The following is a 55,651-nucleotide window of genomic DNA, read 5'->3' as shown; positions in this document are numbered from 1 at the left end:
CCTTGCTGGTCTTTGCCTTGCTGGTCTTTGCCCTGCTGGTCTTTACCCTGCTGGTCTTTACCCTGTTGGTCTTTACCCTGTTGGTCTTTGCCTTGCTGGTCTTTGCCCTGCTGGTCTTTGCCTTGCTGGTCTTTATCCTGATTTTTATTCCCTTGATCGTTGCTCTGCTTTTTTTTATTTTTCAATAGTTCTTCAATTAACTTGCGATTATACAAAGCATCTTTATTATTCGGATTAATAGCTAATGCTTTATCATACGCCTTAATAGCCTGCTCATATTGTTTTAAATGGGCCAACGCATTGGCATAATTATAATATCCCGATTCATTTTTTTGCGATTGGTATTGTTTGGCTGCTTGAGCATAATCTCCTGCGCGATAAGCAGCAGCGGCGTGCCACTCCTGTTGCTGAAACCTTGCTGCTGCCTCTTTAAACTGACCTTTATTCATGAGAGTCTGCGCTTGCTGATCTTTAGTTGCCCACAAATCAGCCCAGCTGAATGCATACGCATTGCAGACAACAATGAATAATGACAAAAGACTCAAAATCTTCATGCGCCTATCCTCTGAAGCCAACCTCGTCTGAATACCGGCAACATACAAGCAAGCGCCGGAAACAAAAACCAACGGCCTTCATCCTGCCATAAAGCGATATCATTGTCTTTGCTGCGACTGTAATGTTCATCATTCCCAGTGTCCTGAAGCCAGTTATCCAAATCAATAGAGGTCTCAGCAAAAGGAACTACTTGTCCCTGTCCTGCTGCCGCAAGATCCTGGAACAGCGGGCTTAATGTACTGGCAACAATCGGCATCACCGAAGTATGTATCTGTTGCGTGGCTAACTTTTTTGCAGCATCAATTGCGGGCAGTGTGGGCGTCTCACCTGTTAACACCAGAATTTGTCCCTGTTTAAAACCCGCATTGGTAATTAATTCCCCGGCCTCTTCAAGAGCAATATCAAGCCGCTGTCCTTCAACCGGCATAATATCCGGGCTGAGCGAAGATAACAGCGCATCGATGGTATGGGCATCATCGGTGAGTGGGGAAACAACAAAAGGCTCTGCCGTGTAAGCAATCAATCCAAATTGACCCTTATCACGACGCTTAAAAAGATCGTGCAATTTAAACCTGGCTCGAGTAAGTCTATCGGGTGTTAAATCCTGTGCAAGCATGGCATCCGACATATCCAGAACAATGACTCTGGGCTGTATCTTCTGATAAGTAGGTACAGGTAAACGCGTCCAGGCAGGGCCAGCCAAGGCAATAATCATCCAACACGCGCTAATCAGCAGCAATAATAAAGCACTATGGCGACGCCCCTGACCTTTTGTTTGATGTAACAGATGCTCGAGCAGAGGCTTGTCACAAATAGCCGCCCAGGAAGCCTCAAGAGAGGAACGTTGCCGCCACAATAACAAAAACAGCCCGAATAATGGAAATAGAATCAACAGACACCAAGGGCGAAGAAAATGAAAATCAGTCATGCTTCTCTATCTCTCGACGCGGAAAAAAGGAGAGTAAACCAGCCCTTTTTGCCAACCAATAGAATAACAACAAAATTGCGAAACCGAGAAACCAGTAATAATAATCGTATTGAGGACGAATCATTGCCTGTTCCTGACTTATTGTTTCCAATTGATTAATCGTGTCATAAATAGCCTGCAAAGATTGAATATCGGTAGCACGAAAATAACGTCCATTTGTAATGTTTGCCACTGCCTCCAACGTTTTCTCATCCAAATCAGAGGAAGGATTTCCATTAAAAAAAACACTATTTATAGCATTGGGATCTGATTCGGCACCTAACCCAATCGTGTATATTTTAATATTATCCAGTTTTGCCAGTTCTGCCGCTTTTAAGGGCGGTAAAACACCAGAGTTATTCGCACCGTCAGTGAGTAAAATAATCGTTCGTCCCTTATCTGGAACATCCTGAAGACGTTTCACTGCCAGACCAATTGCATCGCCAATAGAGGTCGTTTGACCTGCCAAACCTACGGTGGCGTCTTTAAGTCGCAATAATACGCTGTTTCTGTCATAGGTAAGCGGTGTTTGTAAATAAGCACGGCTGCCAAAAAGGATAAGGCCAATGCGATCACCGGCGCGGGCCTGTACAAATTGTTCTGCTGCCTGTTTTACCACTGCAAGACGGTTTACCGGACGACCGTGGAGCGACATATCGGACAACTCCATACTGCCTGATAAATCCAGTGCCAACATAATATTACGTCCTTCTCTCGTTAAAGGTTGTGGTTCCCCTACCCAACGCGGACCAGCCGCAGCAAAAACCAATAATCCCCAAATCAATCCTAACAACCCCATTTGCGCCTGGCTCGCAAAAGCAGGTTTTTTTCTATCTATTACAGCAAGCATATCATTATAAAAAGGGACTTTTAATGCGGCAGGCAATTTCAATATTGCACGAGGGAATAAAAACCAAATCAAAAAAGGTAATAATAAAAGCAGTAAAACCCAGGGGGATGCTAGTTCGAACATGGCGCTCTCCGCTGCTTGATCCAGGTTTTTGCACCGTTAAAGAGAGGCTGCAAATCAACTTTATGCGTTGGTTGATAAGGCAATTCCAATAAAAAAAAGCGCAGCTCGTTAGTATCAATATTTTTCGAGGTATGTTTGAGAAATTTTAACCAGTCCTCCCCTTGTAAACCCGCAACTTCCGCACGTGCAAAATAGACTAACGCCACCCGACGCAATAATTCAGACACTTGCATACTTATGATCTGGCTATTGCCTCCGCTTCGATAAGCCCGCTCCAAAGAAGCAAGTAATTTCAATGCCTGTCGTTTTGCAAGGCTATTATTATAAGTCCGACGACATATATAAATTAAATAAACCAACCCGACCAGGCTTAAAAACAATACCAGATACCACCCGGGAGCCAAAGGCCACCAACTCACGGGGCTGGGTAAATGAATATCATGAAGTTTTGTCAAAATCTCTGATTCAGACACGAGACCTCCGTGGAAAAGTCTGTCGCACCACACTCGGTAAATCAGATTCCGCAGTGACTTGCACACATTGGACCTGCAAACTTTTAAACAAAGCCTGTAGCATTTTGACCCGCTGCGTACAATAATTTTGATAAGCGCTGGTTATTTCATCACTGGTAGTATCAAGTAATAATTCCTGCTCGCCATTAGTCATGGCGTAATATTGCGGTTTGGGGGGAGCCAGCTCCAACGGATCACACACATAGTAGGCTAAAACATCGTTATGAGCACGTAATCGGCTTAAATGTTGCTCGCTATCAGTATCCATGTTATAGAAATCACTTATTATCACTATAATACTGCCAGGGCGTATAACCCGTCGTAAACGGATTAAAATCTCTGATAATGGATTAGACTTTCCACTATTATTAATTCTGTTATTGGTATAGTGACTTAAAGAGGCTAACAGCGGCAACACAGCATTCTCACGGCTACGAGGAATAAATTCGCTGTGTTCATTGGCAGAAAAAAGCAAGCCGCCGATTTTATCCCCTTGTTTAATCGCAGTCCAGGCAATAATGGCCGCCAAACGAGCGGCTACCACCGATTTAAAAGCGAAGCGCGTGCCAAAGAACATGGAAGGATTAAAATCAGCAAGCAATATAACGGGACGTTCACGTTCTTCCTGATAAAGCTTGACATGAGGTCGGCCTGTACGTGCAGTAACCCGCCATTCCATATGCCGAATTTCATCGCCGGCCTGATAATTACGTACTTCCGCAAAATCCATCCCACGGCCTCGCAATCGCGATAAATGATTACCAGCCCGCATGGCCTTTCTTTCAGGTGGATAATTTACTCTTTGAGCATGGCGCTTGAGTTCAATGAGTTCGTTTAATGCAACATTTACACCATCAGTCATAATCAAACCTTAGGGTACAGCCACCAAACGCAATAAAGAATTAATGAAATCATCGCTATTGACCCCTTCTGCCTCTGCCTCAAAGCTCAACAAAATTCGATGGCGCAACACATCATGCGCAATGACATGAATATCTTCTGGTGTTACATAATTGCGTCCAGCAAGCCAGGCATGCGCCTTGGCGCAACGATCAAGCGCAATAGTAGCCCTGGGGCTTGCACCAAAACGTAACCAACGGGCTAACTCTTCGCTATAAACAGCCGGATTTCGAGTGGCGACAACCAGTTGCACCAAATAATTTTCCAACGCTTCACTGGTGTGAACTCTTAAAACGTCCTGTCTCGCTTCAAACAATATTTTCTGGCTTAACGGGTTAATGATCATTTCCGCATCGCTCTGATGTCCTAATGCTTCGCGACGGGCCAGTTTTAAAATATCATATTCAACCTGTGCATCCGGATAACCAATTTTTACATACATCAAAAAACGATCAAGCTGGGCTTCGGGTAAAGGATAAGTACCTTCTTGCTCAATAGGATTTTGCGTTGCCATGACTAAAAAAAGTTCGGGTAAGGGGTAAGTTTTTCCCCCAATAGTGACCTGCCGTTCTGCCATGGCTTCCAATAAAGCAGATTGTACTTTGGCAGGGGCGCGGTTAATTTCATCGGCAAGAATCAAATGATGAAAAATAGGGCCAGGCTGAAAAATGAAGGAGCTGTTTTCCGGATGATAGACATCGGTTCCCGTCAAATCACCGGGTAATAAATCAGGAGTAAACTGGACACGATGAAACTCTCCTTCAACAATAGAAGATAATTCTTTAACAGCACGGGTTTTCGCAAGGCCCGGCGCGCCTTCCACCAGCAAATGTCCATCAGCAAGCAAAGCGATTAAAAGACGGGAAACCAGATCGGCCTGCCCTAGAATTCTTCCATTCAGATACGTGCTTAATTGTAGAAATTGCTGTTGCACTGTTTGCGTTGAATCGCGATCTAACTGCTCCATTCCTTTTACCTTGCACAAAAAAATAATATCCTAACGCGAAATCGGGGTGGTGCCAAGTTGGTCCTTTAAAGTGGTAAGATTTCTTCCAAACTTGCGGCAGAGAGAAACAAATGCCGTTGTATACAGGAAGATTCGGATTTTATTGTGGCATTCCCGGTAGAAGTCTATTGATAGTCATTGCGTAACTCTAACGGCATCAACTGCTGCAAACGTTCGTAAAGCATCATAATTTCATGACAAAACCCTTGCAGTTGCTCTCTGCTATCCCACAATTCATAATCAGCCCCCTTGCGAAACGCATATTGACGGGATAATACCTTCAGCAATCGAATATCCTGATTATCCAGGCCCAAACTGCCACTTAGCTCCAGCAACTGCACCAGACTTTTATATTGATTATTCTGGTTATAATCATGCAGAAGATAGGCTTTAAAAGTCAGTTCGAAAGCCATGTACATGAGGGAAATGAAAGGAGCGATTGTGTCAATAACACCATGCCCCTGAATGGTTAATTCAGCATTATTATCCAATAAGCATTCGGCGCTATAAGCATGTTGGGTTGCGATTTTTATTAATTCCAAGGGAGAAAAATATTTTTTATCCATAACTTCCTATCTCAATAGACTCCGACCTGAACATTCTAAATCCCAACGGGCCTCAGAAGTGAACTTCATACTTAAACCTCGAATTAACGCAATGCTTTTATTGCAATTTCGCTGTATAATACAAAGAATTTTTGTTCTTTTCACCTTTAAAATTCTAACAATGCATCACCTGCTGTCCAGTTCTTTCTTTTTGGGTTCTTTACAATTAACCAATCGCCTTATTCAAGGTCCGCTCGCAGGTTTTAGCTGCGCGCCTTTCCGTGAGTTATTTTATCAATTTACTCCCCCGGCTTATTGTGTAACGGAGATGATCTCGGCACATGATGTGGTACATAAGCATACCCTGCGTTCGCGATATCTTTATCGTTCATCCAAAGAACAAAAACTTTGTTACCAGATCGCAGGGCATGAACCCGCAATAATGGCACAAGCCGCTGTTTGTCTTGAGCAGACAGGCGCCGATTTGATTGATATTAATTGTGGCTGCCCTAAAACAAAAATTCGTAAAAAAGGTGCAGGAAGCGCTTTACTTGAAAACCCCGAACAATTATTTAATATTATCAATGCTGTACGACAGGCTATTTCTATCCCATTGACTGTCAAGATTCGCATTGATGGAACGACGGATGATTTTAATCGGGCAAAAATGATTGAAGATGCGGGCGCTGATGCATTAATTGTCCATGGCAGGCATTGGACTGAATCGTACGATCCACCGTGTAATCTTGAGCAAGTTGCTCAAATTAAACATTTATTAACTATTCCTGTTATTGCTAACGGTGATATAAGCGATTGCTTAAGCTTGAACAATGTTTTAATGAAAACAGGCTGCGATGCGTACATGATTAGCCGGGCAGGAACAGGGAAGCCCTGGTTGTATCACCACTTAATCCATGAGGGAGAGAAAACCATTACCCTCGCACAACAAATATCGCTTTTCATGCAACATGTGCAAGGGTTAGCAAGTTTGGAAAATCACTATAAAGCAGTTTTACAAAGTAAATCATTGGTACGATTTTACTTTAAAAATCAATTGGATAAGTCTGATTTGTACGATTTTTATCAACTGAATTGTCTTAATGCGATTGAAAATTTTTTATTGACTAAAGTCATACAAAATACATAATGAGATTACTTTGTGCATAGCAGATAAAAATTGAGAGTAGTAATGAACAAAATAAAAAATAGTATAGGTCAATTGTTCTTTATGGGACGCTGGTTGCAGTTACCCCTGTACTTGGGCCTTCTTGTTATCCTGGGCGCTTATGTTTATCGCTACATCATAGAGCTTTTTCACCTGGTGATTAATATTAATGGCTTCGATGATACTCATATTATGCTGGGTGTTTTAGATTTAATTGACGTAGTGATGATAGCGAACCTGTTAATTATGGTTGTCCTTGGCGGTTATGAAACTTTCGTATCTCGCCTTGATTTGCATACTCATCCGGATCAACCTGAATGGCTTGATCATTTGGACGCTGGCGCAATGAAAATTAAATTAGCCCTTGCGTTAATTGGTATTTCTTCCATTCATCTCCTGCGAACATTTATTGACCCTTCAAAACAAACTAACTTCGCCGTGATGTGGCAGATTTTAATCCATTTGACACTTGTAATTTCGGTGCTTTCTATCGCCTATACCAATCGACTATTAGCCAAATCAAAAGAGTGAGAACTGAATCTGTTAAACGATTTTTAGACTTATAATGGTTTTTTAATCCTTTTTATATCACTTTGCCTATTGCCCTATTTTTCGAAGTGTTGACATACGCCTGTCAACTGTTCAAAATGATCCGTACTTACGCTGTCTTTACTTCTAGAAGCATATGAATCCCATCATGCTCGAGAGAGTCTTGAATAGCTAACGCTATAAATCGTTCTGCATAGGTTTTACACATTTTGATAAAACCGGTTTTTATAGGTTTTATTTTGAAGCGATATCAGGCGTGTCCTAAATACTCCGCCCTCCATCCACGTGAAGGATCTGGCCTGTAATAAATGGATTTTCGGCAAGTGCCAACACCGCCTGGGCAATAAACTCAGGCGCACCGTGCCGTCGTAAAGGAGTTTGCCGAATAACAGTTTGCTGTATTTGATTACTCAGTTGGTTCTCCTGCTCTGGCCAAACGATAGCCCCAGGAGCAATTGCATTTACTCGAATTTGCGGCGCAAACTCACGTGCCAATGCTTTAGTCTGCATCACTAAAGCTGCTTTAGTCTGGCAATAAACGGCATAATTTTTAAGCGGACTGTCTGCATGAATATCGGTTAAATTAATAATGGTGCCTTGATATTCAGCAAGAAAAGGGCGGGCAGCAAGGCTTAATAAAAAGGGGGCCTTGACATTGACGGTGAATAATAATTCCCAGTCAGTATCATTAAATACCGTAAAATCGGTGCGCTTAAAAACCGAGGCATTATTGACTAGTAGATCCAGACGGTTTTTCCAGGCGAAAACTGCGCCGACTAATTCAGGTGACGATTCAGCTTCATGGAGATCAAATTGAAAAACTCGAACGCTTTCGGAACGTTGTTGATTTAACTGATCAGCTAGATTTTGGGCTTCATCCAAAGAATGATGACAATGAATAGCTACATGAAAACCACGTTGATGTAACAATTTGACAATCGCTGCACCAATACGTCTCCCTGCTCCCGTTACCAAAGCTACTTTCATCGCTTGTTTGTTACTCTGTTTCAAGGTATGTTTCCTGTTTTATAAATTTTAAGCAGTTATGAGTTTATTGAGCTTAATCCGCAAGCAGCTAAGGCAAAACGGCGAAATGTCTTTCGCGGAGTTTATGCATCAGGCTCTGTATGCGCCTCAACTAGGCTATTATAGTGCAGGTCTACAAAAATTTGGCCCAGCCGGCGATTTTATCACTGCGCCTGAATTAACACCGCTGTTTGCACAAACCCTTGCAAACCAATGCAAGGAAATTTTACTTACTTTGCCTGAGCCTGTTTTATTTGAATTTGGCGCAGGGTCAGGTCGTTTATGTGTTGATCTTTTGCGCGCCTTGGAAGAACAACAATGTCTTCCTGAAACTTATTGTATTCTTGAAGTTAGCGCTAATCTGCGTCAACGACAGAAAGAACTCATTCAACAGGAAATTCCTCATCTTTTTACTCGCATTCACTGGCTTGAGCGTTGGCCAAAACAACCTTTCAATGGAGTTATTCTTGCCAATGAAGTATTAGATGCCATGCCTGTACATCGTTTTCTGCAAACAGAAGAAGGAATTTTAGAAAGCTTTATCCGTGTTAATGCACAAGGGGAATTGATAGAACATTTTAAACCTTGCAACAATCAGCGCTTGCTTAAGCAGATACGCCACAGTCTGCCACCACACCAGATCCCTTATCAATCGGAAATTAATTTATTTGTGGATGACTGGATACAACATTGCTATAACATTCTGCACCAAGGTGTAATGTTTCTCCTTGATTATGGTTTCCCAAGACATGAATATTATCATCCTGATCGTAATACAGGCACTATAATGTGTCATTATCGTCATCAGGCCCATACTAATCCTTTAATCCATCCGGGTGAACAGGATATTACCGCTCACGTTGACTTTACCCACGTTGCTGAAGCGGCGCAAGCGGCCGGTTTTCATGTTGCAGGGTATACCAATCAGGCTGCTTTTTTACTGGCGAATGGTTTGTTAAGCTTATTACAACAGGCTAATGAAAAACAAAATGATAATGTCCGTTATTTAACGACGCAACAAGCGGTTAAGCAACTGATTCAGCCCAGTGAAATGGGCGAACTCTTTAAAGTGATTGCGCTAGCAAAACATTATGACCATGCAATAACCGGTTTTCAATTGCAAGATAAGCGAGCAAGTTTATGAAAAAATATTTAACTACAGTAGAACTGCAAAAAGAATCCATGAAATTTTCTGCAGGACATACTACCATTTTCTCGGCTACGGAACGCGAACCCTTACATGGCCATCTCTATAGTGTCTATTTAGCACTCACAACCTGGGTAGAAGAAAATGGCATGACGTTTGATTACCGCTATTATAAACAACGCATTCATACTTTATGCCGACGTCTTAACCAAACGTTTTTAATGCCTCAATATTCGCCCTTTTTAACGTTTGCTGAAGATAACGATTATTATTATTTTACGTTCAATGGTAAAAAAATACCTTTTTTGAAAGAAGACGTCACCCTTATGCCTTTAACCAATATTACCGTTGAAGAATTATCACGCTGGTTTGTTGCCGAGCTGATTAAAGAGGAGGTTGAATTAAATCGACACCGCATTGAAAAAGTAGTCGTTAAAGTGTTTTCCGCACCTGGCCAATCAGCAAGTCACGAATGGCAACGCAATTAGTGGAAGGTATCTATAAAATCTGTATTCCTTACACCAAACGTGATTATTTTACTTATCAAAGTCATGTATCGGCTCTTCTTGTCGGAACACGGGTATGGGTTCCTTTCGGCAACAAGACGCGTTTGGGTTTTGTGATTGGTAAAGAGGAAAACAGGGAATCAGAAAAAACACTCAAAGTAATTACTACCGTACTTGATAAACAACCCCTATTACCCCAAACTATTCTTGATTTATGTCACTGGGTTAGCAGCTATTATCAAGCGCCTCTCTCAGAAGTGATCCCGCTGGCTTTACCTAAAAAATATCGAATGGGAAGCAATACGCAGCTGCCTTATTGTGATTATTACGAGCTATGTATGCCTGTTGATAAAGCGCAAAAACTCATAGCAACTCAAGCTTACAAACAATCGGCACTTATTAATTTTTTAAAACAGGAAGCAAAGCCTGTCAGCAAATCCCGACTACAACAGAAAGGATTTAATCAGGCTCAATTCATTGCGCTATTAAACCAGCAAATTATTCGCTGTTCTCGCGAGTTGATTCTCCCTTTAACCATGAATAACGCGTTAGAAAAGCCTTTCGAATTAAACGCTGAACAAAGTACAGCATTAGTGACTATCAGCAAACAATTACAGGGCTATCATTGCTTTTTGTTACAGGGCGTAACGGGTAGCGGCAAAACTGAAATTTACTTACAGATTATTGCTAAAATCCTGGCTCAAGGTCGACAAGTCCTGATTCTTGTTCCTGAAATTGGCCTGACTCCCCAGCTACTGAGCCGTTTTAAGGCACGCTTTAATGAGCCAATGGTTGTTATTCATTCCAATTTAAATGAAAGTGAACGCCAGATTGCCTGGCAATTGGCAAATGATAACATCGCCAAATTGGTCATTGGCACTCGCGCCTCGGTTTTTACACCATTGCCTTCTCTCGGTCTGATTATAATTGACGAAGAACATGATTCCTCCTTAAAGCAAATGGAAGGGGTCCGTTATTCCGCACGTGATACGGCGTTAATGCGAGCTTATTCAGAAAAAATTCCTATTATTCTAGGCTCGGCAACGCCAAGCCTGGAAAGTATAAATAACTGCATTCAGAATAAATACACCCTTTTGCGTTTAACTCAAAAAGCGCTCAGTACGACACCCCTCCATTATCAACTGGTCGATATACGCGGCATCGTTTTGCAACAGGGTCTGGCGTCTTCAACATTAAATTGTATTGATACTCATATAAAACAGGGTAATCAGGTCTTGATTTTTATTAATCGCCGTGGCTTTGCTCCGGTATTACTTTGTCATCATTGTGGCTGGATGGCTGATTGTGCAGCCTGCGACTCTCACCTGACTTTACACCGGCAATCAGACCGTTTAATCTGCCATCATTGCGGCATGACGAAAAAAGTTCCCACACGATGCCAACATTGTCAGAGTCAGGAATTACTTCCCGTTGGCGCAGGAACACAACGTATCCATGAGTATTTGCAAACTCAATTTCCGGAAACCGGTATTTTACGAATTGATCGCGATGAAACACGCAAAAAAAACGCCCTGGATAGTCAACTTAAACGTATCTACAATGGCGAAGCACAATTGATTGTCGGCACACAAATGTTAGCGAAAGGGCATCATTTTCCCCGTTTGACTCTTGTTGTCATTCTGGATGCCGATACTGGCTTTTATAATCAGGATTTTCGTGCGCTGGAGCGCCTGGGGCAATTATTAACCCAGGTTTCAGGACGTGCCGGACGCGCAGAACATGCAGGACATGTACTCATTCAAACGCATTTACCACAACATCCCCTACTTAATTTACTCATTCAGCAAGGCTATGATGACTTCGCCAAGGCTCTGTTAGCTACACGCCAACAAGCCCAATTACCCCCTTACCATTATTTGGCAGTTATTCGTGCACAAGATAAAGTACCGAGTAAAGTTTTAAGCTTTCTTCATGCCAGTAAAGAGCAGCTGGAAAGCCAGGGAATTCAGGTATTAGGACCTGCACCAGCACCTCTGGCACGCAAAGCAGAACAACATCGCATGCAATTGCTTATTAAATCGCCGTCCCGAAAAAAACTTCACTACACATTGACGCAATGGCGGCTCTGGTTAACAATAAATAAATTAACTCATAAAGTCCGCTGGAACGTGGACGTTGACCCAATGGATTTATCATGACCATTAAAAAACAGGCCGTTCATCAAAAGATTTTTGCGATAGAATGGGGTGACATGGATGCGCTGGGTCATGTTAATAATGCCCGTTATTTTGACTATTTCCAACAAGCGCGTATAGAATGGATGGAAAGTATCCAGTTAGACATGCGCCAGAACACAGGGCCTGTTGTTATTCAGCTCTCCTGTACTTTTCTAAAACCGATTGTATATCCTGCAACATTGACCCTGAATAGTAGCTTATACAATCCTGGCCGCACCAGCATTATGCTGGATCATGAAATTTACCAGGACAATGAGTTAATGACTCAAGGTAGTAGCAAGATAGTCTGGATCGATTACCAGCAAAAAAAAGCTATCCCTTTACCTGAAACTATACGAAACCTGCTCTTTTAATTTTATAGTCAGATCGATTGTGGTACAATTTGTTTTTTTGAGGGCAATTGTTATGACCGTTTTTTTTAAAACACTTATCCCCATCCATCAGTATGAAAAAACAAAAATTGATATTTACAAAGAAATGGAAACGGCCACGCACGAAAAGGATACCTCTTTTTTTAGTCATTGCATCACCCCTTACCGCAATCTGGAAGAGTTAGGACAACAGATTCGAGCCATACCTGTTAAGTTTCATATTTGCCTGCTTCAATCCGCTATGGAGCTAATTAGTGGTTTTATCACTCTGGCACGTTTTGGTTTTAAACTTTTAACCTGCGATAGTAACAATGCCTCTCAATTTCTATTAGAGACGATTAATCGCTTTGGCAGCGCTACCTACTATCTCGCTTCAGCAATTATTGACCCCCTATTAACCTTCTTAAGTTTTATTTCACGCGATGTAGTAAGCATTGCAGATGGGATTTATCGCTGTATCAAATCTGTCAACAACGAACAAAAAACAGAGGACATACCCACACCTGGCATGTAACTTAAGTGTGCAAGAACAGGTTAACAGAAACAGGGTATGCTGCTTCTGTAATTTAACCCAATATTCTTCACTTTACCTTTGATTTCCGTAACCCTATTGTCATTATTGGTTTTACTCTTTTAAAGAAAGATTTTGACAGAACTAAATCAAACCCTTAATACCATTTTTTTCTACAATATTAAGTAATTTTAGAATAGCCCCATGCGCGTGACGTTTTCCTTGCTCTAAACCGCGAATCATTGCAGGACTTACATTTAAATATTTCGCAAATACAGCCTGACTTAAACGCTGTTTTTTACGTAATTGTTGAATTTCTTCTCCTGTAAATTCGTGCACTACAGGAAAATCCTTTTCAGTAAAGTTTCTCAAGGTTTTTTTATCAATAATTTCAGCGGTATATAGACCTTGCGCCAGATCATTAATGGTTTCTTGTATATTAGACATTTGTATTTACCTCACAAAGTTCACCCAGGCTGATTAATCTGGTAATCTGCTCATCACTCAGCACCAACATAATATCCGCTAACTGCTTTAATTTTCTTAGCTCAGATGTTGTCACATTCCCCTTTTCATTTTTAGAAAACAAATGCAGCCAATAAACACCATTGTCTTTTTTATAGGCTAGTATACTTCTGGAGCCGCCACTCTTCCCTCGCCCCTCTTTAGTTGCAATTCTTAATTTATATAATCCTGCTCCTAGCGCAAATTTTAGCTGTTCATCTCTACCCAATTTTAAAAAATCATTTAAAGTTTCAATTAAAACATTGTCTTTTAAATCAGCTTTCCTGGCTTCAGTATTGAATTTTTTAGTTTTGAAGTGCTGCATAGAAACGGCCAATATATAATACAATATATAATACAATATATTATAATACTACGTATTATATAATACAAGAATTATTGATGCTTAATTTAAGGTCTGATTTTAAATATAATGGCATTTCAATTTTTGTCCGACCTAAAGTGTTATTATTACCAAATAAGCTTAGACATCCTGATCCGCAATTTCTTTTTGTGACTCAGCTTTACGTGACAATCCTAATTTTTCTTTAAGGCGTGCTACTGCATCCGGATCAAACTGACGAGAGGGTTTACGCGTTACAATGACTGAAGCAGCACGCGTGGTTTGTGACAGGGGATTTTGAGCGCTAAATGCAGGAGCGCGCTCCGGATAAGGAGAAACAAACTCCTGTGTTCCTTGCTGAGCATAACTGGCCTGACTGGAAGAAGAGGGTCTAACGTTATAATGACTGGGAATTTTGCCTGCAAGATTTTTCCGGGCATTCCTTGCACTTTTCTCCACGCGTTTCTTAATTTTGCTCGCAGCTCGCTCCGCCTCCTCTTCAGTCACTACAGCCACGGGATTACCCTCCAGATCAATACGCTCTTCACGGGCTTTAAGACAGGTGAGATAATCAATACGGCGAGTAAACAACACAACCGCTTCTCGCAGTTTACTGCGTGAAATTCCCGCCTCAGCCGCTTTATCCGCATGGGTTAAAAGAAGATCTTCCATGATTCCTACTTTAAGAGGCCGGATTCGTAAAGTATTATCAAATACTTGCGGAAAGGTAGCAGCCAACCATACCAAAGCCTCGCTACGGGCTTTTTTGGATTTATTTTTTTGCGTTTTATTAATCACTGCTGTACGCGGATGAAGCTCTTGCCTTCTCATGCTACTACCCTTGTTAGAACCCTTAATTCTATCGCAAACCAATCGTATGATTGAAGAAGAATGTATTGATTTGCCATACTTGGAAGATAATTTTTCGGTTACAAAATGCGCATACAATGTACAAGGTTTAAAATGGATTTGCAAGCTTTATCTGTAGATTATTATTTCTCTTGAAGGATAAAACTATTTTCATTAAAGTAATCTGATATACTTTATTTAAGTCCCCCAAAGGTACATTCGGAATGATAAAACGCCTTCTTATGACATTCCTGGCACTTTTTTTCCCCTGGGTCGTGTTATTTTTAAATGATAATCCCGGCGGGGCTTTGCTGGCACTGATTATGCAGGCTTCAGTGATAGGCTGGTTGCCAGCAAGTCTGTGGGCATTGCGCATTGTGAAAGAAAACAGAAAACTGGAACAAATGCAAGACACGAAAGATACACAAGAAAATAACTCATAAAACCTTTTAATCAAACCATTATTTATAAAACCTGTCTAATTTATAGCTTAATAAAGGGCGATATTTATCTGGAGAAACTATGCGGTCTCGCGTCATCGTAAATGGTGGGCAAGGAAAAATGGGCAGACTTGCCTGTGAAGCGATTAAAAACCATGCTCAATTTGAATTGGTCAGCAGTTTAGGCCGAACAGATAATCTGCGTCAGGCTATTTATAACACCAAAGCAGATATTGTTATTGATCTTACCCGTGCTGATTGTGTCTATAAAAATAGCCAGATTATTATAGAAAGTGGCGCTCATCCCGTCATAGGAACCAGTGGTTTGTCAGATGAACAAATACAATGCCTTAAAAGTGACTGCGACGCTCAAAAATTAGGCGGAATTATTGTACCGAATTTTTCCATTAGCGCCGTTTTAATGATGCGCTTTGCGGCGGAAGCTGCCCGTCTTTTGCCCGAAGTCGAAATAATAGAAGCACATCACCAGCAAAAACTTGACGCCCCTTCCGGGACAGCGATGAAAACCGCAGAAATGATCGCCAAAGCCAGGTCAATGGAAAAAAACACTCTCCCATTACATGAAATAGTGCCCGGCACCCGAGGCGGCACTTATCATGATGTGACTATTCATTCCCTCCGTTTGCCCGGTTTTATTGCCCACCAACAAGTCATTTTTGGTTCTGGCGGCGAAACTCTCACATTGACCCATAACAGTATTGACCGAGCCTCTTTCATGCCAGGGCTCATTCTTGCCTGTCAACGAGTCCAACAACTCGATTCACTGTATTATGGTTTAGAGCAATTATTGTGAATTACAATAAGGGTTCTGCCTACAGCAAAGTTCATGTTACACTACCTCTCTTAAATCCTTAATAAGATGGAAGCAGGATGATAACAATAAAAAAAGGAGATTATACCGGATATTCCGATTCTGGTATTGATGAAGCTGTACAAAATGCCCTGCAAAAGGCAGGCAAGCATACTCATTTTGAAATCATAGAAACTCGTAGTTCTCAAATAGAGAAAAATACACGTCACTATCAGGCAACAGTTACTGCCTTTTTTGACTGACTGTTATTTGAATACTAATTCATGAATAAACACGGATTAAACAGGCTAAAAGGAGTTAGCAATGAGTTATAAAGTGCCTCATTATATTGGCGGCAAAGCGGTTGTTGTTGCCAGCGCAAATTCACATACAATTTATAATCCTGCCCTCGGTGAATCCATTGGTGAAGTGTATTTTGCTGATAACTCCCTCTGTAATCAGGCTATTGCCACGGCCAAAGAAGCGTGGCCTGGATGGGCAGAAACGGCCCCTGTCAAAAGAGCACGTATTTTATTCAAATTCAGAGAACTTCTGGAAAAATTTCAATATGACATCGCTCATCTTATTACACAGGAACATGGCAAAACGCTGGATGATGCTAAAGGCTCCATTACACGTGCGACAGAAGTTGTGGAATTTCACTGTGGGCTGCTTGCCCAACTGCAAGGCAGTTTTTCAGCAGAGGCAAGCACCCATATCGATTGTCACACACTTCGCCAGCCTTTGGGCCTATGTGCAGGCGTGTCGCCTTTTAATTTTCCCGTGATGGTACCCATATGGATGATGATTCCTGCTATTGCCTGTGGCAATACTTTTATTTTAAAACCTTCCGAACAGGATCCTTCAGCCACCATTCGTTTATTTGAATTATTAACTGATGCCGGATTGCCAGCCGGTGTTGCCAATTGTTTACAAGGCGATAAAAACACCGTGGACTATTTAATAGCTCACCCCGACATCTGTTCTTTTACAGCGGTAGCATCAACACCTGTTGCCCGGTCTATCTATACTCGGGCGACAGCAGAAGGAAAACGTGCACATACTTTCGGCGGCGCTAAAAATCACGCTGTTATTATGCCTGATGCTGATCTGGATCAAGCAGCCATTGCTATTACCGGTGCAGCTTTTGGTTCAGCAGGAGAACGTTGTATGGCTATTTCCGTGGTAGTGACTGTGGGTGATCACACAGCTGATCAGTTACTTGCCCGATTGATACCTCTTATTAAAGCCATTCGCATTGACGCAGGTGACGCCCCGGGTAGCGAAATGGGGCCTTTAATCAGCCGGCTTCATAAAGAACGCGTTATTAGTGCCATAGATCAAGGAGTTAAAGAGGGAGCAAACTTATTAATTGATGGCCGCTCCTTCCAGCATCCTCAGCATCCGCAAGGGTATTTTCTGGGGCCTTCTCTTTTTGATCAGGTCACAGAATCCATGTCTATCTATCAAAATGAAATTTTTGGCCCCGTCCTCGTGGTAGTACGAACAGATAATTTTGACGAAGCATTGGATCTGGTTAATCGGCATCAATATGGAAACGGCACCGCCATTTTTACACGGGATGGTTACAGTGCACGGGAATACAGCCAACGGGTTCAAGCGGGCATGGTAGGAATCAATATTCCAATTCCCGTTCCGATTGCCAATCATCCTTTTGGCGGCTGGAAGAATTCTTGCTTTGGCGATACCAATATGCACGGCCTGGAAAGTATTAATTTTTATACTCGTCGCAAAACAGTGACTAGTAAATGGCCCGTTACGGAATTAAATGAAAGTGCGTTTGTAATGCCAACGAATAATTAAGGAGAGCAGGATGGCATGTATCGGATTTGTTGGTCTCGGCCATATGGGTCTACCCATGGCTATCAATTTGATCAAAGCAGGCCATCAGGTTACGGGTTTTGATATACAATCCAACGCGTTGGAAACTCTTAACGCAGCAGGTGGTCTGATAGCATCCTCTTTATCAGAAGTAGCTACCACTCAGGAGGTTATTATTACGATGCTGCAAACAGGTCAGCAAGTTCAGCAGGTTTGTCTGGCTAGCGATGGATTGTTTGCAAAAGCATCACCTCATAGCCTCTATATTGACTGCTCATCTATTGATGTAACCAGTGCAAGAGAAATTCATCAACACGCTATGACAAAACAGCTCTTTGCTCTCGATGCACCGGTGTCAGGCGGCGTGGTAGGTGCCACTGCAGCAACGCTGACTTTTATGGCAGGAGGTGAGCAGACCGCTTTTATAAAAGCTAAACCCATTTTCAATGCGATGGGTAAAAAAATCATTCATACTGGTGCAGCAGGAAGTGGACAGGCGGCTAAAATTTGTAACAACATGATTTTAGCTGTTTCGATGATTGCAGTTTCTGAGGCATTTGTTCTGGCTGAACGCCTTGGCCTGACAGCACAAAAACTTTTCGAGGTGGTAAGCAGCTCCTCAGGCCAATGTTGGGCAATGAATCAATACGCACCGGTCCCAGACATTCTCCCTGACGTTCCCGCTAATAATCATTATCAACCTGGATTTGCTGCTGCCATGATGCTTAAAGATTTGAATTTAAGCCAAAGCGCTGCAAACACGGTTGGCATTGAAACACCCATGGGCGCTCAGGCCACTGCGCTTTACCAACAATTTAATGAAGCAGGCTTAGGGCATTTGGATTTTTCAGCGATCATTAAACTCATTGCCCAAGACACGGTGATTAATGATTAGACAAAAAACAGAGGAAATGCCGTTCTGGAAGATAGAAGAGTTCTGGGCCAACATTGCTGCTCGTTATGTTACCTGGATTAAGCCCTGGCAAACTGTTTTAGAGGGCAATTTCACCACCGGCAATATCCGCTGGTTTAGTGGAGGAAAACTGAATGTCAGCGCCAATTGCCTGGACAGGCATTTAGCCACCAAAGCCCATCATACAGCTATTATCTGGCAAGGTGATACAGAGAATGAGCAAACTCGTCTTAGTTTTGCCGAATTGCATCAGGAAGTTTGCCGCATGGCGAATGCTCTCAAAGCCTTAGGAATCGGCAAGGGAGACAGAGTAGGTATTTATTTACCGATGATCCCGGAAACCGCCATTGCCATGCTGGCCTGCGCTCGAATTGGTGCGGTGCATACTGTCGTTTTCGCCGGCTTTTCGGCGCCAGCGCTGCAACAACGTCTACAGGCAGCGGCCTGTAAGTTACTGATAACAGCAGACGAATACCAGCGTGGTGGCAACGTTTTTGCATTGAAACAACAGGCTGATGAGGCAAATCATCTTCTTGGTATACCAACCTTGATAATAAAAAACACTACCATCTCTACGTCCATTGATTCGAAATACCAGTATTGGTGGCATGAGTTAAGAGAAACAGTCAGTAGCAATTGTCCGCCTGAACCCATGGATGCCGAAGATCCCTTGTTTATTCTCTATACTTCCGGCAGCACAGGCCAGCCCAAAGGGCTTGTTCATACTACAGGAGGGTATCTCGCACAAGTGGCCTACAGCCATCAGTATCTATTCAATTGCCAATCAGACGACGTATTCTGGTGCACCGCTGACACAGGCTGGATAACCGGTCATAGTTATGTAGTATACGGCCCCTTGTGCAACGGGATCACTACCTTACTTTTTGCAGGTGTACCTACTTGGCCTACTCCCGCTCGCTATTGGGAAGTTATTGATAAATATCAGGTTAATGTATTTTATACCGCACCCACAGCCATTCGCGCTTTAAAACGTGAGGGTGATCAATGGCTAATGACAACCAGTCGTCAATCCCTCCGTTTGTTAGGTTCGGTAGGGGAACCCATTAACCCCGAAGTCTGGCATTGGTATCATCAGCAAGTGGGTTTAAATCATTGCCCCATAATCGATACCTGGTGGCAAACCGAAACAGGCGCTATTATGATTTGTCCACAAGAAACCTCAGCGACAGTAAAACCAGGCGCAGCCTGTAAACCTCTTCCCGGTATTTACCCTGTGCTACTCGATGAACAAGATAAAGAAATAAAAGAAGCTGGCGAAGGTCGACTGGCGCTAAAATACCCTTGGCCATCGTTAGCAAGGACTATAGCCGACGATCATCAACGTTATCGACAAACCTATCTGAATAAAGGTTATTATCTGACCGGTGATGGTGCTTATCGGGATAAAGAAGGTGATTATTGGATTACTGGGCGCATTGATGATGTATTGAATGTATCAGGCCATCGACTGGGAACCGCTGAAATTGAAAATGCACTGGTCCAACATCCACAAGTGGCAGAGGCGGCTGTTGTGGGTATTTCTCATGTGGTAAAAGGACAAGGCATTCATGCTTTTATTACATTAAAATATGGTTCTCAATGCAGTGAGCAATTAAAAGAAGAACTGTTGAATACCGTTAAAATAACGATTGGAGCACTTGCCAAACCTGATATTATTCAATGCGTGGTTGATCTGCCCAAAACACGGTCGGGCAAAATTATGCGACGTCTATTGCGACAAATTGCCAACAATAAAGTCACAACAATCGAGGAGCTAGGCGATTTATCAACGCTCGCTAATCCACAAGTGATGGAAACACTGATGGAAAAAAATAATTCGTTTTGATAGATAGATTAATAGAAGCCAGGTAAGTCAGCAAACCTGGATTTATTACTATTCATGACCACAAAAACCATTCATTTAATTGGGTAATTAAATCTTCAATTCCTTCTTTTTTTAACGATGAAAAACTCTGGACGGTAATTAATTCAGCCATTAATTGATAATGATGACGTACTTTAAATACTGCATTTTTAATTTCGCTTCGATTTAATTTATCGGCTTTAGTTAAAAGGATATGTACAGGCAGCTCGCGATCCAAAGCCCAGTCAATCATCATCTGATCCAGTTCTTTAAGTGGATGACGGCTATCCATCAGGAGCACCAGGCCACGCAAACATTGACGGACTTCGAGATAATGAGCAAGATTTTTTTGCCAATCCTGTTTGACTTGTTGAGCTACTTTGGCATAACCATATCCCGGCAAATCAACCAGGCGACGAGACTCATCCAGACTAAATAAATTAATCAGTTGGGTACGGCCCGGGGTTTTCGAAGTGCGAGCTAATTGCTTAATGCCTGTTAAACAATTAAGTGCACTTGATTTACCGGCGTTAGAGCGGCCAGCAAAAGCGACTTCAAAACCTTCATCGTCAGGTAATTGGGCCACACGAGCAGCACTTTTTAAAAAAACAGCTTGAGAATAGGGGTTTATTAACATGCTTTGCAAATTTCATTTTGGGATTTTTAAGCAGTCAGTGTACCATTAAAACAGATAAATCCCTGGGTAAAGAATGAAAAAATTTCTGTTTATTGTTGCCTTATTCAACATCGCTGTATTATCAGCTGCTAAAATGCCTGACACGGGTGGAGAAAAAGTTATTCTTTGTACAGCCTGCCACGGGCAAGAAGGCTATAGCACCAATCCGCAGTGGCCTCATCTTGCAGGCCAGCATGCGAATTATTTATTGAAACAATTAGAAGATTTCAAAAAAGGAACCACACGTAATGCTGCAACAATGACAGCGCTGGTAGCCAATTTGAGTCAAGATGAAATGCTACAACTGGCTTCTTTTTATGCCAGGCAACCTCTGCCACAAGGCACTACGCCGCGAAATTACGTGCAACGCGGAGAACGCTTGTATCGGGGAGGAGATTTTGCTAAACATATTACCGCTTGTATTGCTTGCCATGGCCCCAGAGGAACAGGTAATGCTCAAGCCGGGTTCCCGGTGCTTTCAGGGCAAAATGCGGCTTATACTATACAGCAATTGCAAGCCTTTAAGGAGAACAAACGAACCAACGATTTAAATTCAATTATGCGAGATATTAGTGCACGCATGAGCGAGGAGGATATGGAAGCTGTCGCTTATTATATTCAAGGCTTGCATTAGAACCTAAATTTTCAAGAGAGACAATCATGTTAAAACGTTTACTATCGATTCTTATTCTACTTTTACCGTTGACCGGTTTTGCTGATCATTTTACCGCGGGCAAAGACTACGAAATAATAAGCAGTACTGAAGCCAAGAACAACAATAAAGTTACTATTACTGAATTTTTTAGCTATGGTTGCCCGTGGTGCTATCGTATTGAGCCAGCGCTGATGAATTGGGTAAAACAACAAGGCGAAATAATTCAATTTTCACGTATACCCGTTGTCTTTAATAAAGACTGGGTTTTCTACGCGAAAGCTTATTATACTACCCACCTCTTAAATCGGGAAACAACGCTTAACTCCCTTTTGTTTAAGACCATCCAGGAGGAGAAGCAAGCAATGAATAGTAATCAGGCAATGATTAATTTTTTCGTTGCCCAAGGTATCGATCAGGCTACTGCAAAAAGTGCTTTTGAAAATTCAACCACTATTGATATGCAAATCAAGGAAGGAACTTCTCTGATGTCTCGTTACCATGTCAATGGTGTTCCTGCGATTGTTATTAATGGCCAATACAAAACCGATCTGCAAATGGCGCAGAATGAAGCACGATTGTTTAAAATACTCGACTTCCTGGTTGCTAAAAGCAAAGAAAAAAATTAGCAGGTGTTCATGGAATAGGTAAAAGGTATATAACGTCAATGTCTTTCCCGCGCCTGCGCGGGAAAGATGAGTCATGGAGCAAGGTCTGGAAGAGAAAATTTGCATATCCCGTGAACTTACAAAAATTAACCATCCAATGATTTTTTCCTGTACTCCGGCGACTTAAACTGCAACAGGAGCCTTAATAGCGGGATGCGATTGATAGTTAATCCATTGAAAATCTTCAAACTGATAATTAAAAAGAGAATCAGGTTTACGTGTGATAACCAGCTCTGGCAAGGGCAGCGGTTCGCGTTGCAATTGCCTGCGAGCCTGTTCCAAATGGTTCAAATACAAATGACAATCCCCTCCTGTCCAGATAAAATCACCGACTTCAAGATTACACTGCTGCGCTATCATATGAGTTAGTAACGCATAAGAAGCAATGTTGAAGGGTACGCCTAAAAAAACATCGGCTGATCGTTGATATAATTGACAGGACAAACGATTTTCAGCGACATAAAACTGGAATAAAGCATGGCAGGGCATTAACGCCATTTTATCAAGCTCACCTACATTCCACGCACTAACCAGCATACGACGCGAATCAGGTGTGGTTTGAAGCTGATGCAATACCTGAGAAAGCTGATCAATTTTCCGACCGTCAGCCGCTGGCCAGGAACGCCATTGCTGACCATAGACCGGACCCAAATCTCCCTTGGCATCAGCCCACTCATCCCAAATTGTCACCCCATGCTCATGCAAATAGGCAATATTGGTATCGCCTCGCAAAAACCAGAGCAGTTCGTGGATAATACTGCGTGTATGAAGTTTTTTAGTAGTTACCAGAGGAAAACCATCGCTCAGTTTAAAACGCATTTGATAAGCAAAAACAGATAAAGTGCCTGTACCCGTTCGGTCTGTTTTCTCCACACCGCACTCCAAAATATGTTTTAGAAGTTGCAAGTAAGTTTTCATCGTTTACTCCAGCATAACCAACCTAAACCGATTAATAACATGGGGATGGATAATACCTGTCCCATGGTTAACCAGTCGAACGCAATAAAACCAAGCTGCACATCAGGTTCACGAAAACACTCGGCAATCAGGCGACAAATGGCATAACCCACTAAAAACATTGCTGAAACTTGCCCCGGGAGTCGTGGCTTCGATGCGTACCACCAAATAACAATAAATAAGACAATCCCTTCCAAACCTAATTCATAGAGTTGGGAAGGATGTCGAGGTAACCCGTCACTACCGGGAAAAACGATGGCCCAGGGCGCGTCTGTCACGCGTCCCCACAATTCGCCATTAATAAAATTTCCTGCACGACCTGCCCCAAGACCTAAAGGAACAAGCGGCGCGACAAAATCTCCGACCTCGGCAAAAGGTTTTTTATATCGCCGTGAAAATAACCACAACGCGATAGCAACGCCAATTAGTCCACCATGAAAAGACATTCCTCCTTCCCATAATTTGACTAAAGTCCACGGCTCGGCAACCAGCTGCTGAGTATTATAAAACAACATATACCCTAAGCGCCCCCCTGCAATAGCACCAAGTGCACCATAAAAGACCAGGTCCCCCACTTCTTCAGAAGTCCAATTCAATTGATAATGTTTAACTCGCCACCGTGCCAAAATCCAGGCGCTGGTAAACGCTAAAAGATACATTAAACCATACCAGTGCACCTTGACAGGACCTAAGGAAAACGCCACCGGATTAATATTGGGAAAAGCTAGCATAAGGTTACCTAAATTTTAATAGAGAATTATATACAAAAACCTGCTTAAGGTTTTGGAAGTGTTCTCACAATGCCGTCAACTTAAAGGGCGATACCTGTATTGTCTTTCCCACACAGGCGGCAAACCAAGCACTTCACTAGACCGTAAATTCAATCATAACTACGACAGACCCGATTTTCCAGCCCGGATCAAGCCACCTAATCCTTCTTCTTCCAACGCTTTTTGCAAATATAATCTAATTTCAGCAGGGTGTTCTAACTCCAATACTTCTGCCAGCACCTTTCGCGCATTAGCCAGAGAAATATTACGAATTACCCATTTGATACGAGGCAAGCTTGCCGAATTCATACTCAAGGTGTCAAAACCCATGGCGAGTAAAAGAATAACAGCCAATGGGTCGCTTGCCATTTCTCCGCAAATACTTACCTCGATACCCGCCGCGTGTCCGCCTTCCACTACTTTCATCAAAGTGCGCAGCATCGCAGGATGAAAAGCATCATACAAACCCGCAACTCGGGCGTTATTACGATCCACCGCCAGCAAATACTGAGTCAGATCATTACTACCCACCGATAGAAAATCCACTCTTTTTGCCAATTCTCGTGCAAGATACACTGCCGCGGGCACCTCAATCATGACGCCCAATTTGGGTTTTTCAAGTTGATAACCTTCCTCTATAAGCTCCTGAAAAGCCTGATCGACCAGATAAGTCGCTTCTTCAACTTCGCTTAGATTGGTAATCATAGGAAGCATGATGCGTAAATTGTTTAATTCTTCACTGGCACGCAACATGGCACGTACCTGAATCAGAAAGACATCCGGATGATCAAGCGTTACACGAATACCGCGCCAACCAAGATAAGGATTATCTTCCATCACAGGAAAATAAGGTAATATTTTATCGCCGCCAATATCGAGAGTACGCATTGTAACAAAACGAGGGGCAAACGCTTTAAGGATCTGGCGATAAATAATATGCTGCTCATCTTCCGAGGGAAAACGATCCCGGCTCATAAAAGGTACTTCTGAACGATAAAGACCAACTCCCTCAGCGCCAACACTCATTGATAAACCCGCATCCATGGCAAGACCGGTATTAACTTGCAAGGACACACGATAATTATCCAGCGTTTCGGCGGGTTTATCCCGCAAGCTTACAAGACTTTGGTTTAACTCCTGTTCTTCCTGCGCTAATTTTTTAAATTCTGCCAGGACTGCTTTAGAAGGAGAAATATACACATGCCCATAATATCCATCAACAACTATCGCGCGGCGCGATAAATGCTCGACTTTAAGACCACGGACTCCCATAACAGTGGGAACACCCAAAGCACGAGCCAAAATGGCGACATGTGAATTATTAGCCCCCTTTGCTGACACAACCCCAGCCAGATGCCCCTCAGGCACTTCGGCCAATGCGGAAGCGGTTATTTCTTCGCCAATTAAAATAGTACGCCGCGGATAGGCAATTTCTTCTCGTTGTGTGCGCTGTAATTCGGCAAGTACGCGACGGCCCAGGTCACGAAAATCACTGGCACGCTCGCGCAGATAATCATCTTCCATACTCTCAAATTGCTGAACGTGTTTTTTTATTACTGTGGCCAAAGCAGCTTGTGCGCTAATCTTTTCTTCACGTATAACCAACTCAACTTCTGCACCTAAACTGTCTTTATCCAGAATGCGTAAATACACATCAAACAAAGCGTGTTCGTCTTCCGCTACAGTCGTTTTCATGCGTTTGCTTAACCGATGCATGTCCTCGCGAGCTGTTTGCAAAGCATTAAAAAAGGCGGTAACTTCTTCTTCAATACCATCAACGGTGTGACGGGGAACCGCATCAATATCAGCGGAAGGATAAACCAGAACAGCGGTACCAATACCCACGCCAGGTACAGAACCCACACCGGTTAGAGCTAAAGGAATCGGGTCAATTTTGTCATTACCCAAGGGTTTAGGCTGAGTTAATTGCGCCAGTTCACCTGTCGCTTCAGCATGAGCAATAATTCCTCCCAACTGAGCAGCCAGCGTGATTAAAAAAGCTTCTTCCGCATCGTCAAAACAACGCTGCTCCGCTTGTTGAACAGTTAAAACACCATAGAGCTTGCGATGCTGAATAATAGGCACCCCTAAAAAGGCACGCAGATGTTCTTCACCTAATAAAGGATTATGATGAAAATCAGAATGGGTGGGCGCGTCTTCAATGTTAATCGGCTCTTCGCGCCGGCCAATCAAACCAATCAAGCCGCTATCCATACCCACGCGAACGCTGGATTCTGCCAGTTTATTTAAACCGTCAGTAGCGATTAATACATATTCGGCATGTTTATTATCGATAAGAAAAACGGATACGGCATCAGCATCAACCGCCTTGCGCACACGCTGCACCAAAATGGTCAATGCTTCGGTCAAATGACTTGCTGTAGTTACATCCTGTACGATTCGTTTTAATATTTTAAGCATTTATCGACTGTGATTACCTCGCTTACGACGCGCACCAAAAGGCGTACGGCGTCTTTTTAATAAATATTCCAACTCCTTCATAGCCTGAGCATAAACTTGTCTCTTAAAAAAAATAACATGCTCCTGTGGTTCGTGATAATCAATCCAGCGCCAACTATCAAATTCAGGTGAATCACTTAAATCCAGACGAACTTTTTGATCAGAGGCAATTAATCGCAATAAATACCATTTTTGTTTTTGCCCTATCACTAACGGTTCACTGCCCTGACGAAGATATTGTTTCGGCAATCGATATTTTAACCAGCGCTTCGTGGAGCCTAATACCTCCACGTCTTCCTTGTCTAAACCGACTTCTTCACGTAATTCACGAAACATGGCATCGAGGGGCGACTCACCGATACCAAGTCCGCCTTGCGGAAACTGCCAGGCATCATGACCATTACGTCTCCCCCAAAAAACACGACCGGATGGGTTGGTTAAAATAATACCAACATTCAACCGGTATCCAGCCCGATCAATAATCATATTGTCACTGCTTAAATTAAATCGTTAATACCTTGATTTTTCCATAAACAATAAGAGCTTGGCAAATAAATCTGCATTAAATCGCTAAAAGTAGCCGATGTAAGTACCGTCGTCACTTTTCTTGACTTTAGGCGATCTGGCAGGTGCTTTTAATTGATAAGAAAAAAATGGAGTAATTTTCTCTCGATTTAGTTCCAGCATCGTATAAGAAAAATTCACTTTCATTCCGGCTAATTTAACTTCTATATTAACAATAGCCTCATTAATAATTTTATACGCTTTTTTTAATAACTCAATTTTAAATAAAGGAGTATTGTTCCTGCCAGCACCATCCGCTAAAAAATAAGCTCACAGTAATTGGCCTGTTTTTACTATTACGTTACGGGATTTTTTAGCATGTCTTTCAATAAGTACAAATATCTTATTAAATTGTTGCTCTAAAGAAGCTAATTTATATCCCATATATCCTACTTTGTTTTATTCAGTTTTTTTTACAATGCATCATTATAATTGTCAAGTCGATTTTTATTATACAAATAATTAGTTTTATAATGAGAAAAAACGGTATACTTATTATCAGATTTCGCATGGATAATTTATGAAAAAACATATTTTAATTCTCAATACCGGTGGCACCATCAGCTCAATCAAAACAGATCAAGGTTATGAGCCAGCGCTGGGTTATGTTGAAGCCGCCCTGGCTCAAATTCCCGCTTTAAAACACGCCGACATGCCTGATTACACTATTAAGGAATATCATCCCTTGCTAGATTCTTCTAACATGACAGTAAGTGATTGGAATCGAATTGCAAATGATATTGCCGATAACTATTTTGATTTTGACGGCTTTATTGTTTTTCATGGTACGGACACAATGGCGTACACTGCTTCAGCGTTATCTTTCATGTTGGAAAATCTTGCTAAACCTGTCATTGTCACGGGTTCACAAATTCCTTTATCCGAAGTGCGCAATGATGCGGTAGACAATATCATTACCTCACTTTGGCTTTGTGAACATCAATCTTTTAATGAGGTTTGTATTTATTTTAACCAGAAATTGCTGCGTGGAAATAGAACCCAAAAAATCAGTGCACAACGATTTAACGCGTTTGATTCACCCAATTATCCCCATTTGGCGACTATTGGAATTACAATTGAATTAAATAAAGAATTTTTATTAGGTTCGCCACATCAAACCTTTCGGTTACAAACGATAACGCCTCAATTTATAGCGAATTTTCGTCTTTTTCCCGGCTTTGCCACGGATGTTCTTGCTTATATTTTACAGCAACCGATTCGCGGATTAATATTGGAAACTTATGGTGCAGGAAATGCACAAAATAATGATTCACGTTTTTTACAACTTATTGAAGAAGCCTGTAAACGTGGAATCATTATAATTAATTGCACTCAATGTCAGGAAGGACGAGTGGAAATGAGTCAATATGCGACTGGTTATACGCTGAAATTAGCCGGTTTGATTAGTGGTCATGACATGACCCCCGAGGCAGCCCATTGCAAGTTACTGTATTTATTCAGTAAAAATTTAAATGTTCAAAAAGTTAAACAATTAATGGAAACTAATTTATGTGGAGAACTAAGTTTAAGCCAAGGGCCTGTAGACGAAGTATTGCTTACATTAAATAAGCTCGCTAAATAGCCTCGCTTTAAAATTCAAGTGTGCTATTATGCGAAATATTTAACTCTTCAAAATGGACTTTAAGTAAAAAATGGATTTTGTAAAAAAATTGATTCTTGGTTTTTCTGTTATTCCTTCACTACTTTATGCCAATCATCTGGCCTTGTTTCTATCCGGGGGACCTAACTCTTCGCGACTACATAATGAGCAATTCGTCGTAATCAACGACTTTGTTGCAAATGCCTATCAAACTACTGAAAAAAATCAGTGGCAAGGATTTTGGGGCGGAGGGATAACTCATACTTTTGAAGGAATTTTATCCCATTCAAATCTTTCATTGGGATTAGCTGGATACTCCATTCATTTAGGCAAAGTCCAGGGAAAGGAATATCCTTTTATTAATGATGGGGTTTATGATGCATTAGATTATAGCTTTCACGTAAAAAACCATCTGCTCATGCTTGAATCCCGCTTATCTTACGTTTTTTATAATTGGCAACCTTTTGCTCTGATTGGAATTGGAAAGGCATGGAATCGTCTTGAGCATTATAATGAAATTGCTGCGGATCCTTCATCCAGCGCCACCCCACTCACTCCCGGATTTGGCAATCATACCCATCAGGACTTTGCCTATGAGTTAGGCTTAGGCGTACAGCATCCGCTATTTGAAGATAAACTACGTAAAATGACCTACACAGCGTCTTTAGGTTATCGCTATTTTAATCTGGGTCAAGGTAAATCAGGTGCTCTTCCTGAGCAAACATCAACTGATCGTTTGTCTATTAAGAATCTTTATACTCAATGCATTGTTTTTTCAATTGAGGCTTCTTTTAACTAAAGTTACTGTTAGGATATTGTCGCATGAAACGATGGATTAATGCTTTACTTATTGGACTATCTTCTGGATTTTTAACCGTACACGCTGCAGCTATTATGGACATTGTGCCAAGTAGCTCAAGCCCCATCGCCATTCCACAAAATGGTCAAACTTACCTGACTTACACGGTTAAAAATAATACGTCCAAAATAATAAACGCCCTGTCTATAGATCCTAATTTTGGCAATGCAAATGGGATGTTTTATGTCAATAATAACCAATGCGGCTTACTCACACCAGGAGCCAGTTGTAGCTTTACTGTCACTATACGGGGACAAAATCAGCCAGCGTATACAGCTTTAGCGCCAAGAGTATGCGCCTATAATGGAACAGCCTGTTCTATACCTGTTTTAAGCAATCGTGTGCTGATTATTGCCGGTCCTAATATGCCTAATACTACTTTCCCTACACCTTATGCTGGTACGTTTTATCCAATATACAACTCGGGTCCCGGACAATGGATTGCACCTGATTCTTCCATGCCTTTTCAGCGCGTCAGCGCTATTTTTGTAGCCTTTGCTCATGCCTATCCTTCAGGAAATGGCGCTATTTTTACCTACGAAGCCGGTCAACCCAATGAGCCAGTGCGGCTTGCTCAATTATCGCAAGTAGCTCGTGGGGTTAATCCTTCGATTAAAATTTTAATTTCACTCGGATGGGGAAAGAACGATTGGACTTACATTAATAATGACTATATCAATCATGCCAACCTGTTTGTACCCAGCGTAATACAATTTATACGCGCTAATAATTTAGATGGTATCGACATTGATGATGAAGAAATTGGAGCTTCAACCGGTGTCATATCCCAGGCTAATTTCGATGGTGTTATTGCTAACTTAAGAAACGCATTAAATTATGCGTCCCTGCAAGATGGTAAACCTTATTATTTAACCATCACGCCGGCAGGCAATAATCCCCAGCCTGGAGGCATTGATCATACACAGATCGATTCACAAAATGTCAGTAGTTTTAATTTAATCAATATTCAAAGTTATTTTAATGAGTTTTTTGGCAATGACTTTATAAAAAGTCTTCGTATTATAGGCTATCCCTCCGCTAAAATTGCTAATGGCATTACAACTGAAGAGTGTGATCCTGACTTTCCACCCCACCTTGGCTTTGCTGGCTTATTCAACTGGAATATGTCTGCTGATAGTGTGTGTAGTAATTTTCAGTATACTAAGGAGCTTGCGGATTTAGTGGGGTATTATGGCTAGTTTAGGTAAATAACAGAGCCAAAGGACAGGATATCGTAAGTGTTCATAACGTCAATGTCTTTCCCCCGCAGGCGCTGAGAGATCCTCTCTTTTTTTTGTGTAATTGATGTTTAATTTATTTGAAATTATATTAATCACAATGATTATATTTTTGTCATCCACGCGGAGGTGGGGATCTGTCTTTCAATCAGAACAACCGTGTAATTTGAGAAATAGATTCCCGTTTTCACGGGAATGACCTAAAAATAATTGAAAAGGTGTTTAACAATAACACAAAAAAAAATGAGAGGATCACTCAGCCCGCAGGCGGGAAAGACGAGTCATGGAACAAAGTCTGAAAGAGAAAACTTGCATATCCCGTGAACACTTACCAACCATTTGTCTAAATTAAATAATCGTTCACTGATATTAAAATCTGGTGAACAATTCCCCTATTCCAATCAATTTGAAAACGCTATAAAACCCTTTCTGTTTCGTAGGCAATCATAGCGTAGGCTGATTTTCATTACGTCTGGATTCTTTTTCCTTTTTTTTCTTTCCTTTGCCAAATATAGATAATTCCTTAGCCATAGTTCCCATGCTCAAGGCAGTCTCTTCCTGAGAAGGGTTATCTGCTTTAGAAACAGACGACTCATGATTTTCATTAAATGGAGGCTTATCTTCTTCAACTATAGGCTCTTTTAAGGAGTGTTCTACGGCATGTTGCTCTTTCTTTTTAAGAGATGCTGCTATACGATTTAGTTCCTCTTCTGCTGCTTTCATACATTCTTCCAGCGCTCCCAACCTTTGATTTATAGCACCGGAAATACCAAAACTACCCAAACCTACGTGTACGCTTATCGGAACGCTCGGTATAAGGGCATGTTTGCCGCATAACTCATTATTATCATTACGAATCGCAAGAATACTGAGTTTAACAGTCGCAATCCTGCTGGTTTTATCTGAAGGTTGTAATGCCACTTTACACTGCTCTAATCTCTCCATGAGCCGATCTTTTTTGTCTTTGGTTAACGCAGTTGCAGATGTGACTTGGGGATTTTTAATGAATCCAGTTATAAAATTGGCTAGGCTCCAGCCTTGTTGTTGATTATTTCCGCTCTTTTCAAGTATTTTTTTAGCAAAATAAATAACGGCATGATAGAGTAACACATCAAAAGGATCACCATATCTGTAGCTGAGATGTGTTTTAGGACAACGTGCTGAATTGTAAGTTAGAGGCGTTATAGCTGAATCGATCTCTGGTTCAAGATCAACTAATTTTTTTTCATAACAGTCTTTATAAATGAGATCGATATTATTTATTAACCCTTTCATACGGCGTTCAAAGCGTGCTTCGGGATAATTTCCTCGTTCCTCCTCAACCTTGTCCAGACAATCAGTAATTAATTTTTTTAATTTGTCAGTTGCGACTGCATCATTATTTTCTTCAAAATTCCAAATATCTTTGGCCAGACTTTCTGCATGACCACGCTTCATCTCGGTGACATCTTCATCATGGCCCATACCGCCAGCGTCCTTACGATATTTTTCGATTACCCCAATTGAAAAATGTTTCACTACATCAAGAAAAATAGTCATTGCCCTACTCCTTTTGCCTCATTTTTTTTATTATATTACTCACTATATTTTTGCACTCATAACACAAACTGTATAACTTTTATAGTTTGTTACGCGAAAGCTATATCGATAGGGAACTATAAATTATGTCATTACAGATTGTTATTTTAGCGGCCGGTCAAGGCAAACGTATGTATTCTAATACACCAAAAGTGCTACATCAAATTGCAGGTAAATCCATGCTTGAGCGCGTTGTGGAAACTGCACAGCAATTAAATCCGGATGCTATTCATCTGATATATGGCCATAACGGTGAACAATTAAAAACAGCGTTGCCTCATTTGCCGGTACATTGGGTTTTGCAGGCAGAACAATTAGGCACAGGCCATGCTGTTATGCAGGCATTATGCCATATTCCTTCCGGTTCACAAGTGTTGGTTCTTTCAGCCGATGTGCCCTTAATCCGGGGACAAACCTTAATCGACTTAATTCATGGTAAGCACAATCAGGAAAATAAACCAGCAGGACTAAGCCTGCTGGTTGCCACTCTTGAAAATCCTGCGGGTCTCGGTCGTATCCTGCGGGATACTTCGGGAATGATTTGCGCCATTATTGAAGACAAAGATGCTACTGAGAAACAAAAACAGATTAAAGAAATCTACAGCGGCATTTGTTGCGCGCCTGCGACAAATTTAGCCCGCTGGTTGCCGCAGCTTAACAACCATAATGCGCAAGGCGAATATTACTTAACCGATATTATTAGCATGGCTGTTGCTGAACAGCTATTCATAACTTCCATTCCTGCCCAGGATGTTATGGAAATTCAAGGAGTTAATAACCGCTTGCAACTGCAATTAGTGGAACGGGCCTGGCAACGAAATAAAGCTGAAGAGCTGATGCTATCAGGAGTGACTCTCGCTGATGCCGATCGCATTGATATACGTGGGGAATTGCAATGCGGCCGTGATGTATTCATTGATGTGAATGTTGTTTTTAGTGGTCATGTTAGTTTAGGCGATGGTTGCCGTATTGGTCCTAATTGTACCTTGCATAATGTCGTACTCGGCGCCAATTGCGAAATTCTGGCTAACTCCGTGCTTGATAATTGTAAAGCAGAAAAGGATTGTCATATTGGTCCTTTTGCTCGCTTACGACCCGGTACTTATCTAGAGGCAGAGTGCAAAATTGGCAATTTCGTTGAAACAAAAAATGCCATTTTTGGCAGAGAAAGCAAAGCAAGTCATTTAAGCTATCTGGGAGATGTGACCATTGGCCACGATGTTAACATTGGCGCAGGAACCATTACCTGCAATTATGATGGTGTTAACAAGCATCAAACCGTCATCGAAGATGGCGCTTTTATAGGTTCCGATACACAACTGGTCGCCCCCGTTACCGTGGGTGCCCATGCAACTATTGGAGCTGGCAGTACTATTCGCAAAAATGCTCCGGCTGGAGAGTTAACTTTGACTGAAAGCAAACAAAGAACTATTAGGGGCTGGCAACGACCAGTCAAAAAAGAATAGCGCCGAGCGAACTTGCAATGCAATAAAAAGCGAGTGGCGGGGCGCTATAGCAGGTTATTTCGTGGCGTGAGAAGCGTCATTGAAACTCCAGGCCAGTCGTTTGTGAAAACAGCCCGATAACCATAAAGTTAGTCTCACACCTACCAAGGAAGCGCCTGATTTATATACAAATGTCGTTAGAGTGAGATTTAAAATCTGCTCGCCGGGATAAATTCCTGCATAAAGGAGGCTGTAATTCACCAAACATAGCAGGGATGTGGCCACGATATTAGCAATTAGAATACGCACGCCTCGGCTAATTGTAAAATAGCTATGTCTTAGTTTTTCAAGCAACATGGCATTACTTACAAAAGTGACTAATAAAGCAAGCGCGCCGGCAAAAATACGACGAGGCATTACAACTAAATAAAAGGGGTTCAAATTAAAAAACGCTGGAGAGGGAAGTGTTACAATACCCATTATTAGTAACTCAAACGCCAACTCCGTTAAAATCAGAATAAACGCTAAAAGAAGACTTGCTTTATAACCATATAATTCACTAATGAGATTACTCCCTACTATAGCTAAAGGAAAAATCAGCCCGCTTGCTACCAGAGTCAGCCCATTGGCAAAAGAAACCAGACGGTATTCACATGCAAGACATATTAATAAAATAATCACTGAAAAACTGACCAAATAATGGTACAAAGGAGACGCCAGGTAATAAGAAAGATGGCGATTATTTACTCTCTTTTTTATTGATTTATCACGAAGAAAGTAGGCAAAACAGCTAACTCCCGCCAGTAATAAAGCGACATTAATCATTAAAGAGTTAAAGTATATACGCAAATAACTATGAATAGGTACATCGCAAAAGAGCAACAGAAAATTCAGCGTAAAAAAAGCAACCCCTTTACCCACGATGAATAAAAGCATTTTCTTTAATGAAGTAGCTATTTTTTCCTGTTGTGAACCCCAAAGCATGTGAGGCAAATAAAAACTTAAACCAAAAGCCAACGTTGCTGCAAAAAATTTTTTAGGGATATCATCAAAAATAATTCGATAAACAGGATTACCATACATGTATTCGGCCGCGGGCAAATTCACCAGAAGATAAATACCAATTGAAAATACATACAGCGCAAGTAAACATTGATTAAGAATATGACGCTGTTGGCCAGGAGAACAACGCTTTAAAACCAACAAATAAACAATAGCAACCAGGGCACAAAGAATACTATTGGCGGTAAAGACCAGGGAGTGCATTGCAATAATTTTAAATGAAACATTAATTAAGAGGATAAGGCAAATAATCATTGCCCCAGTGAGCGTTATACAACTTCGTCCTGGCAAGGAGGTAGGAAAAACAGTCATCTCTAAACAAATTAAATGCAAGTCAAGACAGCACACGCTGCCGATTTGCTCAGTAATATATCATTATTATTGTTATTTTTGCAACTTTTACCTTTAAAGGGTGATATTTAACTATTGCATAAGACTAGACACTTGTTGAACCGGGTGTTTTATTTTTATAGTCGCATAAATCACGAATTATACAATCGGGACAATGGGGTTTACGTGCCGTGCATACATAACGTCCGTGCAAAACAAGCCAATGGTGGGCATCCTGCAAAAATTCTTTTCCGATAGTTTTAAGCAAACCATGTTCTACTGCCAAAGGCGTAGCTCCTTTAGCAAGACCTGTTCGATTTGCCACACGAAAAATATGCGTGTCCACAGCAATAGCTGGCTGACCAAATACGGTATTTAATACGACATTCGCTGTTTTACGACCGACACCTGGAAGCGCTTCCAAAGCGATTCGATTGTCGGGTACTTCACCATGATATTGATTAATAAGCAGTTGACAGGTTTTCATGATATTGTTTGCTTTACTATTGTAAAGCCCTATCGTCTTTATATAATTTTTTAATTCTTCTTCACCTAGAGCAAGTATTTTCTGAGGCGTATTCGCTACCGGAAATAATTTAGCTGTCGCTTTGTTAACGCTAATATCCGTTGCCTGCGCGGATAACATAACAGCAATCAGCAACTCAAAAGGCGAATTATACTGCAATTCTGTCGTAGGGTGCGGATTTTGTCGCCGAAAACGCTCGAAAATTGCGCGACGTTTTTCTTTATTCATGAATTATTCCGCTTGGTCTGCACTCGCTTAAGTGCCTGCATAATATAGTCTTGTTTGGCTTGTTTGTCTTGCAGAGCATCAATTGATTGAGCGGCTAATTGACGTTTTTTCTGATAACTTTGCTGCCGGGCCTGCTCATCACGTAACAGTCGTGCCTGTTTCTCATTAAAACGCTGCCTGGCAACTGTTTTATCGTAACCGGATTCTGGCACAGAAACCAATTCAATGCAGTCAACAGGACAAGGTTCAACGCAAAGTCCGCAGCCAGTACATTCCGTCATTACAACAGAGTGCATTAATTTGCCGCTTCCAACAATTGCATCTACCGGACAAGCTTGAATACATTTAGTACACCCCACACACTCCGCTTCACGAATCACAGCAACAGCAGGTACTCGTGTATTCGCCTCCACCGTCTCCCGATAAGGTTCAACAGGAATTCCCAACAACTGTCCGAGCGCTTCAGCGGTAGCAATTCCGCCGGGTGGACAACGATCAATCGGTGCTTTTCCTTGTGCCAAAGCTTCTGCATAAGGGAGACACCCTGCATAACCGCAGTCACCACATTGGGTTTGAGGAAGCAGCGCATCAATTAACTTCACTGAAACCATTATTTGACCTTCATACCCGGCAACGCACCGTTATCCGGTTGCAACAGAAAAATACCCTTTCCATCACCAGCCGCCAAAACCATGCCTTCTGATACACCAAAACGCATGGTTCGGGGCGCCAGATTAGCAACCATAATTGTTAAACGGCCAATGAGTTCAGCAGGCTCATAGGCCGCTTTAATTCCCGCAAAGACTTGTCGTTGCTCGTCTCCTAAATCAAGTTGTAAACGTAACAGCTTATCGGCTCCCTCAACAGATTCCGCAGCGATAATACGCGCCACTCGTAATTCAACTTTATTAAAATCATCAATACTAATGGTGCTCTCTATGGGAGCAGGGGACACTACTTTTTCTTCAGACACAGATGGCTCCTTGGTTTGTTTTAACATCGCATCAATTTTTTCTCTTTCAACCCGTACCATAAGAGGAGTAAACGTATTGATAGTATGATTTAACAGTGGTTTTGTACTGTTTTCCCAGGTTAAAGGTTCACAATTTAAAAAACGCTCAACAGCTTCTGCCATGATAGGTAAAACAGGTTTTAGATAAGTCATAAGTACACGAAACAGATTAAGCCCCATGGTACAAATTCCTTGTACCTCGGCCAAACGCAGATCATCTTTAACCAGTACCCAGGGCTTATGAGCATCAATGTATTGATTCACACGATCGGCTCCCTCCATAATTTGACGGATGGCGCGCGCATAATCACGCTGCACATAGGCATTAATAATCTCTGTACGTTGCAGGATAAGTTCCTCATAGAGGGATGGTTCAGTTAACTGACTACCTAATTGATTAGCAAACCGTTTATTAATAAATCCGGCACAGCGACTGGCAATGTTAACTACTTTACCGACCAGATCTGCATTTACCCGATTGATAAAATCATCGAAATTCAAATCCAAATCGTCCACACGACCATTTAATTTCGCGGCAAAATAGTAACGTAAATATTCTGGATTTAAATGGTGTAAATAAGTACGAGCTTCAATAAAAGTACCGCGCGATTTTGACATTTTCTGGCCATTAACCGTTAAAAACCCATGGGTAAATATAGCGGTCGGTAAACGGTGATCACTCCCTGCAAGAATTGCTGGCCAAAAAAGTGCATGAAAATAGACGATATCTTTGCCAACAAAATGATACAGTTCTGTTGTGGAGTCTTTATTCCAGAACTCAGCAAAAGATAACCCCTGTTCATCACAATATTTTTTAAAACTGGCCATATATCCAATAGGGGCGTCTAACCACACATAAAAATATTTATCCTCAACACCTGGAATTTGAAAACCAAAATAAGGTGCATCTCGAGAAATGTCCCATTGCTTAAGACCCGCTGCAAACCATTCATCCAGCTTATTCGCGACCTCGGTCTGCAAATGTCCTTTACGAGTCCACTCCTTCAACAACTGCTCATATCGCGGTAAATCAAAGAAAAAATGCTCCGACTCTTTTTCAACAGGTGTTGCACCTGAAACAGCTGAAACCGCATTGATTAAATCGGTAGGTGAATACGTTGCGCCGCAGGATTCACAATTATCGCCGTATTGATCGGAAGCACCGCATTTGGGACAAGTTCCCCTGACATATCGATCGGGTAAAAACATGGCTTTTACCGGATCATAAGCCTGACGAATGGTTTTTTTAACTATGTCACCCGATGCCCGTAAACGCTCATAAATGCAGCTTGCCAACTGCTGATTTTCGGGTGAATGGGTAGTATGGTAAGAATCATAGTGAATAGCAAAAGCCTGGAAATCCTGCTCATGACTTTGCTTCATTTGGCCGGTTAATGTTTCAGGACTAAGCCCTGATTGTTCTGCCTTTAACATAATAGGTGTACCGTGTGCATCATCTCCACAAACACTGAGACATTGATGTCCCAACATACGATGAGTGCGTACCCAAATATCAGTTTGAATATGTTCGACCAAATGACCTAGATGTAAATGGCCGTTAGCATAAGGAAGTGCGCTGGTTACCAGCATTTTACGAACTTTTGTCATACGGGCATGCTCGCAGCAATAAAATGGCAAATTATAACGCATAGGCCACCAGAATGCTTCATTTATGCGTTATACTATAAAACTTCTTTAAAAAAAGCAGGATTATGGATGCATCAACCACGGCTTATTATTGGTATTAGCGGTTCATCGGGCATCGTATATGGCATTCGTTTTCTACAAATTTTGCAAAATTTGCCTATAGAAACTCATTTGGTTGTCAGTAAAGCGGCGCAGTTGACTCGCTCTTATGAAAGCAATCTTTCCATGGCGGAATTAAAAGCACTGGCTGATGTTTGTTACCCTAATTCAGACATTAGCGCGCCTATTGCCAGTGGCTCTTTTAAAACCCTTGGCATGATTATAGCGCCTTGTTCAATGAAAACATTAGGAGAAATCAGTCACGGCATCGGCAGTTCTCTACTAAGCCGGGCGGCTGACGTAGTTCTTAAAGAGCGTCGCCGATTAGTGCTAATGCCAAGAGAAACTCCCCTCCATGCAGGCCATTTACAAAACATGCTCAATGTCACCCAAATGGGAGGCATTATTTTTCCAGCTTTACCCGCTTTTTATACACAGCCACAAACTATTGATGATCTTATCAATGAGAGTGTAGGAAGGGTATTGGATTTATTTGCTATAGAAAATGATTTGGTAAAACGATGGGGAGAAGCCAAATAAAAGAAACGTGGCTTCCACCACGCTTCTTTGTGCATTTCTTAGGAAGAAATACTATATAACAGCAGCAGCTTTGTTTTCTTCTTTGTTTTCTTCTTCCGTTTCTGCCACAGAGGCTGTAACACCCTTAAATGGTGATGGGTAGTGCGGAGGAGGAGGAGGAGGAAGCACACCTTGATCTTGTGCATTAGCAGAAGGAACAGGGTCATTCAATAATAATGCATCTCGAGAAGACTGATCTTCTTCTATTAACTCTTCTTCGTCTCTTTCTGTTTCAAGATTTTCATCTACTGGCGCTTGATCTTTATCCAGGCTGTCATCGTTAGCAGGAAAAACAAGGGGTTGTTGTGGTTGTTGTTTGCTAAAGTGTTCCTGACTGAAAGCTTTTACACCTTCCGCTTTGCGCTGAAGGAAATGATTCACAACGTTAAAAAACATACTTGCAGCCACCACGCACGCAGTTACTCCAGCAGCTACAGCAATTGCCGAAGCACCCTCCAGAAAAGCAAGACCAGGAATTAATGCAAGCGCGCCAACAATAGATGCCGGAAACAGAGCAAACAATGTCACGACTGCCACCAGAACAAGAGCGGCACGCCAGTTCCTAAGCAGAAATGCAGCGACAGCAAAAAAGGCACGACCTATTGCTTTGAAATTCATATGTTACTCCCTATAAATTAAAATCATCGCCATCATAACAATTATGCTGTTTAATGTGAATTAAAATTGCGCAAGAGGTTGTAACATTATTGTAAAGCTTATGGCAACGCTATCGATAAAAACTGTTTCGTAAATAGATTATGTTTTTACAAGTATTAATTTTGGTTTAAATAGTTACATTGTATGTATAAAACAGGAGATCAATATCGATCTCCTCAAGCTAGACCGCCGGTGCAACGTTCTCTTGTTCAGGATAAGCATGCTGTTGAATAGTAATCTGAATACCCAAATCTTGTGAAAACCGCGAAAAACCTTTTTCTTTATCATCCATCAATTGTTTTATTTCTTCAGGATTTGCTTTGAGCGGGTTGCCCTCTTCATCATGACGAATTTGTCCACTCTCCGTGCCTTCATAAATAAGGCCATTTTGCGATAATAAATTATTTTTTGCCAACCACGCGGTAAATAATTTATCCATGTCCACAGCTCTGTCTTTTGATACTGCCGTACCATCCACCGAAAATCCCCGGACTAACTGAGATTCATCACTAATTGCCACATCCATTTTTATATTACCTTTTATTTTTGTATTCAAATCATCGGCTATCTTGCGGCTCCAATTATGTTGCAAATTTTGAAACTCATTTAACGTACTTAATTGACCTTTCCATACTCCACTTTGTTCCAGACGTTGCAAAGAAATATTGTCATAATAATCTTGCAAGGCTTCCCTTATCGCTTTACTTTTTTCCACCATAACGGTACCGAAACCTTTCATTACTATCGGAAAACGCTCTTTTAAGTAAAATGCCGCCTCAGGAGTAGTAGCAACAGCTATACACGCACGTATTGCTTTACTATCAGGAGCACGCTCAAGCTGATTACTACCTCGTTTTGTTGTAGGTAATGACATATTTTACCTCTACTTTGAATCAACAATTTGAATACATTTTAGAAAATTATAGCAAATCACATCCCCTTAACGGAATTTATCCCGTCCATGATAATTGTTAAGAGAGAGTAAAAACTCCTTTGAAGTAATTTTCAGATACCACTTGGTCGAAAAAACCAAGGCATAATGATTCACAAAATAGAATCTCGCACCCTGGCTCTCTTTATATAAATACCAATCCCTTTTTCTAATCCATTGGATTAGGGTAACTATCTGTAACGGAATCAAAATGTTTCTTTTTTATGGATTCAAATGAAAATTCATCCACTTGTATAGCATCCCAACACGCTTTTTCCATAGCAATTAGATTGTCCCTATCCTGCGGAGATAATTCACCACTCGTAACTTTTTGCGCTAATTTTTCTTTCAACGCAGCAAACTTAAAACGCTTAAGGTCAGGGATTTTTTTATATAAGTCACCGTGCTTGATAATAAGTTGTAATGTTTGCTCCATTTTGTCAACAGGCTGTTTACCATCACCGCTTAAGTATAATAATTTCATCATACGTTTACGATAATAGTTATTTTGTACCATCAAGCGTGCCAATTTCTGATCAAGTCTGTCACTGGGGTAGTGCATCGTTTGTCCGAAGGGAAACACCAATAACCGAATTAAAAATCCTAAAGGGCGCGAAGGAAAATTATGACAAAAAGCGATGAGGGATTTTTGTGCCTGATAGAAACAGTAACCAACTGCCCATTGTGCATGTAATTCTTCGTCATCGTTTTCTTCTTGCTGTTGGTAGGTATGCAATGCGGCCATTGCCATATAAAGATAAGACATACCATCAGCAAGTCTGGCTGACAAGCGCTCTTTCCGTTTGAGATCCCCACCTAAATAAATTAAAGATAAATCGGCTAACCAGGCAAAAGCATGACTCAAACGTGTTAAATACTTATATTGTCGTTTTAATCCATTATCGGGAACCGTAATAAAAATCCCGCCAGTCCAGGCCGAACAGAACGCTTTGGCAAAATTTCTCATAAAATAAGAAATGTGTTGCCACAATAACTTTCGAAACGCTAATTTATCGTCATTGGCTACAGCGTAAAATTCATCCCGAATAAAAGGATGACATGCCATTGAACCCTGGCCAAAAATCAGCAAATTACGTGACATGATATTAGCCCCTTCCACAGTGACAGAAATAGGGATACTTTGATAATAGTTGGATAGATAATTACGTGGGCCTATAACCACAGCACGGCCCGCATGAACATCCATGGCATCGTTAACAGTGATTCGAGCAAGTTCGGTATTAAAATATTTAGTAATTGCTGAAGCAACCGATGGTTTTTTATGTTGATTAACAGAGGCAACCGTCAAAAGACGAGTCGCATTAATTAAATAATTCAAACCAGCAATCTCAGCCAGTTTTTCTTCAATGCCTTCAAAATGCCTGATTTCAACATTAAATTGGCGGCGGATTCTTGAAAAAGCGCCTGTTGTTAAATAGGCCAGCGAGGAAGAAGCAGCCCCTAATGCAGGTAAAGAAATTGAACGCCCAATGGATAAACACTCTACCAACATCTGCCAGCCATGGCCTGCGTTTTTTTGACCGCCGATGATGGAGCTGATGGGAGTAAAAATATTCTCCCCTCGGAGTGTGCCATTCATAAAAGATTGAGAGGCCGGTAAATGGCGATTACCAATTTCAAGATTTTTCGTATTGCGTGGAATTAACACACAGGTTATGCCTTCGCTGCCTTCACCTTGAAGCAAACCATCCGGGTCCTTCAAATTAACCGCAAGCCCTATCAACGTTGCAACGGGTGCAAGGGTAATCCAGCGTTTATTTAAACTAATAGTAAGGCCAAGTACCATCTTGCCATTTATTTCTTTTTTAACAACGATGGCTTCTGATTGAATGGAGGTTGCATCACTACCGGCACCTGGCTCGGTTAAAGCAAAGCAAGGGATGTCGGTACCGTTTGCGAGGGTGGGTAAATATTTTTCCTTCTGCTCCTTCGTACCATAATAAGTCAGCAACTCACCAGGTCCCAAGGAGTTAGGAACCATTACTGTTACAGCCGCTGCTGGCGAGCGACTCGCTATTTTCATTACCACATCAGAATGCGCACGCGCCGAAAAACCCTTACCACCATATTCTTTAGGTATCACTAATCCAAAAAAACCTTTTTCTTTAATATAAGCCCACACTTCTTCGGGTAGATCGCCATTCTGAGATATTTTCCAATCATCCAACATGTCACATAGAGATTGTACTTCATTATCAAGAAAAGCCTGTTCTTCTTCACTAAGTTCAGAAGTAACCGCTGCCAGTTTTTGCCAGTCAGGAGAACCTGTAAAAATATCCTGCTCAAGCCAGGTATCACCGGCATTCAAGGCTTCTTCTTCCGTTCTGGAAAGTTTAGGAATTGATTTGCCAATACGTTGAAATAAAAAATCACTGATGGCGGAACGCACTGGTTCAACGTGAATAATAATGACAGCGGAAAGAACGGCCAGCCAGGTTAAAAGCCCTAAAAGCCATCCCGGTGTGCCAAACCAAAAGGTAGCCAAAACAAGGTATATCGCACTCCCTGCTTCCCAAAACACCGCCTTTATTCCATGGTACAAAATCAGCAGAGTAACTATTAGATAGACAAGAAACAACAATGTAGCCATGAAATACCGTCCTTTGTATAGGGCACTAAAAACTCTATTATAACTAGCTCACCGGGATGAAGCCAGTTAGCAAAGAATGTTTTACAAACAATTAGTTATCTCAACGTTATCTATTTTTCAATGGTTGCCTTATAAGTTATCATTTCGATCGTTATCAAAGCAACAGGTTCGATGTTTCATTCAAATAACTGGCTTGCTTTACAGAGGCGAATCCTCTAGTTTAGTCTTTTTCACTCCAATGAAAGATAATGAACAAACGTCTAATCTGGAATTTTGAAATTGATGATAAATCGCCAGCGCTATATTATTTAAATGATGAGAAAGATAGTATTCGCTGGGAGGCGCGCTATTTCTGGCCAGACAATACCATTATTCCTCTACACGGTCTGAATGATCGTTTTCTGACATTATCACATTATGAAATTAAACATCGGGAAGATTCTTATATGCTCCTAACAGAGCATAATTACAATATTAAACAGCGTTTTGATCAATTATTATACAAGCCAGTCGTTCACATAACAGACGGGCTTTACGGGTATGGTAAAAAAATTAACTTGAAAAGCTACCCTGCTGATGAAATCGTTCCGGGTACCCCATTTTCTGCCTCGGAATTGCTTCCTAGACTACGCACCAGTGGTCAATCAATCAGTGTTGTCAAAGACGTGCTTATCTATCGCTTCCCGACCGCCCCCACCGTCAAACTGGAACTGGCACGTTTAACTATAAACAAGACAAACTACTTGAGTGCATGTTTGGAAGGACGCTCTTACACCGTGGTTAAAACTTTGGCAAAACACTTGCTGAAAGATGCCATTTCTTGCGACTATGTCCATTTTCTTAAGCAAATTTTAAATCATGGTAAATAATCTTCTCGCCGTTATATATAGCTTTGGCAAAATAGGTCTAATCTCTCTGGGGGGCGGCAATGCCATGTTAAAGTTGCTGGAATATGAAGCGGTCACTTACCGTCATTGGGTGAAACCTGATGAATTTATTGGTATGGTGGGTTCAAGTTTTCTTTTCCCGGGATTAACCGGCGTAAAACTCGCCGCATTGATTGGTTACAAGGCTGCCGGGGGAATGGGGCTGATTTTGGCGGTAGCTTGCCTTAATCTCCCAGGCTTAATTCTTGCCCTGCTGGGTTACCGCATTTTAAGCAGCACTAACGGCCCTATGACCCAAAAAATAATGGTTGCCGTCCAATATGGGGCTTTAGCTCTCCTGGCAGCGGCTTCTTTTTCCATAGCCCAAGGTGTTATCAATATGTATTACACTTTACCTCTTGCCTTTGCTACTATCCTGTTTTTTCTTGGTTTGGTCTATTTCGATATCTCACCATTTTGGGGGTTTCTGGCTTTTATTGGCATCTGTTTTTTTCTGGTCAAACCCGATTGATGATAAGCTTTAAATATTAAAAATGTTTCAAGGAATGAGATGAGCACTGATTTGGATAACCCGGCTTATTATATTAACCGTGAATTTACAGCCCTTGCTTTTAATGAACGGGTATTACAGCTCGCAAAAAGCGAAGAGGTGCCTTTACTTGAGCGAATGAGATTTCTTTGTATTTGCAGCGGTAATCTGGATGAGTTTTTTGAAATACGTGTAGCGGGTTTAAAAGAAAAAATTGCCTTATCATCAAGAAAACTCAATATTGACGGGCTGCGAGCCGATGAGATTTTCAGTCAACTGAGTAAAAAAGCGCACTTATTGAGTGATGAACTCTATCACATTTTTAACAAAGAACTCATGCCCTCAATGAAGAAGGAAAATATCCATTTTCTTTCTTCAGAAGAATGGACTTCAGATATTCACCTCTGGGCCAAACATTATTTTAAAAATGAAATTTTACCTATTGTAAGTCCCATTGCCCTGGATTTGGCGCACCCTTTTCCGCGTCTGTTTAATAAAAGTTTAAATTTTATCATTTCACTGCAAGGAAAAGATGCGTTTGATCGTAACATTGATTATGCGGTTGTTCATGCCCCGCGATCGTTACCCAGAATGATTAGTCTACCTTCCGAGCTGTGCGAACAAGGTAATTACTTTGTTTATTTATCATCGATTATTCAAACGCATATTCATAGCCTGTTCCCCGGTATGGAGATAAACGGTTGCTATCCTTTTCGTTTAACTCGCAATAGTGATTTATTTTTACGCGAGGAGGAAATAGAGGATTTGGCTGTTGCAGTGCAACGAGAGTTATTTTCCCGCCATTATGGTCATGTGGTACGTCTTGAAATTGATAGCCAATGTCCAGCCCCTATTGTTGATTTTCTGCTGCAAAAGCACCACCTGCATCATGAAGACGCTTATTATTGTGATGGGCCAGTCAATCTGCAACGTTATTTTAGCGCAATCAACCGGATTGATCGCCCTGACCTCAACTACCCTCCTTTTGTGGCTCAATATCCCGCTTTTGCTTATAAACGTAATTTATTTAGCGTATTGGATGAACAGGATATTTTACTTCATCATCCTTATCAAAGTTATAATGTGGTAATCGATTTTGTCCGTCAGGCTGCCACTGATCCCGCGGTTTTAGCGATTAAACAAACCCTTTATCGTACCCACTCTGAATCGGTTATGGTAAAAGCCTTAATAGAGGCGGCACGTTCAGGCAAGGAAGTTACTGCCGTTATTGAATTACGCGCGCGATTTGACGAAGAATCCAACTTAAAGCTTGCCAACCACTTGCACGAAGCAGGTATCCTTGTCCTTTATGGCGTCGTAGGCTATAAGACCCATGCTAAAATGACCCTTGTTGTTCGCCGAACCCATGGAAAATTAAAGCGTTATGTTCATCTGGGAACCGGAAATTACCATGAACAAACTGCCAAACGCTATGCTGATTTCGGTCTATTAACCAGTGAACCAACCATTACAGCCGATACTCAAATTATTTTTCAACAGCTCACAGGTCTTGGTAAAACTGTTAAACTGAAAGCGCTATGTCATTCACCGTTCACCTTACAAAAGAATTTACTGCAACTTATCGATGCCTGTAGTGGAGTAGCCCGCTCTGGTAAAGAAGCAGAAATTAACATTAAAGTTAACGGCTTAACCGATAAGACGATGATAAAAGCACTTTATGAGGCATCGCAGGCCGGTGTAAAAATTAATTTACTCGTACGAGGAGTCTGCTGCTTAAAACCGGGAATGACTGGTATTTCTGACAACATTCGTGTCATTTCAATCGTAGGACGTTTTCTTGAACATCACCGCGTGTACCATTTCCGCATGCAAGACGAAGAACATTATTATTGCGCCAGCGCTGATTTCATGGAGCGTAACTTATACACGCGCATTGAAGTGATGTTCCCTATTCTTGATGAAAATTGTCGCAAACGTATTAAACAGGAAATTTTTAAAAATTACCTCAGAGATAATGTCGATGCCTGGGAAATGCAGACTAATGGTAGCTACAAACAAATAACAGGAGGCAGCTCGTATAGCGCCCAGCAGAAATTACTGGAATGGTATGAAAAAACCGAGAAGTAGCCTCATTGACTGCCATCTGCCAAATTTTGCTTGAATAATTCAGACACTTCGGTAATTAAAGCAAATCAATTGTTCGTTGAATTTAAATATACTGCTTAACCCATTTTAGCTTAAGCGAATAAATTCGCTTAAGCTAAAATTGTCTTATTGGGCTTCATGGGCTCCTCTCTCACTAAACGAGGCACAAGATAACCGGGTAATTTACTTTGTAATTGTCGATGAATAAGCAAGGCGCTGGATTCTGGCAAATCAAAATGAGCCGCCCCCGCTACCTTATCAAGGACATGTAAATAATACGGTAAAACGCCACAATGAAATAACCGTTCACTTAAAGCGGCCAGGATAATCGCATTATCATTAATTGATTTTAGCAATACAGATTGATTAAGCAGGTGACATCCCACGTGACGTAATGCATGACAGGTTTGCTGCACTGTATGATCTAATTCCTGAGCATGATTACTGTGCAAAACTATTACCTTCTGTAACCGCGTAGTGGCCAGTATTGCTAAAAAGGACTCATTAATCCGCTCAGGTAATACTATCGGAATACGGGTATGAAAACGTAAAGTCTGTATATGAGGGATTGTTTCCAGTTGATGAATAAAATCACGTAACACACCGTCCGTTGCCAACAACGGATCACCGCCGCTTAAAATAACCTCTTTAATGCTTTTATCTTTGGCAAGATAATCAACGATTGTCTGCCAGCCTTTTCGTCCAGGATTATTAACCTGATAAGGAAAGTGGCGCCTGAAACAATAACGACAATTAACCGCACAAACACCGGTAAAGGTCAGTAAAACACGTCCTTGATATTTATGAATGAGTCCTGGTAAAGGATTAACTAACGTTTCGGCCAATGGATCGGTAACAAAATCGGTAACCGGCTGTAATTCCTCTACCGTAGCAAGCACTTGTAAAAGAAGAGGATCATGAGGATTTCCGCGTTGCATACGGGCAGCAAAGCCGCGCGGCACACGGGTTTTAAATTGTTTTTCCGCAATAGGATCACCTAAGCTTGAGGGTAAAGATAAAAACGCCAGCAATTCATTGACGGAAGTAAACCCTTGAGCCAGAATTTTTTGCCAGGTCACAGAGAATCTCGCATTAATTGTACAAAATTGATAAACTGGCGTGAACTCTAACGAAATTGCAATAAAATCTCAACCACGGAGCGCTGATGGCTACCTATAGTACCAATGAATTAAAAAATGGCTTAAAAGTAATGATTGATAATGCCCCTTGCAGCATTGTCGATTGCGAGTTTGTTAAACCCGGTAAAGGACAAGCATTTACTCGTGTCAAAATCCGTAACTTAAAAACAGGTCGTGTCGTTGAACGCACTTATAAAACGGGCGAAACTTTACCCTCCGCGGATGTAGCCGATGTGGAAATGCAATACCTCTACACCGACGGTGAATTATGGCACTTCATGGTTCCTGATAGTTTCGAACAATACGCAATCAATTCTGAAACGCTTGCCGATGCCTTGCAATGGTTAAAAGAACAAGATCTTTGTATTGTGACTTTGTGGAATAATGAGCCTATTCAGGTCATGCCACCCAATTTCGTTATTCTCACTATTACCGAAACAGATCCAGGTCTTAAAGGAGATACATCTGGCGGGGGAGGTAAACCGGCAATCCTTGAGACTGGCGCCGTAGTTCGCGTTCCTTTATTTGTACAGACAGGTGAATTAATTAAAGTGGACACTCGCAAAGGAGAATATGTTTCCCGGGCAAAAGAATAATCGCTGTTCGAGGTATCGAGGAGGGATTCGCGCACTCCGTGATAAAAGAACGAACTAAGGTTAAATTAACGGAATCGTTATTCGCTAAGGTTCCTTTCTTACAAAGGAGCCAATAAATGTTCTATTGATGAAGGGGCATTAACGATTCGTTTGTTAGCACTTGTTTTTCTATTTTTGTTTTAGGTGGGATGAAGAGTGAGAGTTCGCTTAGTTTTGTGCTTGGAAAATTCCGCCGAGCGTTTTGCACAAAATAAAACCACTCTTGTTTCATATAATCCATCTCTTCAGGGGCATCCCATTTATCAATTCTCTTGATTAAAATAGCAATAGGATTACATGTTTCATTAGATGCACATAAAAATGGGTTAGCACCGCCTTCGAGCATTTTCAGCGCGCTTCGATAAGTTGTTTTGTTGGTAAGACCACCCTGCGAAAGTAAAATGGCAAAAGGAGTCTGATGTTGTTCATTCATTACATTAAAACAAACTCCGGCATTTTGAGCTTGATGAAGAAAATTGACTAAGCCATTTAAGGTAGCGTACCAGACCTCTGGAAGTTGCTTTTGTACAAATAAATTGATTACCTGAAAAATATCATGTTCTTTTAAGGCGAGAAGATTTTTAAATTGTTGCCAATCCTTTTGATAATTATTATTTTCCAAGTACTCGATTAGATGATTTAAAATGTCTAGAGTACTAAAACGTGTTTGATAATGAATTGGAAAGGAGTTCTCTTCGATACAGGTTAAGGCATTACATTGGTTGATTTGCAATAGATTACTCCCCGCTAGCCATAGTTTCACTGCATATACCATGGTTGAATGCTTGCCATATCCTCTATCGATAAAAAAATCTCGATGAGCCAAAAGTAAACCCAGTGGGGTCAATCCTTTGCTGTTAGGTCTATTTAAAGCGTAAGAATCCTCCTCCGCTCTTTTTAATAAATCAGCGAGTAAATCCTTGTGGTACCAGCAGCTTCTCTGGTGATAATAAGCTTGTACTCCTGCATGTAAGGCATTATTCTCCATTCTATCACTAACAGATAAATCTAGAGTAGGGGTGAATGCAAGCAGGGTTCCCGTAGACGCATTACAATATCCTAAACTCACATAGGCATGCAATAAAGTATCACCGTTTTCATCTTTTTGGATGGCTAGCTCTGGTTTTGCCACCAAACTCAAGAATAACTGGTAACAATTTTTATGGTTAACCAATGCCTGGAAATAATTTGTGGTAGTCGAAAAAGAAGAAGGCAGGATATCTGGTAACGGCAGAAAAGATATTTTTCCTAAAGTATGGAGGCGCCATAGCGCTTGGAAATACTCTCTCGGCTCAAGATATAAAGAATCATCCAGTAGAAAGTATTTTGCTAAATGGCTGGTTTTAATCAAATTATCGGTTGGCCGCATCAACTCTGTTTTATGATGCTCAAGCAATTGCACAAAACAAAAAGGAATGATTCGACTGTTTATTGTCAATGCGCAATCAATGGCCGCTCGAATTAATTCGTCTTTTTTGGACTGCATGATGTACTTCATGCACTTAAAATCTAACATTCTACGGCACTCGTCTTCATAATAATTCAAAATAGAGATAAATACCTCAAGAATTTGTGGTTGGTTTCCATGGGCTAATAAGATTAAAAAAGCTTGGTTAATTAGATAATCGAGTTGATTATCTAATAGTAGCTGAAATACTAAGTTAATTTGGCTGCTATTTCCGGATTTGATTTCTTCGGCAATTTGAGTGGCTTGGTTTTTCAGCAATTGAGAATAAGCTTGATCATCATTCGTAGCACTAAGTTCTTTTATAAGTTTTTTCAGATCATCATGAATCATTAGTACTTCCTTAGATATAGATATGAGTAAAAAAGGTCTTGGTGCGCAGCGGACATGAAAACCCTCATCGCAAAACACTTATCAAATCAGAAATTGATAAGTGTATCTAAGATTTCAAAATACTTTTTTAAAACCAGAGATAAAACCAGAGATTAATGCCCGTTTCTAATTGCAAACCTATCATCTTGTAGTACCATTAATTATGTTACTATTTCAAGTTATTTCATTATTTAGGAACAATTTGTAAATTAAGCACCGCTTTAGGTACGAGAGAGGGTAATTTTTTTTACATAATCCAAGAGTTGTAAAGCAATATTTTGTCCGGTTGCTCGCTCCATGCCCTTAAATCCGGGAGAAGAATTAGCTTCACAGATTTTAAAACCCTGTGTATCAAATAGTAAATCAATACCGGCAATTTCCAGATTAAATAAATTAGCACAATCAAGAGCCAAACGCTCAATTTCAGCAGTGATTGGAAAAGGAGCTACCTCTCCACCGAGTGAATAATTCGCTTTAAAACTATCTTTGGCGGTTCGCTGCATACAGCCGATTACTTTGCCCCCTATAACAAATACCCTTAAGTCACGACCGTAACTAGTCGCAATAAATTCCTGGAGAATCATTTGACAACTACCTCCGTGACAGGCAATTAACCCCATTAAATCTCTAAAACTTTGTGCTGACTCACATAAATGAATGCCGATGCCCCGTGTACCAGAAAGAGTTTTAATGACTAAGGGAAAGCCAATCTCACGCTCTACGACATTGACGGACACAGGGAACTTGACTAACATGGTTTTTGGAGTAGGTAAATCACTTTGAGAAAGTAACTGGCTTACAAACATTTTATCTCTTGCTATTTCAACTGCGGTAGAATGATTACAGGTGTAAACACCTAATTTTTCCAGTTGCCGAATAATAGCCAAAGCAAAATAAGAGGTTTCGGCACCTAAACGTGGTAGCAAAAAATCAGGCAGGGAAGTACGGGAATCATCCAGCAAGATGCTTTTTTTATCATCACGGCTAATGACAAGCTCAAATTGTTCTGGCCGATATACTTCCAAGTCAATCTGCAATCGATTTGCTACAGCCAATAATCGATTCACTCCATGATCGGCTTCTGTTAATTCCGCTTTATGACGCTTGTATAAAATCCAGCCTTTCATGTTAGTTTCCAGCAGCCATTGCAATCAATTAATGATAAATTAGCCCCATGATTTTTACTTTAGCACAGTTACGTGGGGAAAGATGGTTTTTTGAAAGATATGTTTTTTACAAGCACTCAATACAGAAAGGCTTATGGTATTCCGTTTGCTTAAGAATAAAAATAAATTTGCCTCTTTTCCCAATACGAGAGGAAAAGAGGCAACCTCCAGGATGACTTGTTATCTATGATGGCCCCAACCACGAGCCCAGCCATGGCCACCCCAGCCTCGGCCTCCCCAGCCCCAACCGCGACCGACCCAACCACGGTTATAAGCACGATAACCGCTCCAGTAACCCGCATTACCCCATCCTCCGGAATAACCTCCCCAGTAAGGACGATAGCCATAATAACCTACGGAATAAACATAATCACTGTTATAATAGCCAGGGTAATAGGCTGCTTCGTTGACTCGACAACTCGTAAGAAACATTGCAGGTACAAACACTAATGCAGCGATAATTATTTTTTTCATGATCGCATCCTTGTATAGTTTGCCAAATAATTATACCACAAGAATTTAAATTGCACAAAACAACTATTTAGTGAACTTCCCTGGAGGATACATTATCTTAAAAAGCAGCGACTGTTTAATGAACATGAAACTATCAGACTAAAATGTTAGTGCCTCTAAAAGGAGAAGGTAAGACAGAGGAAAGAGCAAGAAATGACTAACAAGGAACAGACTAATTCATTTTAATCAGAGTAAATGAGGCAACGACGTCCTGATCATCTGAGCCGCAAAAGTAACCTCTACCGTGGCGATCTATGAGGAGCTTCAGGTTCCCTGCCTCGTAAGACAGGTATACACACCACACCTCAAACTGATCTCCTAACTGCAATTGTATTTTGGTTCAGCCAGGATCAGCCATTACCTATATAGTTTATAATAGACCATGCAGGCTGTTTTTTAAATCCAAAACTAGTAGTAAGTGCTTACAAAGAGTATTCCTGTCGCCTTACTCAGAGAATTTCGAAAACGTTAATCACGAAAATTATCAAATTGCAACGGTAATTCAATGTCTGATTTTTTTAGCAAAGCAATTGCTTCCTGTAGATCATCTCGTTTTTTTCCAGTAACGCGAATTTTATCGCCTTGTATGGACGTCTGCACTTTTATTTTACTGTCCTTAATTAACTTTACAATTTCTTTGGCAGTCGGTTGATCAATGCCTTGTTTAAAGGTCATGGAGAGAGAGTACATTTTACCGCTATGAACAGGTTCTTCTTCCATATCTACTCCAGCCGCACTTACCCCACGTTTGGTACAGTGATTACGAAACAAGTCCTCTAACTGCCGTACCTGAAAATCAGATTCTGATTTTAAAGTGACCGTCAACTCGTTCAACTCTATACTTGATTCAACACCACGAAAATCAAAGCGCGTACCCATTTCCCGCACTGCGTTCTCTACCGCGTGACGCAGTTCTACTTCATTAATTTCTGAAACAATATCAAAAGAAGGCATATTTACTCATTCGTTAATCAAAGAAACATATTAATATACTTAACAGAAAATCCACCGCTATGGAACAATCCGCCGATGTATTTCGTACACGTGAAAACAGCTCATGTCAAACAAAGCGCCTTTCTTGCCATTGATTGATGAGTTTTTATTCGATGATGATTCGATAACTCATCTAAAATCATCACGTATTCATCAACAACATCCCGCCAGCTTCGTTGCATTAACCGATTAAAAATATCCTTCTGTTTAGCAAGCAATGTTTGTCGATTATTAAGTCCCCATTCAATGCGCAGTGCCAAATCACGCCAATTATAGGGGTCGAATAACATAATATTTTGCAAATCTTGATCGGTGATAAGTTCAGTAGTAACTGGAATTCTTGCCATAATAACCGGTGTGCCTACTGATAACGATTCGGTAAAAGTGAAAAGACGATATCACTCACTCAAACTGGGATTTCTTTATTATCCAAAATTAAATCAATACGGAGTAAATTGCTAGAGTCGTCCATAATTATCCTCAAACCGCACAATATCATCTTCTCCCAGATAATCTCCGCTTTGAACTTCAATCATAATCAGGGGTAAAACACCTGGGTTTTCCAAACGATGTTTGCAGCCCGCAGGAATGTAGGTGGATTCATTAGTACGCACGTAAAACGCTTCATCACCGTTCACTACTTTGGCCATACCACTGACAACTATCCAGTGCTCGCTGCGGTGATGATGCATTTGTAAACTTAAACTGGCCCCCGGCTTTACTTCTATTCTTTTAATTTTATAACGTTGATTATCTTCCAGAATTGTAAAAGTGCCCCAAGGTCGGTAAACCGTACGATGGAGCTTATGGGCTTCATGTCCTTGCTCTTTCAATTGTGTATAAATATATTTTACATCTTGCGCTCTTGATTTGTCAGCCACTAACAACGCATCCGCAGTATCGATAATCAGCAGGTTATCAAGACCTACCGCCCCTACCAGGCGGCTATCACTTTTTATATAGCAGTTAGCCACATCATGTAACAGGATTTCACCCTCTACGCGATTCCCTTTTGCATCGGATTCGATAAGCTCGTCCAACGCGTTCCAGGAACCGATGTCACTCCAGCCAATCTGGCAAGGTACCACAGCGACCTGGCTCGATTTTTCCATCACAGTATAGTCAATGGAGTTCTCGGGTACCAACGCAAAAGTTCGACTATCCAGCTCAAGACCAGGATGTTCATTTTTTAGAGCCTGGGACTGTTGAAAACAAGTCTGTACCGCCGTAAGAATGTCCGGACAATGCGCTTCCATTTCTTGCAGCATCGTCCCGGCAGAAAACAGGAACATACCAGAATTCCACAAAAAACGACCGGATGCTACATAATCTTTTGCTTTTTCCAAGGCAGGTTTTTCCACAAAACGAAGGACCTGATTTCCTTCTGCTTCAATGTATCCGTAACCTGTATGAGGACTCTCCGGTGAAATACCAAAAGTTACCAGTTTTTGAGATTGGGCAAGTTTTATCGCTTCAGTAACAGCCTGTTGAAAAGCATTCTGGTTTGAAATCAGATGGTCCGCCGCAAGAATCAACATCATAGTGTTATCACCATGAGTCTTGATAGTTTGCAAAACTGCGGAAGCAATAGCGGCCGCCGTATTGCGACCGAAAGGTTCAATGATGAAAGAAACTTTTTTATTATTTGGGTTAACTTCTGATATTTCTTCTTCGATTTTAAAAAAGAACTCTCTGTTAGTTACAATCATTGTTTCCTGCACGTCAGGTAAAGAAATACCACGCAGAAATGCTTTTTGAAGAAGACTTTGTCCGTCGGCAAGACGAATGAATGGCTTGGGGTGCTGCTCACGAGAGACAGGCCATAGCCGTGAGCCGGCACCACCGCAAAGAATTATGACTGTTAGTGGAAACATTTTTCCTTCCTGTATCCCTTGGTTTTAGGGCACTGAATACATCGTAAGAATTCATCAGGGCAAATTAACACAGCCTGACAATATAAATAGCGTCCAGCATGCTGAATGGTAACAGTTTTTAAATAAAGATCAATAAACTCTCTTCTCTCACCAGGCACAAAGTTAAACAATTACTCAGATCGTCTTAACATAAAAAACGCTTCTCGCTCTTCCAATATTTCTTCAATCACTTGAATTTCATCCGTAAATTTTCTTCTGATTCCCTGGCTTACAAATTGAGTTAACAGAAAAATTCCTGCACTGGCTAAGAGAGCCAATGGCATGAA

General features: G+C 41.2%; 57 protein-coding genes (1 of these 57 running past the window's edge). 24 read left to right on the top strand and 33 right to left on the bottom strand.

All coding sequences use genetic code 11. The features are described from left to right. The 7 genes from T345_RS15470 to T345_RS0111380 form a co-directional block, all read right to left on the bottom strand. The coding region (locus tag T345_RS15470) for a tetratricopeptide repeat protein (protein ID WP_035918964.1) at positions 1-554 on the bottom strand (554 nt) is incomplete at its 3' end. Beyond that, positions 551-1,483, bottom strand: coding sequence for a vWA domain-containing protein (locus T345_RS0111405; protein ID WP_028389449.1), 933 nt, complete (start codon positions 1,481-1,483; stop codon positions 551-553). The genes T345_RS15470 and T345_RS0111405, both read right to left, overlap by 4 nt. Beyond that, the gene (locus tag T345_RS0111400; protein WP_028389448.1) at positions 1,476-2,495 is read right to left on the bottom strand and encodes a vWA domain-containing protein; all 1,020 of its coding nucleotides are present in this window, start codon (positions 2,493-2,495) and stop codon (positions 1,476-1,478) included. The genes T345_RS0111405 and T345_RS0111400 overlap by 8 nt, the downstream gene beginning before the upstream one ends. Beyond that, positions 2,483-2,968 carry a DUF4381 domain-containing protein gene (locus T345_RS0111395; protein ID WP_028389447.1) on the bottom strand — a complete coding sequence of 162 codons (486 nt, stop codon included), beginning with the start codon at positions 2,966-2,968 and terminating at the stop codon, positions 2,483-2,485. The genes T345_RS0111400 and T345_RS0111395 overlap by 13 nt, the downstream gene beginning before the upstream one ends. Further along, complete coding sequence (locus tag T345_RS0111390; protein WP_028389446.1) at positions 2,961-3,869, bottom strand: DUF58 domain-containing protein; 909 nt, start codon at positions 3,867-3,869, stop codon at positions 2,961-2,963. The genes T345_RS0111395 and T345_RS0111390 overlap by 8 nt, the downstream gene beginning before the upstream one ends. Positions 3,870-3,878: 9 nt before the next feature. Then, positions 3,879-4,874: an AAA family ATPase gene (locus T345_RS0111385; protein WP_028389445.1), complete on the bottom strand. Its 996-nt coding sequence runs from the start codon at positions 4,872-4,874 to the stop codon at positions 3,879-3,881. Between the two features lie 164 nt (positions 4,875-5,038). Further along, positions 5,039-5,479, bottom strand: coding sequence for a hypothetical protein (locus T345_RS0111380; RefSeq protein WP_028389444.1), 441 nt, complete (start codon positions 5,477-5,479; stop codon positions 5,039-5,041). 160 nt (positions 5,480-5,639) lie between these two features. Here T345_RS0111380 and T345_RS0111375 point away from each other — a divergent pair, with 160 nt between their 5' ends. Next, the gene (locus tag T345_RS0111375) at positions 5,640-6,605 is read left to right on the top strand and encodes a tRNA dihydrouridine synthase (RefSeq protein ID WP_028389443.1); all 966 of its coding nucleotides are present in this window, start codon (positions 5,640-5,642) and stop codon (positions 6,603-6,605) included. 42 nt (positions 6,606-6,647) lie between these two features. Further along, positions 6,648-7,154 (top strand): TIGR00645 family protein, encoded by a 507-nt coding sequence (locus T345_RS0111370; RefSeq protein ID WP_028389442.1) that lies wholly within the window; start codon positions 6,648-6,650, stop codon positions 7,152-7,154. A 279-nt stretch (positions 7,155-7,433) separates the two neighbouring features. Here T345_RS0111370 and T345_RS0111365 read toward each other — a convergent pair whose 3' ends face one another. Then, on the bottom strand, positions 7,434-8,183 hold the full coding sequence (locus T345_RS0111365) for a pteridine reductase (protein ID WP_028389441.1): 750 nt from the start codon (positions 8,181-8,183) through the stop codon (positions 7,434-7,436). Between the two features lie 34 nt (positions 8,184-8,217). Here T345_RS0111365 and T345_RS0111360 point away from each other — a divergent pair, with 34 nt between their 5' ends. The 5 genes from T345_RS0111360 to T345_RS0111340 are packed head-to-tail and all read left to right on the top strand — an operon-like array spanning position 8,218 to position 12,934. Further along, complete coding sequence (locus T345_RS0111360; protein WP_028389440.1) at positions 8,218-9,342, top strand: class I SAM-dependent methyltransferase; 1,125 nt, start codon at positions 8,218-8,220, stop codon at positions 9,340-9,342. Next, positions 9,339-9,833, top strand: a complete 495-nt coding sequence (locus T345_RS0111355) for a 6-pyruvoyl trahydropterin synthase family protein (protein WP_028389439.1) — start codon at positions 9,339-9,341, stop codon at positions 9,831-9,833. The genes T345_RS0111360 and T345_RS0111355 overlap by 4 nt, the downstream gene beginning before the upstream one ends. Then, positions 9,833-12,010 (top strand): primosomal protein N', encoded by a 2,178-nt coding sequence (locus T345_RS0111350; RefSeq protein ID WP_207385029.1) that lies wholly within the window; start codon positions 9,833-9,835, stop codon positions 12,008-12,010. The genes T345_RS0111355 and T345_RS0111350 overlap by 1 nt, the downstream gene beginning before the upstream one ends. Beyond that, the gene (locus tag T345_RS0111345; RefSeq protein WP_028389437.1) at positions 12,007-12,402 is read left to right on the top strand and encodes an acyl-CoA thioesterase; all 396 of its coding nucleotides are present in this window, start codon (positions 12,007-12,009) and stop codon (positions 12,400-12,402) included. The genes T345_RS0111350 and T345_RS0111345 overlap by 4 nt, the downstream gene beginning before the upstream one ends. 52 nt (positions 12,403-12,454) lie before the next feature. Then, the gene (locus tag T345_RS0111340; RefSeq protein WP_028389436.1) at positions 12,455-12,934 is read left to right on the top strand and encodes a hypothetical protein; all 480 of its coding nucleotides are present in this window, start codon (positions 12,455-12,457) and stop codon (positions 12,932-12,934) included. Positions 12,935-13,075: 141 nt separating this feature from the next. Here the strand turns inward: T345_RS0111340 and T345_RS0111335 are convergent, their stop codons facing one another. The 3 genes from T345_RS0111335 to T345_RS0111325 all read right to left on the bottom strand — a co-directional run bounded on the left by T345_RS0111335 (position 13,076) and on the right by T345_RS0111325 (position 14,609). After that, a complete protein-coding gene (locus T345_RS0111335; RefSeq protein ID WP_028389435.1) occupies positions 13,076-13,378 on the bottom strand; it encodes a helix-turn-helix domain-containing protein in 303 nt (100 codons plus the stop codon). After that, complete coding sequence (locus tag T345_RS0111330) at positions 13,371-13,772, bottom strand: type II toxin-antitoxin system RelE/ParE family toxin (RefSeq protein WP_131777672.1); 402 nt, start codon at positions 13,770-13,772, stop codon at positions 13,371-13,373. Before T345_RS0111330 ends, T345_RS0111335 begins: the two co-directional genes overlap by 8 nt. A 147-nt stretch (positions 13,773-13,919) precedes the next feature. Continuing rightward, on the bottom strand, positions 13,920-14,609 hold the full coding sequence (locus T345_RS0111325; protein WP_028389433.1) for a ProQ/FinO family protein: 690 nt from the start codon (positions 14,607-14,609) through the stop codon (positions 13,920-13,922). A 242-nt stretch (positions 14,610-14,851) separates the two neighbouring features. Between T345_RS0111325 and T345_RS14260 the strand changes: the two genes are divergently transcribed. The 6 genes from T345_RS14260 to acs all read left to right on the top strand — a co-directional run bounded on the left by T345_RS14260 (position 14,852) and on the right by acs (position 20,479). Then, a complete protein-coding gene (locus T345_RS14260) occupies positions 14,852-15,070 on the top strand; it encodes a YqaE/Pmp3 family membrane protein (protein ID WP_035918959.1) in 219 nt (72 codons plus the stop codon). A gap of 79 nt (positions 15,071-15,149) precedes the next feature. After that, positions 15,150-15,881 (top strand): 4-hydroxy-tetrahydrodipicolinate reductase, encoded by a 732-nt coding sequence (gene dapB, locus T345_RS0111315; RefSeq protein WP_028389432.1) that lies wholly within the window; start codon positions 15,150-15,152, stop codon positions 15,879-15,881. 77 nt (positions 15,882-15,958) lie between these two features. Beyond that, positions 15,959-16,141 carry a dodecin domain-containing protein gene (locus T345_RS0111310; RefSeq protein WP_028389431.1) on the top strand — a complete coding sequence of 61 codons (183 nt, stop codon included), beginning with the start codon at positions 15,959-15,961 and terminating at the stop codon, positions 16,139-16,141. A gap of 61 nt (positions 16,142-16,202) precedes the next feature. Then, positions 16,203-17,702: a CoA-acylating methylmalonate-semialdehyde dehydrogenase gene (locus tag T345_RS0111305; protein ID WP_028389430.1), complete on the top strand. Its 1,500-nt coding sequence runs from the start codon at positions 16,203-16,205 to the stop codon at positions 17,700-17,702. A 10-nt stretch (positions 17,703-17,712) separates the two neighbouring features. After that, entirely contained in the window at positions 17,713-18,615 is a 903-nt protein-coding gene (gene mmsB, locus T345_RS0111300) for a 3-hydroxyisobutyrate dehydrogenase (RefSeq protein WP_028389429.1), read from the top strand. Beyond that, entirely contained in the window at positions 18,608-20,479 is a 1,872-nt protein-coding gene (gene acs, locus T345_RS0111295; protein ID WP_051555255.1) for an acetate--CoA ligase, read from the top strand. Before mmsB ends, acs begins: the two co-directional genes overlap by 8 nt. 52 nt (positions 20,480-20,531) lie before the next feature. Here the strand turns inward: acs and yihA are convergent, their stop codons facing one another. Continuing rightward, positions 20,532-21,134 (bottom strand): ribosome biogenesis GTP-binding protein YihA/YsxC, encoded by a 603-nt coding sequence (gene yihA / locus T345_RS0111290; protein ID WP_028389427.1) that lies wholly within the window; start codon positions 21,132-21,134, stop codon positions 20,532-20,534. Positions 21,135-21,207: 73 nt separating this feature from the next. On the opposite strand from yihA, the gene T345_RS0111285 reads away from it, so the two are divergent. Both T345_RS0111285 and T345_RS0111280 read left to right on the top strand, forming a co-directional pair. Next, positions 21,208-21,807, top strand: coding sequence for a c-type cytochrome (locus T345_RS0111285; protein ID WP_028389426.1), 600 nt, complete (start codon positions 21,208-21,210; stop codon positions 21,805-21,807). A 26-nt stretch (positions 21,808-21,833) separates the two neighbouring features. Continuing rightward, positions 21,834-22,454 (top strand): thiol:disulfide interchange protein DsbA/DsbL, encoded by a 621-nt coding sequence (locus T345_RS0111280; protein WP_028389425.1) that lies wholly within the window; start codon positions 21,834-21,836, stop codon positions 22,452-22,454. 162 nt (positions 22,455-22,616) lie between these two features. On the opposite strand, the gene thyA is transcribed toward T345_RS0111280, so the two are convergent. The 5 genes from thyA to T345_RS15515 form a co-directional block, all read right to left on the bottom strand. Beyond that, the gene (thyA, locus tag T345_RS0111270; RefSeq protein WP_028389424.1) at positions 22,617-23,411 is read right to left on the bottom strand and encodes a thymidylate synthase; all 795 of its coding nucleotides are present in this window, start codon (positions 23,409-23,411) and stop codon (positions 22,617-22,619) included. Continuing rightward, positions 23,408-24,181, bottom strand: a complete 774-nt coding sequence (lgt, locus tag T345_RS0111265) for a prolipoprotein diacylglyceryl transferase (RefSeq protein ID WP_028389423.1) — start codon at positions 24,179-24,181, stop codon at positions 23,408-23,410. Before lgt ends, thyA begins: the two co-directional genes overlap by 4 nt. A 159-nt stretch (positions 24,182-24,340) precedes the next feature. After that, the gene (gene ptsP, locus T345_RS0111260; RefSeq protein ID WP_028389422.1) at positions 24,341-26,641 is read right to left on the bottom strand and encodes a phosphoenolpyruvate--protein phosphotransferase; all 2,301 of its coding nucleotides are present in this window, start codon (positions 26,639-26,641) and stop codon (positions 24,341-24,343) included. Beyond that, positions 26,642-27,166, bottom strand: coding sequence for an RNA pyrophosphohydrolase (locus T345_RS0111255; RefSeq protein WP_028389421.1), 525 nt, complete (start codon positions 27,164-27,166; stop codon positions 26,642-26,644). An 84-nt stretch (positions 27,167-27,250) separates the two neighbouring features. After that, positions 27,251-27,385 (bottom strand): hypothetical protein, encoded by a 135-nt coding sequence (locus T345_RS15515; protein ID WP_278044080.1) that lies wholly within the window; start codon positions 27,383-27,385, stop codon positions 27,251-27,253. A gap of 379 nt (positions 27,386-27,764) precedes the next feature. Between T345_RS15515 and ansA the strand changes: the two genes are divergently transcribed. From ansA to T345_RS0111235, 3 genes are all read left to right on the top strand, one after another. Then, positions 27,765-28,826 carry an asparaginase gene (ansA, locus tag T345_RS14255; protein WP_051555254.1) on the top strand — a complete coding sequence of 354 codons (1,062 nt, stop codon included), beginning with the start codon at positions 27,765-27,767 and terminating at the stop codon, positions 28,824-28,826. A 70-nt stretch (positions 28,827-28,896) separates the two neighbouring features. Then, positions 28,897-29,643 carry an outer membrane protein gene (locus T345_RS0111240; RefSeq protein ID WP_028389420.1) on the top strand — a complete coding sequence of 249 codons (747 nt, stop codon included), beginning with the start codon at positions 28,897-28,899 and terminating at the stop codon, positions 29,641-29,643. A 23-nt stretch (positions 29,644-29,666) separates the two neighbouring features. Then, complete coding sequence (locus T345_RS0111235) at positions 29,667-30,902, top strand: glycosyl hydrolase family 18 protein (protein WP_051555253.1); 1,236 nt, start codon at positions 29,667-29,669, stop codon at positions 30,900-30,902. A gap of 483 nt (positions 30,903-31,385) precedes the next feature. On the opposite strand, the gene T345_RS0111230 is transcribed toward T345_RS0111235, so the two are convergent. Continuing rightward, entirely contained in the window at positions 31,386-32,480 is a 1,095-nt protein-coding gene (locus T345_RS0111230; RefSeq protein WP_028389418.1) for a hypothetical protein, read from the bottom strand. A gap of 125 nt (positions 32,481-32,605) precedes the next feature. On the opposite strand from T345_RS0111230, the gene glmU reads away from it, so the two are divergent. Further along, positions 32,606-33,985, top strand: coding sequence for a bifunctional UDP-N-acetylglucosamine diphosphorylase/glucosamine-1-phosphate N-acetyltransferase GlmU (gene glmU, locus T345_RS0111225; RefSeq protein ID WP_028389417.1), 1,380 nt, complete (start codon positions 32,606-32,608; stop codon positions 33,983-33,985). Between the two features lie 54 nt (positions 33,986-34,039). Here the strand turns inward: glmU and T345_RS14250 are convergent, their stop codons facing one another. The 4 genes from T345_RS14250 to metG all read right to left on the bottom strand — a co-directional run bounded on the left by T345_RS14250 (position 34,040) and on the right by metG (position 38,730). Next, the gene (locus tag T345_RS14250) at positions 34,040-35,338 is read right to left on the bottom strand and encodes a VUT family protein (RefSeq protein WP_131777674.1); all 1,299 of its coding nucleotides are present in this window, start codon (positions 35,336-35,338) and stop codon (positions 34,040-34,042) included. Positions 35,339-35,462: 124 nt separating this feature from the next. Then, positions 35,463-36,110, bottom strand: coding sequence for an endonuclease III (gene nth, locus T345_RS0111210; RefSeq protein WP_028389416.1), 648 nt, complete (start codon positions 36,108-36,110; stop codon positions 35,463-35,465). Beyond that, positions 36,107-36,721 carry an RnfABCDGE type electron transport complex subunit B gene (locus tag T345_RS0111205; protein ID WP_028389415.1) on the bottom strand — a complete coding sequence of 205 codons (615 nt, stop codon included), beginning with the start codon at positions 36,719-36,721 and terminating at the stop codon, positions 36,107-36,109. The genes nth and T345_RS0111205 overlap by 4 nt, the downstream gene beginning before the upstream one ends. Continuing rightward, complete coding sequence (gene metG / locus T345_RS0111200) at positions 36,721-38,730, bottom strand: methionine--tRNA ligase (RefSeq protein WP_028389414.1); 2,010 nt, start codon at positions 38,728-38,730, stop codon at positions 36,721-36,723. The genes T345_RS0111205 and metG overlap by 1 nt, the downstream gene beginning before the upstream one ends. A 108-nt stretch (positions 38,731-38,838) precedes the next feature. Between metG and T345_RS0111195 the strand changes: the two genes are divergently transcribed. Further along, positions 38,839-39,408, top strand: a complete 570-nt coding sequence (locus T345_RS0111195; protein ID WP_028389413.1) for a UbiX family flavin prenyltransferase — start codon at positions 38,839-38,841, stop codon at positions 39,406-39,408. A 51-nt stretch (positions 39,409-39,459) separates the two neighbouring features. Here the strand turns inward: T345_RS0111195 and T345_RS0111190 are convergent, their stop codons facing one another. The 3 genes from T345_RS0111190 to T345_RS0111180 form a co-directional block, all read right to left on the bottom strand. Then, positions 39,460-40,065, bottom strand: coding sequence for a hypothetical protein (locus tag T345_RS0111190; protein WP_028389412.1), 606 nt, complete (start codon positions 40,063-40,065; stop codon positions 39,460-39,462). A 220-nt stretch (positions 40,066-40,285) separates the two neighbouring features. After that, complete coding sequence (locus T345_RS0111185; RefSeq protein WP_028389411.1) at positions 40,286-40,978, bottom strand: hypothetical protein; 693 nt, start codon at positions 40,976-40,978, stop codon at positions 40,286-40,288. A gap of 226 nt (positions 40,979-41,204) precedes the next feature. Further along, complete coding sequence (locus T345_RS0111180; protein ID WP_028389410.1) at positions 41,205-43,646, bottom strand: acyl-CoA dehydrogenase; 2,442 nt, start codon at positions 43,644-43,646, stop codon at positions 41,205-41,207. Positions 43,647-43,894: 248 nt separating this feature from the next. On the opposite strand from T345_RS0111180, the gene T345_RS0111175 reads away from it, so the two are divergent. From T345_RS0111175 to ppk1, 3 genes are read left to right on the top strand one after another with little or no spacing between them, the layout of a single operon-like run. Then, complete coding sequence (locus T345_RS0111175) at positions 43,895-44,515, top strand: hypothetical protein (RefSeq protein ID WP_028389409.1); 621 nt, start codon at positions 43,895-43,897, stop codon at positions 44,513-44,515. Further along, positions 44,505-45,044 (top strand): chromate transporter, encoded by a 540-nt coding sequence (locus T345_RS0111170; protein WP_028389408.1) that lies wholly within the window; start codon positions 44,505-44,507, stop codon positions 45,042-45,044. Before T345_RS0111175 ends, T345_RS0111170 begins: the two co-directional genes overlap by 11 nt. A gap of 15 nt (positions 45,045-45,059) precedes the next feature. Beyond that, positions 45,060-47,150: a polyphosphate kinase 1 gene (gene ppk1, locus T345_RS0111165; RefSeq protein ID WP_278044081.1), complete on the top strand. Its 2,091-nt coding sequence runs from the start codon at positions 45,060-45,062 to the stop codon at positions 47,148-47,150. A 128-nt stretch (positions 47,151-47,278) separates the two neighbouring features. Here the strand turns inward: ppk1 and epmB are convergent, their stop codons facing one another. Then, positions 47,279-48,247, bottom strand: a complete 969-nt coding sequence (epmB, locus tag T345_RS0111160) for an EF-P beta-lysylation protein EpmB (protein ID WP_242604533.1) — start codon at positions 48,245-48,247, stop codon at positions 47,279-47,281. An 86-nt stretch (positions 48,248-48,333) separates the two neighbouring features. Between epmB and efp the strand changes: the two genes are divergently transcribed. After that, entirely contained in the window at positions 48,334-48,903 is a 570-nt protein-coding gene (efp, locus tag T345_RS0111155) for an elongation factor P (RefSeq protein ID WP_028389405.1), read from the top strand. Positions 48,904-49,024: 121 nt separating this feature from the next. On the opposite strand, the gene T345_RS0111150 is transcribed toward efp, so the two are convergent. The 7 genes from T345_RS0111150 to T345_RS0111115 all read right to left on the bottom strand — a co-directional run. Further along, positions 49,025-50,740 carry a hypothetical protein gene (locus T345_RS0111150; protein WP_028389404.1) on the bottom strand — a complete coding sequence of 572 codons (1,716 nt, stop codon included), beginning with the start codon at positions 50,738-50,740 and terminating at the stop codon, positions 49,025-49,027. A 260-nt stretch (positions 50,741-51,000) separates the two neighbouring features. After that, positions 51,001-51,906 (bottom strand): ATP-grasp domain-containing protein, encoded by a 906-nt coding sequence (locus T345_RS0111145; RefSeq protein WP_028389403.1) that lies wholly within the window; start codon positions 51,904-51,906, stop codon positions 51,001-51,003. A gap of 219 nt (positions 51,907-52,125) precedes the next feature. Next, the gene (locus T345_RS14245; protein WP_035918954.1) at positions 52,126-52,419 is read right to left on the bottom strand and encodes a hypothetical protein; all 294 of its coding nucleotides are present in this window, start codon (positions 52,417-52,419) and stop codon (positions 52,126-52,128) included. Between the two features lie 507 nt (positions 52,420-52,926). Further along, the gene (locus T345_RS0111130) at positions 52,927-53,412 is read right to left on the bottom strand and encodes a YajQ family cyclic di-GMP-binding protein (RefSeq protein ID WP_028389402.1); all 486 of its coding nucleotides are present in this window, start codon (positions 53,410-53,412) and stop codon (positions 52,927-52,929) included. Between the two features lie 101 nt (positions 53,413-53,513). Beyond that, a complete protein-coding gene (locus T345_RS0111125; protein ID WP_028389401.1) occupies positions 53,514-53,798 on the bottom strand; it encodes a hypothetical protein in 285 nt (94 codons plus the stop codon). Between the two features lie 111 nt (positions 53,799-53,909). Next, complete coding sequence (locus T345_RS0111120) at positions 53,910-55,325, bottom strand: mannose-1-phosphate guanylyltransferase/mannose-6-phosphate isomerase (protein ID WP_028389400.1); 1,416 nt, start codon at positions 55,323-55,325, stop codon at positions 53,910-53,912. 170 nt (positions 55,326-55,495) lie between these two features. Further along, on the bottom strand, positions 55,496-55,651 hold the final stretch of the coding sequence (locus T345_RS0111115; RefSeq protein ID WP_028389399.1) for a hypothetical protein. 222 nt of this gene lie beyond the right edge of the window; 156 of the gene's 378 nt are visible here — the last part of the coding sequence; its start codon lies off the right edge, out of view — the gene reads right to left on this strand; its stop codon occupies positions 55,496-55,498.

Origin of the sequence: Legionella fairfieldensis ATCC 49588 (genome assembly GCF_000621525.1) — a bacterium.
In the GTDB taxonomy this organism is placed as follows: Bacteria; Pseudomonadota; Gammaproteobacteria; order Legionellales; family Legionellaceae; genus Tatlockia; species Tatlockia fairfieldensis.
The sequence above is the reverse complement of the archived record's forward strand: the minus strand, read 5'-3'. Positions and strand labels throughout refer to the sequence as shown.

Excerpts from the sequence above, each read along its gene's own strand:
- T345_RS0111390 (WP_028389446.1), bottom strand. The coding sequence starts at position 3,869 with ATGACTGATGGTGTAAATGTTGCATTAAACGAACTCATTGAACTCAAG.
- T345_RS0111195 (WP_028389413.1), top strand. The coding sequence starts at position 38,839 with ATGCATCAACCACGGCTTATTATTGGTATTAGCGGTTCATCGGGCATC.
- T345_RS0111285 (WP_028389426.1), top strand. The coding sequence starts at position 21,208 with ATGAAAAAATTTCTGTTTATTGTTGCCTTATTCAACATCGCTGTATTA.
- glmU (WP_028389417.1), top strand. The coding sequence starts at position 32,606 with ATGTCATTACAGATTGTTATTTTAGCGGCCGGTCAAGGCAAACGTATG.
- ansA (WP_051555254.1), top strand. The coding sequence starts at position 27,765 with ATGAAAAAACATATTTTAATTCTCAATACCGGTGGCACCATCAGCTCA.
- T345_RS0111120 (WP_028389400.1), bottom strand. The coding sequence starts at position 55,325 with ATGTTTCCACTAACAGTCATAATTCTTTGCGGTGGTGCCGGCTCACGG.
- T345_RS0111360 (WP_028389440.1), top strand. The coding sequence starts at position 8,218 with ATGAGTTTATTGAGCTTAATCCGCAAGCAGCTAAGGCAAAACGGCGAA.
- T345_RS0111405 (WP_028389449.1), bottom strand. The coding sequence starts at position 1,483 with ATGACTGATTTTCATTTTCTTCGCCCTTGGTGTCTGTTGATTCTATTT.
- T345_RS0111145 (WP_028389403.1), bottom strand. The coding sequence starts at position 51,906 with ATGAAAGGCTGGATTTTATACAAGCGTCATAAAGCGGAATTAACAGAA.
- T345_RS0111180 (WP_028389410.1), bottom strand. The coding sequence starts at position 43,646 with ATGGCTACATTGTTGTTTCTTGTCTATCTAATAGTTACTCTGCTGATT.
- T345_RS0111125 (WP_028389401.1), bottom strand. The coding sequence starts at position 53,798 with ATGGCAAGAATTCCAGTTACTACTGAACTTATCACCGATCAAGATTTG.
- efp (WP_028389405.1), top strand. The coding sequence starts at position 48,334 with ATGGCTACCTATAGTACCAATGAATTAAAAAATGGCTTAAAAGTAATG.
- T345_RS0111190 (WP_028389412.1), bottom strand. The coding sequence starts at position 40,065 with ATGAATTTCAAAGCAATAGGTCGTGCCTTTTTTGCTGTCGCTGCATTT.
- T345_RS0111370 (WP_028389442.1), top strand. The coding sequence starts at position 6,648 with ATGAACAAAATAAAAAATAGTATAGGTCAATTGTTCTTTATGGGACGC.
- dapB (WP_028389432.1), top strand. The coding sequence starts at position 15,150 with ATGCGGTCTCGCGTCATCGTAAATGGTGGGCAAGGAAAAATGGGCAGA.
- T345_RS0111175 (WP_028389409.1), top strand. The coding sequence starts at position 43,895 with ATGAACAAACGTCTAATCTGGAATTTTGAAATTGATGATAAATCGCCA.
- T345_RS14250 (WP_131777674.1), bottom strand. The coding sequence starts at position 35,338 with ATGACTGTTTTTCCTACCTCCTTGCCAGGACGAAGTTGTATAACGCTC.
- T345_RS0111325 (WP_028389433.1), bottom strand. The coding sequence starts at position 14,609 with ATGAGAAGGCAAGAGCTTCATCCGCGTACAGCAGTGATTAATAAAACG.
- yihA (WP_028389427.1), bottom strand. The coding sequence starts at position 21,134 with ATGTTAATAAACCCCTATTCTCAAGCTGTTTTTTTAAAAAGTGCTGCT.
- T345_RS0111375 (WP_028389443.1), top strand. The coding sequence starts at position 5,640 with ATGCATCACCTGCTGTCCAGTTCTTTCTTTTTGGGTTCTTTACAATTA.
- T345_RS0111185 (WP_028389411.1), bottom strand. The coding sequence starts at position 40,978 with ATGTCATTACCTACAACAAAACGAGGTAGTAATCAGCTTGAGCGTGCT.
- T345_RS0111385 (WP_028389445.1), bottom strand. The coding sequence starts at position 4,874 with ATGGAGCAGTTAGATCGCGATTCAACGCAAACAGTGCAACAGCAATTT.
- T345_RS0111130 (WP_028389402.1), bottom strand. The coding sequence starts at position 53,412 with ATGCCTTCTTTTGATATTGTTTCAGAAATTAATGAAGTAGAACTGCGT.
- T345_RS0111305 (WP_028389430.1), top strand. The coding sequence starts at position 16,203 with ATGAGTTATAAAGTGCCTCATTATATTGGCGGCAAAGCGGTTGTTGTT.
- T345_RS0111335 (WP_028389435.1), bottom strand. The coding sequence starts at position 13,378 with ATGTCTAATATACAAGAAACCATTAATGATCTGGCGCAAGGTCTATAT.
- T345_RS0111355 (WP_028389439.1), top strand. The coding sequence starts at position 9,339 with ATGAAAAAATATTTAACTACAGTAGAACTGCAAAAAGAATCCATGAAA.
- T345_RS0111345 (WP_028389437.1), top strand. The coding sequence starts at position 12,007 with ATGACCATTAAAAAACAGGCCGTTCATCAAAAGATTTTTGCGATAGAA.
- T345_RS0111170 (WP_028389408.1), top strand. The coding sequence starts at position 44,505 with ATGGTAAATAATCTTCTCGCCGTTATATATAGCTTTGGCAAAATAGGT.
- T345_RS0111255 (WP_028389421.1), bottom strand. The coding sequence starts at position 27,166 with ATGATTATTGATCGGGCTGGATACCGGTTGAATGTTGGTATTATTTTA.
- nth (WP_028389416.1), bottom strand. The coding sequence starts at position 36,110 with ATGAATAAAGAAAAACGTCGCGCAATTTTCGAGCGTTTTCGGCGACAA.
- T345_RS0111380 (WP_028389444.1), bottom strand. The coding sequence starts at position 5,479 with ATGGATAAAAAATATTTTTCTCCCTTGGAATTAATAAAAATCGCAACC.
- ptsP (WP_028389422.1), bottom strand. The coding sequence starts at position 26,641 with ATGCTTAAAATATTAAAACGAATCGTACAGGATGTAACTACAGCAAGT.
- T345_RS0111230 (WP_028389418.1), bottom strand. The coding sequence starts at position 32,480 with ATGACTATTTTTCTTGATGTAGTGAAACATTTTTCAATTGGGGTAATC.
- T345_RS0111150 (WP_028389404.1), bottom strand. The coding sequence starts at position 50,740 with ATGATTCATGATGATCTGAAAAAACTTATAAAAGAACTTAGTGCTACG.
- T345_RS0111240 (WP_028389420.1), top strand. The coding sequence starts at position 28,897 with ATGGATTTTGTAAAAAAATTGATTCTTGGTTTTTCTGTTATTCCTTCA.
- metG (WP_028389414.1), bottom strand. The coding sequence starts at position 38,730 with ATGACAAAAGTTCGTAAAATGCTGGTAACCAGCGCACTTCCTTATGCT.
- T345_RS14245 (WP_035918954.1), bottom strand. The coding sequence starts at position 52,419 with ATGAAAAAAATAATTATCGCTGCATTAGTGTTTGTACCTGCAATGTTT.
- T345_RS0111280 (WP_028389425.1), top strand. The coding sequence starts at position 21,834 with ATGTTAAAACGTTTACTATCGATTCTTATTCTACTTTTACCGTTGACC.
- T345_RS0111310 (WP_028389431.1), top strand. The coding sequence starts at position 15,959 with ATGATAACAATAAAAAAAGGAGATTATACCGGATATTCCGATTCTGGT.
- thyA (WP_028389424.1), bottom strand. The coding sequence starts at position 23,411 with ATGAAAACTTACTTGCAACTTCTAAAACATATTTTGGAGTGCGGTGTG.
- T345_RS0111205 (WP_028389415.1), bottom strand. The coding sequence starts at position 36,721 with ATGGTTTCAGTGAAGTTAATTGATGCGCTGCTTCCTCAAACCCAATGT.
- lgt (WP_028389423.1), bottom strand. The coding sequence starts at position 24,181 with ATGCTAGCTTTTCCCAATATTAATCCGGTGGCGTTTTCCTTAGGTCCT.
- mmsB (WP_028389429.1), top strand. The coding sequence starts at position 17,713 with ATGGCATGTATCGGATTTGTTGGTCTCGGCCATATGGGTCTACCCATG.
- T345_RS14260 (WP_035918959.1), top strand. The coding sequence starts at position 14,852 with ATGATAAAACGCCTTCTTATGACATTCCTGGCACTTTTTTTCCCCTGG.
- T345_RS0111340 (WP_028389436.1), top strand. The coding sequence starts at position 12,455 with ATGACCGTTTTTTTTAAAACACTTATCCCCATCCATCAGTATGAAAAA.
- acs (WP_051555255.1), top strand. The coding sequence starts at position 18,608 with ATGATTAGACAAAAAACAGAGGAAATGCCGTTCTGGAAGATAGAAGAG.
- T345_RS0111400 (WP_028389448.1), bottom strand. The coding sequence starts at position 2,495 with ATGTTCGAACTAGCATCCCCCTGGGTTTTACTGCTTTTATTATTACCT.
- T345_RS0111235 (WP_051555253.1), top strand. The coding sequence starts at position 29,667 with ATGAAACGATGGATTAATGCTTTACTTATTGGACTATCTTCTGGATTT.